This is a genomic window from Bradyrhizobium sp. LeoB3 (genome assembly GCF_055456055.1).
On sequence record NZ_JBVBEF010000052.1, the window covers coordinates 1 to 55,006 of the forward strand.

The window sequence follows — 55,006 nt, forward strand, 5'->3', positions numbered from 1 at the left end:
CCGCCAAAAATTACTTTGCCGTCGTCACTATTGCCGCAACTCTGCTTTGGTTGCGGTAACTGTCCACACGACCTAGCCGGGACGAAGAAATAACAGGCAATCAACAAAGACAAAACATTCCACGGAGGAAGCCATGAGAGAAGTCGATCATCGAAGCAAATATGATCGCCGCGTCTTCCTGAAGGGCGCGGCGACGGCGGTACCGACCGTCGCCATTGCCACCAGCGCGGGACTGACCATCAGCGATGCCTGGGCCGATGACGCCACCACGCTGACGCCGGCGACCTTGAAGACACTGGTGAAGATGGCGCGCGACATCTATCCGCACGATTTCCTGGGTGACAGCTATTACATCATCGCGATCAAGCCGTGGGACGGCAAGGCGGCCAAGGATCCAGCGATCAAGTCGCTGATCAACGAGGGAGTCGTCAGACTGGACCAGGAGGCCAACGACCGCCACAAGGTCCCCTACGTCCAGGTGCCCTGGGAAGCTGACCGCGTGGTGCTGTTGCAAGGGATCGAGCAAAGCGCATTCTTCCAGAAGATCCGCGGCGATCTCGTCGTCTCCCTCTACAACCAGAAAGAGGTCTGGCCGAAGTTCGGCTATGAGGGCTCGTCCGCCGAGCATGGCGGCTACCTCAAGCGGGGCTTCGCCGACATCGACTGGCTCCCGAAAGCTTAGAGCATGATCCGGAAAAGTGGGTACCGGTTTTCCCTGCGACAAACGCGAAGCGTTTGCGCGGAGATCATGCTCAAAACAAAGTAACGCTCTGGGAGGATCACATGGCAAAATTCGATCTCAATGACAGTGGCGTGGTGGTGATCGTGGGCTCCGGCGCGGGCGGTGGAACGCTCGGCAATGAGCTGGCGCAGAAGGGCGTGAAGGTCGTCATCCTCGAAGCCGGACCGCGCATCGAGAACCAGGACTTCATCAACGACGAGTGGGACAGCTTTGCGCAGCTCGCCTGGTCGGACATGCGCACGACGTCGGGAAGCTGGCGCGTTGCCAAGGACTTTCCGAACCTGCCGGCATGGATCGTGAAGGCGGTCGGCGGCTCGACCACGCATTGGGCCGGCGCGTCGCTGCGCTTCGACGAACATGAGTTCAAGGTCAAGAGCACCTATGGCAGCATCCCCGGCGCCAATCTGCTGGACTGGCCGATCACGCTCGCCGAGATGGAGCCGTATTACGCCAAGGCCGAGAACAAGATGGGCGTGACGCGGACCAACGGCATTCCGGGCCTGCCCGGCAACAACAATTTCAAGGTGCTGGAGGCCGGCGCAAGGAAGCTCGGCTACAAGACCGTGCACACCGGCAACATGGCGATCAACAGCGAACCGCGTGACGGCCGCGGCTCCTGCCAGCAGATCGGCTTCTGCTTCCAGGGCTGCAAGTCGGGCGCGAAATGGTCGACGCTCTACACCGAAATCCCGAAGGGGGAAGCCACCGGCAATCTCGAAGTGCGCCCGGGCAGCATGGTGATCAAAATCGAGCACGATCAATCCGGCAAGGTGACCGGCGTGGTCTATGCCGACGAAAGCGGCGCGATGCAGCGCCAGAAGGCCCGCGTGGTCGCGGTCGCCGGCAATTCGATCGAGAGCCCGCGGCTGCTGCTCAACAGCGCATCGAACATGTTCCCGGATGGGCTCGCCAACTCGTCCGGCCAGGTCGGCCGCAACTACATGCGGCACATGACCGGCAGCGTGTATGCGACCTTCGAGAAATCGGTGCACATGTATCGCGGCACCACGATGGCCGGCATCATCCGCGACGAGGCCAAGAACGATCCCTCACGCGGCTTCGTCGGCGGCTACGAGATGGAGACGCTGTCGCTCGGCCTGCCATTCATGGCTGCCTTCCTCAGTCCCGGCGCATGGGGACGCCCGTTCACCAGTGCGATGGAAGGCTATCCGCGGATGGCCGGCATGTGGCTGGTCGGCGAGGACATGGCGCAGGAGACCAACCGTGTCACGCTTGATCCCAAGGCGAAGGACAAGTTTGGCATGCCGGTCGCGAGCGTGCATTTCGACGATCATCCGAACGATCTCGCGATGCGCGCCCATGCCTACAAGCAGGGTGCCGCGGTCTACGAGGCGGTCGGCGCCACCGTCACCTATCCGACACCGCCCTACCCGAGCACGCACAATCTCGGCACCAACCGGATGAGCGAGAAGGCGAAAGATGGCGTGGTGAACAAATACGGCCAGACCCACGACATCAAGAACCTGTTCATCTCGGATGGCAGCCAGTTCACGAGCGGGGCCGCGTGCAACCCGACGCTGACGATCGTGTCGCTGGCGATCCGGCAGGCCGATCACATCGCCGGCGCAATGCAGCGGAAGGAGATTTAGGCTGATGTCGCGGGGACTCTCCCCGCACTCGAACAGCGTGACTCGCGGAGGCAATCCCCACCCCAACCGTCCCCCTTTCAGGGGGAGGGAGAAGGCGCCTTCTTCACCTCCCCTTGAAAAGGGGAGGTCGGCTTGCGCAACGCGCAAGCCGGGTGGGGATCAGCTCTCTCCGCACGCGCACCTGCACCCGCAGCGCCGTAGCCCGGGTGGAGCGCCGGCGTAACCCGGGACCGTCGGTAGATGTTGATGCAGGAGTCCCGGGCTGCGCGTTTCGCTCGACCCGGGCTGCAAGGTTTGCGAGGGAACCTACTCCGCCGCGTCGAGAATGGCGGGCCTGTCGCGCAACTCGGGCGAGGCTGCGCTCTTGGAGCGATAGATCAGGCAGGAGCAGCGCAGCAGCGAGGCGAAATTATTGACCTCGCCGTGATGGTCGAGCACCTCGTTGTGCAGCGTGGTGAGGAATTTCGCCAGGCTCATCCCCTCCTTCGCCGCGATCTCCTCAAGCGTGTCCCAGAATGCCAGTTCCAGCCGGATCGAGGTGCAATGGCCGCCAAGTCGCAGCGATCTGGTCTGCGATTCGTAATCGCGTTGCGGCTGATGGGCGAACAAATGGCACATGGAATCCTCCCGCCAGATTATAATTTTTCTAAACGATATACCCGGCTGCGCAACCCGACAATCCTGCGCTGCACAGGCAGCGTCCAGCGAATGCCAGTCTCTTCAAGACGATAGGCAGGTCCCGTCCCCAGCGCGGCGTGGATTTCCGGACCGGGCGCATGCATTTGCTGCGGCGCCCGCCTAGAATGCGGCCTTAACCCGAATCGATCTCACGCCATGCCCGTCCGTCAGCTTCCCGAACAGGTCGTCAATCGCATCGCCGCCGGCGAGGTGGTCGAACGTCCCGCGAGCGTGGTCAAGGAACTGGTGGAGAATGCGATCGATGCCGGCGCCAGCCGGATCGACATCTTCACCGATGGCGGTGGACGGCGGCGGATCGGCATCACCGACGACGGCGGCGGCATGACACGCACCGACCTCACGCTTGCGGTCGATCGTCACGCCACCTCAAAACTCGACGACGAGGACCTGCTGCGGATCCGGACGCTGGGGTTCCGCGGCGAGGCGCTGCCTTCGATCGGCGCGGTGGCACGGCTGAACATCGTGACGCGACATGCGAGCGAGCCGCATGCATGGTCGCTCTCGGTTGAAGCCGGCGTGAAATCGGAGATCATGCCCGCGGCGCTCGGCCAGGGCACCCGGGTCGAGGTCGGCGATCTCTTCTATGCGACGCCGGCGCGGCTGAAATTCCTCAAGACCGACCGCACCGAGGCGGAAGCGATCCGCGAGGTGGTGCGGCGGCTGGCGATGGCGCGGCCCGACATCGCCTTCACGCTCGCCGGCGAGGAGCGCGCGCCCGTGACCTGGGCTGCGGCACTGCCCGGCGCCCCCGGACGGCTGACGCGGCTCGGTGATATCCTTGGGGGCGAGTTTCGCTCCTGCGCGATCGAGGTCCGCTCCGAGCGCGAGGGCGTCGTGGTCGAAGGCTTTGCCGCCGCGCCCTCGCTGACGCGGGCGAATGCGCTCGGGCAGTACCTGTTCGTCAACGGTCGCCCGGTGCGCGACAAGCTGATCCTGGGCGCTGTGCGCGCGGCCTATGCCGACTACCTGCCGCGCGACCGCCATCCGGTGGTGGCGCTGTTCGTGACGCTGCCGCCGCAGGAGGTCGACGCCAATGTGCATCCGGCCAAGACCGAGGTGCGCTTCCGCAATGCCGGCCTCGTCCGCGCCCTGATCGTGCATGCGCTCAAAGAAGGCCTCGCGCGCGAGGGAAGGCGCACCGCGGCCAATACTGACGGCGCGGCGCTCTCCGCCTTCCGTCCCTCCTTTGCGCCGTCACCGCCGAGCAATTGGGATTGGCGCCAGTCGCCGGCCTATCCGGTGCGGCCGATGCCTTCATTCGACGGCGCGGCCGCGAACGCGTTGGCCGAACCCGGCCAGGCCGCCTTCGACGTCGGCACGCCCACCGCCGATGTCCGCTTCGAGGCGCAGCTGGCGGCCGACCTGCTCGATCGCCCGCTTGGCGCAGCGCGCACGCAGATCCACGAGACCTACATCGTCTCGCAGACCCGCGACGGGCTCGTCGTGGTGGATCAGCACGCCGCCCATGAACGCATCGTCTATGAAAGGCTGAAGGCGTCGCTGGCCAAAAACGGCGTGCAGCGGCAGATCCTGCTGATCCCCGAGATCGTCGAGCTCGATGAAGCCACCGTCGAGAAACTGCTCGATCGCGCCGAGGAGCTTGCCAGTTACGGGCTTGCGATCGAGTCCTTCGGCCCCGGCGCGGTCGCGGTGCGCGAGACGCCGTCGCTGCTCGGCAAGGCCAATGCGGCCGGGCTGCTCCGCGACCTCGCCGAGCACATGGCCGAATGGGACGAGGCGCTGCCGCTCGAGCGGCGCCTGATGCATGTCGCCGCCACCATGGCCTGCCACGGCTCAGTGCGCGCCGGACGCCGCCTCAAGCCGGAAGAGATGAACGCGTTGTTGCGCGAGATGGAAGACACGCCGAACTCCGGCCAGTGCAACCACGGCCGCCCGACGTACGTGGAATTGAAATTGTCGGATATCGAGAAGCTGTTCGGCAGAAGATGAGGCTGCGTAGGATGGGTAGAGCGCAGCGAAACCCATCAACTTCGGTCGCACGCCGCACGAATGATGGGTTTCGCTTCGCTCTACCCATCCTACGAATTCGAGCTCTTCAAAAACACGAACTCCGTGTCGTCATAGGCGCGGCGCTCCAGCTCCGCGAATCCGTCAGGCGCGGCGAATGCGGCGGCCTTCGCCTCTTCCACCACCACGAGCGCGCCCGGCGTCAGCCACGCACCGTCGCGTAAGGACGCCAGCGCCTTCTCCGCCAATCCCTTGCCGTAGGGCGGATCGAGGAACACCAGCGAGAACGGCTCGACGGGATGCGCAGGCCCGAGATTGGTGGCGTCGCGGCGGAACACTTTTGTCACGCCGCCGAGCCCAAGCGACTCGACATTGTTGCGCAGCAGCGCGCGGGCTTCGGCGCCGTTGTCGACGAACAGCGCGAACTTCGCGCCGCGCGACACCGCCTCGATGCCGAGCGCACCGGTGCCGGCGAAGAGGTCGAGCACGCGCGCGCCCTCGATCGGATCGTCATAAGCGTGGACGAGGATGTTGAACACGGACTCGCGCAATCGATCCGCGGTCGGCCGGATGTCGCGCGAGGATGGCGCGGCCAGGTTGCGGCCCTTCAATCGTCCCCCGACGACGCGCATTCACAACTCTCCGTCATGCCCGGGCTCGACCCGGGCATCCACGTGCTTCAGTCCGCGGCGCGAGAAAGCCGTGGATGGCCGGGTCAAGCCCGGCCATGACGAAGCACTGAGAGCGGACCGATTGCCGCTACGCATCGGCCCGCCTACTCGTCCTTCGGCTTGAAGTCGCGCTTGCCGTGATAGGCGCGCTTGATGCGGCGCGGCGGGCCGTAGCCGGCATTCTCTTCCTCGTTACGAATGCGCGCCTCCTCGCTGCCGGAGCGCTGCACCAGCACGCGGCGGCCCTTGCTGTCGGCAATCACCGCGCGCTTGCTTTTGGGCGGCTTCCTGTCACCTGGCGCATCGTCGTCACCGCCGGCGTGGTGCTCTGGCCGGGCGAAGTCGGCGCCCGCAAGCTTGGCGACCTTCTCGCCGAGTTGCTCGCGCAGCACCCGTGTCTTGACCTCATCGACCTTGCCTTCCTCGAGCTCGCCGAGCTGGAACGGACCGTAGGAGATCCGGATCAGCCGGTTCACCTCGAGGCCGAGATGCGCCATCACATTGCGCACCTCGCGGTTCTTGCCCTCGCGGATCGCAAACACCAGCCAGACGTTCGAGCCCTGGTCGCGCTCCAACGTCGCCTCGATCGGACCGTATTTGATGCCCTCGACCTCGACGCCCTTCTTCAGTTCATCGAGCTGCGCCTGCGTCACCTCGCCATGGGCGCGGACGCGATAGCGGCGCAGCCAGCCGGTGTCGGGCAGTTCGAGCACGCGCGCGAGCCCGCCGTCATTGGTGAGCAGCAGCAATCCCTCGGTGTTGAAATCGAGCCGGCCGACGCTGATCAGCCGCGGCAGGCCTTCGGGCAGATTGTCGAACACGGTCGGACGCCCTTCGGGATCGTCATGGGTCGTCATCAGGCCGCGCGGCTTGTGATACATGAACAATCGCGTCCGCTCGCGCGGCGGCAACGGCTTGCCGTCGACGGCGACGACATCATTGGCGGTGACGTCGAGGGCCGGCGAATTGATGACGCGGCCGTTCACGGTGACGCGCCCCTGCGTCACCATCTCCTCGGCATCGCGGCGCGAGGCAAGGCCGGCACGCGCCAGCACTTTTGCGATCCGCTCGCCGGACTTTTTCGGCTTCGGCTCCGGACGCGGCCGCCGCTCGAAGTCCGCCGGACGTTCGCGATAGGCGCCGCGGCCGCCGAAGGCCGGGCGCTTCGCAAAGATCTTGCTGTCATCCTCATTGTCGCGGCGCGGACGATCGCCGAAACGGCCTTCGCTGCGCGGATGCTCCTGCCAATCGGTCCGCCCCTCGGGGCGCTCGCTGCGACGATCGAACTTGCGATCATCGCGCTCGCGCGGGCGATCGAATTTCGGCCGCTCGCGGAATGGACGATCGCCCTCCTGACGGTCGTCGCGCGAGCGCGAAAAGCGCGGGCGCTCGTCGCCGCCGCGATCGTCGCGCGGGCGGTCATAGCGCGGCTTGTCGAATTTCGGCCGGTCGAAATCGCGCTCGCGCTTCTCCCACGGCTTGGACTCGCCACGCGGCGGACGATCGCCGAAATCCTTGCGCGGTCCACGGTCGCTCTTGCGATCCCCGCCGCGGGAGAATTTCTTGTCGCCACCAAATTTTCTCTCGGGACGCTCGCCAAATGAGCGTTCGCCGCGGGGACCCTCGCCGCGCTCGCGGAACGGTCGCTTCTCGCCGTCGCGGTCGCGCGAAGCGTATGGCTTCCTGTCGCCGAACTTCCGGTCCGAGAAGCGACCGGCCGGTCGGGCATCATCGCGCGGCGCGCGATCATCGCGACCGAATTTCGGACGATCGCCGCGCGGCTTGAAGCTGCGCTCGCCGCGATCCTCGCGCGGGCGGTCGTCGCGCTTGAAGCGCGGCCGGTCGCCAAACTCGCGGCGCGGCGCATCGCCCTCCTCGCGGCGGCGGAATGGGCGATCCTCGCGCTTGCCGCCGAACGAACGCTTCTCACCCTCGTCCCCGTCCCGCCCGTAGCCGCGCTTGGCGAACTTCTTTTCCGGCCCGCGGGGCTTGCCGGAGCGGCCCTTGCCGGGCGCCCCGTCCCGCCGGCCGCGCGGGGAGTCGTTGTGTTTGTCGCGGTCGCGGGGCATGAAAGGTCTCGCTTCTCAAATGTCGGTCAAAAGGCATTTGCGTGCGCCGCTATCGGGCCGCATCTCTTGCAAAGCCGGGTGTCCACTGTTGCTGAAGGCGCAGCTAGTAGCAGGTTTCTTGCGATGATACGAGGCATGACTGCCCCTTCTTTCATGGATTTGGCGCTGAAAACCGCCAAAAACGCCGGAAACGCCGGCGAAGTTCCGATCGGCTGCGTGATCGTGCGAGGCTACGACGTGATCGCCACCGCCGGCAACCGGACCCTCACCGACCGCGACCCGACCGCGCATGCCGAGATTTTGGCGATCCGGCAGGCCGCCGAGGCGATCGGCACCGAGCGATTGGTGGATTGCGACCTCTATGTCACGCTCGAGCCCTGCACCATGTGCGCCGCCGCGATCTCGTTCGCCCGTATCCGCCGGCTCTATTACGGCGCGGCCGACCCCAAGGGCGGCGCGGTCGAATCCGGCGTGCGGTTCTTCTCGCAGCCCACCTGCCACCACCGGCCGGAAATCTATCCCGCCATCGGCGAGCGAGAGGCGGCGGCGCTATTGCGCGAGTTTTTCAGGGAGCGGCGGTGAGTTGCGCCCTGCGCGCGCCCACACACCGCCGTCATCATCCGCGAAGGTGGATGATCCAGTATTCCAGAGACGGTAGTGACTCATCGATAGGCCGCCGCGTACTGGATACCCCGCATTCGCGGGTATGACGGTGGAGATTGCGGCTAGGACGCCAGGAAGAACTCTCGCAATAATTTCGCCGTGGCTTCCGGATTCTCCTCCGTCAGGAAATGACCGGAATCGACCGGCGCGCCGCTGACATTGGTCGCCCACTGCTTCCAGGTGTCGAGCGGCGTCGCCGCGGCACTCGCGATGCCGGCATCGCCCCACAGCGCCAGCATTGGGATCGTGATCTTCTTGCCCGCCTCGAAGTCCGCCTTGTCGATCTCGTAATCGGCATAGGCACCGGCGCGGTAATCCTCGCACATCGCATGCACGCGCGAGGGATCGCGGAAGGGCGCCAGATAATGCTCCAGCGCGCGCGGATCGATGGCATCCAGCGTCTTCGATTTGGTCTGGCTCGCCATCTTGTGGCGGAGGAAGAAATCCGGCGCGCCCAGGATCAGCGTCTCCGGAAACGGGGCCGGCTGCGCCAGGAAGGTCCAGTGATAGATCTTCAGCGCATAGAGCCGGTTGATGCGCTCCCAGTAATTATAGGTCGGCAGGATATCCAGCACCGCGAGCTTGGACAGCCGCCCGGGATGATCGAGCGTCAGCCGGTAGGAGACGCGCCCGCCGCGGTCGTGACCGGCGAGCGCGAATTGTACATGGCCGAGCTTCTCCATCGCCTCGATCAGCGTCTTCGCCATCGCGCGCTTGGTATAGGGCGTGTGGTCCTTGTCGCTGTCAGGCATGTCGGACCAGCCATAGCCCGGCAGGTCGGCGATGATCAGCGTAAATTTGTCGTCGAGCTTTGGCGCCACCGGATGCCACATTACATGCGTGGACGAGAAGCCATGCAGCAACAGCAGCGGCGGCCCCTTGCCGCCGACACGCGCGAAGATGCGGCCGGAGGACGTATTGATCCACTCGGAGGCATAGCCGGGAAACAAATCGGCGAGATCGGACATTCGCGAACACTCCCGTGCATCGGTGTCATTGCCGGGCCTGACCCGGCAATCCATTCTACCAAGAGATTCTTTGAAGATGGATACGCGGGTCAAGCCCGCGTATGACGAGTTCGTCAGACGCCCTTCTCGGCCTCCACCGCCTGCCAGGCGATGTCGCGGCGGCAAAAGCCATCCGGCCAGCGGATGCGGTCGATGGCGGCGTAGGCGCGCTGCTTGGCTTGCGTCACCGTCTCGCCGGATGCGCAGATGTTGAGCACGCGGCCGCCATTGGCGAGGATGGCGCCATCCTTCTCGACCGTGCCGGCATGGAATATCTCGACGCCCTCGATCTGAGCGGCCTCGTCGAGCCCTTCGATGCGCGTACCCTTCTTGTAATCGCCGGGATAGCCCTTCGCCGCCATCACCACCGTCAGCGCCGGCTCGGGGAACCAGCGCAGGTCAAAATTCTTGAGCTGCCCGTCACAGGCAGCCAGGAAGGCCGGCACGATGTCGGACATCATCCGCAGCATCAGCACCTGGCATTCGGGATCGCCGAAGCGGACGTTGTATTCGAACAGTTTTGGGCCCTGCTCTGTCAGCATCACGCCGGCATAGAGCACGCCGCGGAACGGCGTGCCGCGCTGCTTCATGCCGGCAACGGTCGGCAGGATGATCCGCGCCATGATCTGGTCGTGGATCTCAGGCGTCACGAACGGCGTCGGCGAATAGGCGCCCATGCCGCCGGTGTTCGGCCCCTCATCGTGATCGAACACGCGCTTGTGGTCCTGCGCGGAGGCAAGCGGGATTGCGGTCTCGCCGTCGCACAGCGCGAAGAAGCTGATCTCGCGGCCGGACAGGAACTCCTCGATCACGACCTCAGCGCCAGCCGAGCCGAATCCGCCCTCAAACATCATCGCGATCGCCGCTTCCGCCTCGTCCAGCGTTTTTGCGACCACGACGCCCTTGCCCGCCGCGAGTCCGTCGGCCTTGACCACGATCGGCGCGCCCTGCGCCCGCACATAGGCCAGCGCATCATCGGCATTGTCAAAGCGGCGGTAGGCACCGGTTGGAATGTTGAACTCGCTGCAGAGGTCCTTGGTGAACCCCTTGGACCCCTCAAGCTGCGCCGCGAGCCTGCTCGGGCCGAACGCCTTGATGCCGGCGGCAGCGAGATCATCCACGATCCCCGCGGCGAGCGGGATCTCCGGACCGACCACGACGAGATCGACGGCGTTGCGCCTGCAGAACTCAATCACGGCGGAATGATCGGCGACATCGAGCGCCACGCATTCAGCCTCGCGCGCGATCCCGGCGTTGCCCGGGGCGCACCACAGCTTTGTCACCAATGGAGAGGCGGCGATCTTCCACGCCAGCGCATGTTCGCGGCCGCCGGAACCGATCAGGAGAATGTTCATGCGATTGCAGTCAGAATTAAGGGTTGCCGCGCCGTAGCGCGACGGTTTAGCACGGCATCACGCCGCCGCAAGGAATGGCTCCGCTCTGATGTGGATATGTGGCCTGACGGGCTGGTTGGCATCCCAGGACCTTGCGCCCGCGCCTAAAAAGCCCGATTCTAACAAGTGATGACCGCCGCACCGAATCTGCTCAACGCGCCCGAATTCACCGTCTCGGAACTGTCCTCCGCGCTGAAGCGAACGGTGGAGGACCGGTTCGGCCATGTCCGGGTCCGCGGCGAGATCACGGGCTTCCGGGGCCCGCATTCCTCCGGCCATTGCTATTTCGCGCTGAAGGACGAGAACGCGAAGATCGAGGCGGTGATCTGGAAGTTCGCCCACGCCCGCATGCGCTTCAAGCCCCAGGAGGGGCTCGAGGTCATCGCGACCGGCAAGCTCACGACCTATCCGAATTCCTCCAAATACCAGATCGTGATCGAGGCGCTGGAGCCGGCCGGCATCGGCGCGCTGATGGCGCTGATGGAGGAGCGCAAGAAGAAGCTCGCCGCCGAGGGCCTGTTCGACGAGGCACGCAAGCAGCTCCTGCCCTGGCTGCCGGAAGTGATCGGCGTCGTCACCTCGCCGACCGGCGCGGTGATCCGCGATATCCTGCATCGCTTGGAAGACCGCTTTCCGCGCCGCGTGCTGGTGTGGCCGGTAAAGGTGCAGGGCGACGGCTCCGCCGAGCAGGTCGCCGCCGCGATCCGCGGCTTCAACGCGCTGCCGGAGGGCGGAAGGATTCCGCGCCCCGATCTTCTGATCGTCGCGCGCGGCGGCGGTTCGCTCGAAGACCTCTGGTCCTTCAATGAGGAGATCGTGGTTCGCGCCGCCGCCGACAGCATGATCCCGCTGATCTCGGCCGTGGGCCATGAGACCGACATCACGCTGATCGATTTCGCCGCCGACAAGCGGGCGCCGACGCCGACGGCCGCCGCCGAGATGGCGGTGCCGGTACGCAGCGAACTGCTCACCGAAGTCGCTGCACTGGCCCGGCGTGTCTCCGTGTGCTGGCAGCGCGGCCAGGAGGCCCGCCGCAACGAACTGCGAGCCGCGGCGCGCGCGCTGCCGGCGCCGAGCGAGCTGTTGGCGATCCCGCGGCAGCGGCTCGACCATCTCGGCGCAGCATTGCCGCGCGGATTGAAGGCAAACACGCACGCGCATTTCCGCCGCTTCGCCTCCACCAGCGGCCGGCTGACGCTGCGCGTGCTGCACGGGCAGATTTCGCATGCCAGGCAGCGCCTGACCGTCTCGGGCGAGCGCATCGCGCTCTCGGCACGCTCACTGCTGCGCAGCCGGCGCGAGCGCTTTACGGGGCTGGAGGTTCGCTTCAAGGCGTCCAAGCTCGCCAATGCACAGGCGCAGCGCAACGCGATCGTACGGCAGCGCGAACGCACCCATCGGCTCGCCGAGCGCGCGCAGCGCGCCATGGTCACGCTGCTGCAGCGGCTAGATGCACGCGTCGGCCAGAGCGGAAAATTGCTGGCGGCGCTCTCCTATCGCAGCGTGCTGGCGCGCGGCTTTGCGCTGGTGCGCGACGAAGCGGGACATCCCGTGCATGCCGCGGCGAGCGTCGCGCCGAATGCACTTCTGTCGATCGAATTCGCCGACGGCCGCGTGGCTGCTACCGCCGATGGCGATCGCCCCGCCATCGCGGCACCGACGCCTGAGCCGAAGCCGGTCACGCGCGAGTCGAAACCTGCGCCGAAGCGGCTCGTAAAGCCGGTCGACCAGGGCAGCCTTTTCTAGCCTGTAGCCCGGATGGTGGAGCGGAACGCGTAACCCGGGACATTCTGTGCCCGCGTCGCGAGCGGCCCCGGGTTACGCTGGCGCTTCACCCGGGCTACAGGCTCCCTCTCCCGCTTGCGGGGGAGGGCTGGGGTGGGGATGTCTCCGCGATTGACACTCTTTGAGTGGAGAGAGCCCTCACCCGGCGCTACGCACCGACCTCTCCCGCATGCGGGCGAGGTGAAGCGGCTAACGCGAGAGCCAGGCGGCGACTTGCTTCTGCGCGTCGGTGCGAGCTTCAGCATCGGTGCCGATGTGGCCGACCTCGGGCATCGCGGCATCGGCTGTTCCGGCAATCGCCCGCAGCGGCAGGTTGGCGAGATCGAAGTCGTGATAGGCGCCGGGATAGGTGATGATCCGAGCCAGCGCGCTGCGGCCTCGCGCGCCGTCGACCATCTGGTGGCAGGCCGGCGGAGAACTGACATCATCATTGGCGCCGATCATGACCAAGGTCGGCACCCGCGTGCTCCAGCCGAGCCTGGAAGACAGCCGGCAATCCGGATAGAACGCAATCGCCGAGCGGAAATCCGGCTCGGTGCTGCGCGAGGGAAGTTGCGGCCGCACGGCCCACAACAGCGCACTGGCGCCATTGGCCCAGCCGATCAGGCTGATGCGCTCATGCGCCACCCAAGGCTGCTGCATCAGCCATTGCCGCGCCGCCATGATATCGGCGACCCGCTCGCGGCGCGCCAGCACATGCCGTTCCCGGTCCTTGACGCGGCATTGCGGGCCAACCTCGCGCGAGCCATAGCTGTCGGGCAACAGCACGGCGTGGCCAGCCTTGAGCAATTGTTCCGCCCAGTCGCGGTAGCGCGGCAAGACCGGCTCCGAACGCCCGGCGAGACCGCCGCAGCCATGCAGCGCAATCACGGTCGGAAACGGGCCATCGCCGTCGGGCTTGTAGAGCTGCGCGTGCAACGTAAGATTGGCGGCGGGAATATCGACCTGATGCGGCGCAGGCAGCGGCGCGGCCGTCGCGGCGGAAGCCACAGCAATGAACGTCAGGAAAATGGCTGCTGACAAAAACCGCATCTCGATTGGCCGGATCATGGTGGCGCTGCTGACCAAGCGGACCATAGCTGCCAAATTATCATGCAGAATGGCCGCAATTCATCACAAGTCGGTGGTTTAACCTGCGGACATTACAGCCTATTTATGGTAGGTAAAAACCGCAACCCCAACGAGGCCTCGTGTTAAGGCCGGGCGGAGAGTTTCATAGTGCTGAACAAGTTTGGTCCCTCGGGTCATGGCGAAGCGCAGGTGCAATATCTGGATGGCGATTTCCGCGTGGTCTCGCCAGGAACCTATGTGCGCTGCGCCCTCACGGACGTACGGATCCCGCTCGACGAGCTGAAGTACTGGAGCGTCGATCTGCAGGAGGCCTATGCCACCCCGACCGCGGTGCTGCAGCGGCATTTTCCCGCAGCGCTGAAGCAGGGATAGCACTGCCGTAGCGCGGGTGGAGCGCCAGCGTAACCCGGGACCGCTCTCAATTGCTGACGGGGATGTCCCGGGTTGCGCTTCGCTCCACCCGGGCTACGGACTACCGAGCCTGTTTTCGCGCGCCTTGGACAGGCTGCCTGAGACGAACTTTCGCAGCGATGCTGCATCCTCGAACTCCAGCGTCACCGCGAACCGCACCACCGCCTGCGCCCAGACAGGCAGCTCACCGCGCTGTTTGAGCCGCGCCAGATCCTTTTCCGTGGTTACCAATGCCAGCCCGCCGGCTCTCGCGTCCGACAACAGGCTATCGATGTCAGCCTTCGAGAACACGTGGTGATCGGGGAACGCACTCTCTTTGATGACGTCGATGCCGCTGTTGCGGAGGGTGTTGAAGAAGCGCGCGGGATCGCCGATGCCGGCGAAGGCGAGCACACGCCGGCCCTGCAGCGATTTCAGCGATGCATCGTCCGGCCGAAGCCGCGCCGCCAGCACCGGCTTTCCGCGCACGGCAATCTCCATCGCCAGCATCTTTGTAGCAGTGCCGTCGCCGACCACGACGAGCGCGTCGGTACGCGCAACCTGCGGCGCCAGCGGCGCGCGCAACGGGCCGGCCGGAAACACCTTTCCATTGCCGAGGCCACGGTGGCTGTCGATCACGATGATCGAGGCATCCTTCGCAACCGCCGGATTCTGGAAGCCGTCATCCATCACCAGCACGGTCGCTCCCAGCGACTTCACCAGCGCGACGCCTTCGGCACGGTCGCGCGCGACCACGACCGGCAGCCGCTCGGCCAGCATCAGCGGTTCATCGCCGACATCGGCGGCGGAATGCATGGCAGGATCGACCTGCACCGGCCCGCGCAACTGGCCACCATAGCCGCGGCTGAGTACAACAGGCGCTTCGCCGAGCTCGCGCAGCAGCTTCGCCAGTACCAGCACGGTCGGCGTCTTGCCGGCGCCGCCCGTGTGATAATTGCCGACGCAGAGCACGGGAATGCCGGCGTCGATCCCCTTGCGCTGCATACGTCTGGCGGCGATGGCGCCATAGAGCGTGGCGAGCGGCTGCAACAGATGCGATTTTAGGGATGCCGGACCGTGCCAGAAGGCCGGCTCACGCATTGGCGGCTCCCATCTCGATCCGTAACTGCAAGAGATACGGTTCGAGCGCCCCAAGTGTTCGCTCCAGCGCGCCGCCGAGCTGCCGCACCACATGTTCGGCCGCCCCCAGCGAGGCTTCGCGCGCCTTGGCATCGTCCAGCAACTGGCCGAGCTGCTTCACCAGCGCTTCCTGCGTCTCGGCACGCCGCGCACCGCCGGCACGATCGAGCGCCTCATAGACGTCGGTAAAATTGAAGACGTGCGGGCCGTGCACGATCGCTGCGCCAAGCTTCACGGCCTCGATCGGGTTCTGGCCGCCGTGCGGAACCAGCGAACCGCCCATGAACACGATCGGCGCCAATCGATAGAACAGGCCAAGCTCGCCCATGGTGTCGGCGACATAGACGTCGGTGGTCGCAATCGGCAGCTCCTCGCGCGACCGCAGCGCGCTGTGCAGGCCGGCGCCATCGACGACGCGCGCGACCGCCTCGCCGCGATCCGGGTGCCTCGGCACGATCACCGTGAGCAGCGAGGGAAAGAATCCCGCAAGCGCGCGATGCGCTTCCACGAGCTGCTCTTCCTCGCCGGGATGGGTGGAGGCTGCGACCACAATCGGGCGGCCGCGCGTCACCGCCATCAGCCGCTCCAGCTTCGCAGGATCGGCCGGCGGCGCCGCGACGTCGAGCTTGAGGTTGCCGGTGATGACGACGTTGCGACTGCCGAGCGCCGCAAAGCGCTCGGCGTCCATTCCCGACTGGGCCAGGCAGATATCGAAGCGATCGAGCAGGGCCGAGATCGTGTGCGACATCCGCTGCCAGCGCGGAAACGAGCGCTGCGACATTCGTCCGTTGATCAGCACCATCGGCAGGCGGCGCGCGGAGCTCGAAAGAATCAGGTTCGGCCAGAGATCCGACTCGATGAACAGTGCCAGCGACGGCCGCCAGTGATCGAGGAAGCGCGCGACAAAGCGCGGGGAATCATAGGGCACATATTGATGGATGACGTCGGGCGGAAAGCGCTTGGCAACGATCGCCGCCGAGGTGACGGTGCCGGAGGTGAGCAGGATGCGCAAATTGAGCTCGCGCAGCTTCTCGATCAGCGCCGCCGCCGCCAGCACCTCGCCGACGCTGGCGCCATGGATCCATACCAGCGGCCCGTGCGGTCGCACATCGGCGCTGACGCCGCGCCGTTCGCCGACGCGGGCCGGATCCTCCTTGCCGAGCTTCAGCCGCCGCCGGATCAGCGCAGGCGCGAGCGGCACCATCGCGGACGACAGTCTTTGGTAGACCCGCAACGTCATCGGCAGCGAGTTAGCCAAGCGCTCCCTCCGGACGCCCGACGACCGCATAGGCCTTTCGGGTCGCTTCGTTCAGCAAGGCCTCCACCCTGAGCCGCAGCGTTTCCATGGTCTCTGCGTCGGCGTCAGGCGGCACCTCCACGGAATCGATGCCCACCAATGCGCCCCTTCCGAATGGCAAATTGATGGTGGTGGAATCCCAGTTTTTCAACCGGATGAACCGGCTGGTCACCATGGCAAAGGGCATGATCGGCCGGCCCGACTCGCGGGCCAGCATGATGATGCCGAGGCCGGCGACCCGGGCGCGCTTGGGCACGTCGGCGGTGGTCGCGACGTTCCACTTGTCCTCCAGCGCCTGCAGCATCTCCCTGAAAGCGCCGACGCCCCCTTTGCGATGGAAGCCGCCGGAATGGTCCCCCGACCCCCTGATGGTGCCGACGCCGAGCCGCTCGGCCGCGATCGCGTTGAACTCGCCGTCCCGGTGCCGGGATATCAGGACCTTGGCGCGATGGTTTCCCCTGATCCGGATGAAGGGGGTCATCAGGTGCTGGCCGTGCCAGAACACAAAGATGCAGGGCATCTGCGGTTCCACCTGCTCGTAGACGTCAGGCGGCTCAAGGCTGAACCTGTTGGTCAGCCAGACCAGCCGCAGATATTCGGCCGCAAGCAGGCCCAGCGCACGCTGCACGAGGCCGCTGCGCAGGAAATCGCGAATCAGTCGTTTCAAAGGGAGGGCTTTGTGTCTTGACCCGGATCGAGCAGCCGATGGAGGTGGACGATGAAATAGCGCATGTGGGCGTTGTCCACGGTCTGCTGCGCCTTCGCCTTCCAGGCCACGTGGGCGCTGGCGTAGTTCGGATATACGCCGACGATCTCGACCTTATCGAGATCCTTGAAGGTGTTGTGCTGGAGGTCGATCAGCTCGCCACCGATGACGAGATGCAACAATTGCTGCGGCTGGGCACTATCTGACATAATCGTTTTTCCTGATGAGATGCCCGGCAGGGAAGTCCTTTGGCGCGCGGCGGTCAGTGCAACGGGCGGTTGCGAAAATGCTCGACAATACGTGCATGACGATCATGTCCCGCTGCCACCAGCACCCCATGCGCCAGCTCCCGGCGATTATACTCAATCGCATGCCCCGAGAGTGCCGTCATCTTACCATCCGCTTCCTGCACGATCAAATTCGCCGCCGCAAGGTCCCAATCGTGACTATTGCCGCCGGCGAAGGCCGCATCGAGCTCGCCATGCGCGACCCGGCATAGCCGGAGCGCCAGCGAACCGATTCGCGGATGCGGTGTGATCTCCTGCGTCGAAGGGCTCAATCGCTGCAGGAGCGGCTTCGGGCCGGCCATGCGAGAGAAATCGAGATCGGTGCCCGCGGTCACGCGCACCGCGATGCCATTGCGCGTGCTGCCCTGCCCGCGCGCGGCGAAAAAGAACTCCTTGCTGGCGGGTGCGAATACCGCCGCCAGTACGGGCGCGGCATTTTCAACCAGCGCCACGCTGACGCACCAGTCCTCGCGCCCGGCCAGATAGGAACGGGTGCCGTCGATGGGATCGACGATCCACACCATTCGCTTGCCAAGCCGTGCCTGGTCATCGGCGCTCTCCTCCGATAGCCAGCCATAATCGGGCGTTGCCGAGCGCAGGCGCTGCTCGAGCAGGTCATTGACCGCAATATCGGCCTCCGACACCGGCGATGAGGCGCCCTTGATCCAGTTCTTCAATTCGGTGCGAAATAGCGAGAGCGCCAGCGCCCCTGCTTCCCGCACCGCCTCCGCCAGCAGCGCGGCGTCGCGCGCCAGGATCCCGTCGTCCGTATCAGCGTCCGCCAAGCGTCAGTCCCTCGATGCGCAGGGTCGGCGCGTTCACGCTGTAGCGGAATTCCAGATCGTTCGCGGCGACCAGCGATTTGAACATCGCCAGCAGATGGCCTGCGATGGTCACTTCGCTGACGGCATAGGTAATCTCGCCGTTCTCGATCCAGAAGCCCGAGGCGCCGCGGCTGTAGTCGCCGGTCACGCCGTTGACGCCCGAACCGATCAGGTCGGTGACGTAAAAGCCCTGCTTGATATCGGCGATCAATTCCTTCGGCGTCGCCGAGCCGGGCTCGAGATGCAGATTATAGGCCCCCGGCGACGGCACCGAGGAGACGCCGCGATGCGCGTGTCCCGTCGTCACCATGCCGAGCTCGCGCGCGGTGGCGCAATCGAGCAGCCAGGTGGTCAGAACGCCGTCATCGATCAGGGCGGTCTTCTTCACCTTGACGCCTTCGGCATCGAAGGTCTGCGAGCGCAGACCGCGCACCCGCAACGGATCGTCGATGATGCGGATATTGCTGGCGAACAATTGCTGGCCGAGACGATCCTTCAGGAAACTGGTCTTGCGCGCGATCGATGCACCGTTGATGGCGCCGACGAGATGGCCGACGATCGAGTTCGCAACGCGTGGATCGTAGACGACGGGCACCTTGCAGGTCTCGACCTTGCGCGGATTGGTGCGCGCCACCGCGCGCTCCCCCGCCTTGCGGCCGACACTCGCAGGCGAAGCAAGATCGGATGCATGCAACGCGCTCGTGAAATCATAGTCGCGCTCCATGCCGGTGCCCTCGCCCGAGATCGCGGTCATCGAGATGCCGTGGCTCGAGCGCAGGTAGGAACCATGGAAACCGGTCGAGGTCACCAGCACCATGCCGCCGATGCCGGAGGAAGCCGACGCGCCGCCGGATTTGGTCACGCCCTGCACCGCGAGCGCCGCCGCTTCCGCCTCGGTGGCGCGGCGTTCGAGTTCCGCGGTCGAGGGCACGTTGCGATCGAGCAGGTCGAGAGCGGGGAAGTCGCGCGCCAGCAGCGCAGGATCCGCAAGCCCGACATATTTGTCATCGGGCGCAACGCGCGCCATCGCGACCGCGCGCTCGGCAAGCTTGGCGATCCCGTCGCCAGTGACATCATTGGTGGAGACCACCGCCTGGCGCTGACCGACCAGCACGCGCAGGCCGACATCGTCGCCTTCGGAGCGCTCGGACTCCTCGACGCGCCCGTCGCGCACCTCGACGCCTTGCGAAACGCCGCGCACCGCGATCGCATCCGCCGCATCCGCGCCGGCGCGCCTGGCGGCCTCGACAAGACGCTGCGCCAGTTCACTCAAAACCGACTGGTCGAACAGGTCGGTCGCGGACTTTTCGGCAAGCGATGGTGAAGGGTTCACGAACAGATTCCTGACATTGAAGGGCTCAACGCAGCGCGGCGCGCCAAACCCACCAAGTGGGCCGGATTTGCAGCGATTTCAAGCGTTTTGCCGCGCGATGAAGAAGAATTGCTCGAGCGCGGCAAGGTCTTGTCAAGCATGCGCGCCTTTGACGTCTCTTTAACCAGCCTTCTTAAGCTGATCGGGAAACGGCTGCGCTAAGGTCTCGCGCATCGACCGGGAACATAATCCCGGCGGGGAGATAAAGCCGTGAGGCGTCAAACAGCAACAGGCGGGCTCAACCCCGCCGGGTCGGGCCGTGTGCAACGGCTCGACCCGCTTTCTCTTCCGCTCAGCTTCTATGCGCAGGACGTCCGCGCGGATGGTGGCATGCGGCAGGTTGAACTTCACCACGAACGCGTCGTGCTGCGCCGTGCCGTCAAGGGCATGCGGATGGCGATCAATGTTCGCGTCTGCGACTTCATCGGCGTCGCGTTGCGCGATTTGGGCGACGAGCAGATGCTGACGCTCGTCCACCGCGATCCGTCGCTCGCAATCCCGCTTGGCGTCAGTTCCGATCGCGAGGAGATCGAAAGCGCCTGGCAGATGTGGAGCGACGTGCTCCGCCTGCCGCAACTCAGCGAGCAAGCGCCGCGCGAGCCTGCAGCAGCCCGGCGCAGGCGCCGCAACGTCATCCACACGCGCCGCCCGCGCTTCCTGGTACGCCGCCGCCGTGGCCGCCCGCTCGATGCGGGGAATGTCCATCGCGGCGAACGCGAGATCATCGCGCGGGATTGAGCGCCGCTACAACACACACCGTCATTCCGGGGCGCCGCGAAGCGGCGAGCCCGGAATCCATTTTACCACCAGCACATGCGGCCCGATGGATTCCGGGCTCGCGCCAAGAGGCGCGCCCCGGAATGACGAGAGAGTGGTGATTCGGCGCGCCCCGGAATGACCGGGGAAGCGTCAGCGCATCGCGGCATCAATCAGCAATCCGGCGAACAGGATGAGGCCGGCGTCGCGGTTGGACTTGAAGACGCGCAGGCACAAGGCGGGATCGCTGATGTCGAGCCGTCTGATCTGGATCGCCAGATGCAACGCGAAGGCGGCGAGGCCGATCCACGCGAACCAGTGCGCGCCAGCCAGCACGAGCGCTATGCCGATCAGGACCACCGCGAGCGAATAGAACACCACGAGCGCCTTGTGCGTGGCCGCGCCGAACAGGCGTGCGGTCGACTTGATGCCGATCAGCGCGTCGTCCTCGGCGTCCTGATGCGCGTAGATGGTGTCGTAGCCGATCACCCAGGAGATCGAGCCGGCATAGAGCGCAAGCGCTGTCAGATCGATGCGCTCGAGGATGACGGCGAACCCCATCAGAGCGCCCCAGGAGAAGGCGAGCCCCAGCACCACCTGCGGCCACCATGTGATGCGCTTCATGAAGGGATAGATTGCGACGATGACGAGCGAGGCGATGCCGGTCGCGACCGCAAAGCGATTGAACTGCAGCAGCACCACGAGACCGATCAGCGCCTGGGCGACCAGGAAGATCAGCGCCTGCGTCACGCTCACCTGCCCCGCCGGAATCGGCCGCGACCGCGTGCGCTCCACTTTCGCATCGAGATTGCGATCGGTGATGTCGTTCCAGGTGCAGCCCGCGCCGCGCATCACGAAGGCGCCGATGAAGAACAGAACGATCGCAAGCGGGAGCTGGTGACGGTCATGGGCGATGCCGGCGGCGAGCGCCGCCGACCACCAACACGGCATCAACAGAAGCCACGAGCCGATCGGCCGGTCGAAGCGGGAGAGACGCAAGTAAGGCCGCGACCAGAGCGGCGCGTGGCTGTCGACCCAGTTGCCGGTCGCATCGGCAACGCGGGCGGTGACGTCGCTCATCGCGACAGCACGTTGCCGTTCAGCGTGTCAAAGGTGCTGCCGCCCTTGCGCGTCGGCACTGCTTCGGGCGCGGAGGCCGAGCCCAGCACTTCGCTCAAGGTCGGGCCAGCCGGACCGCGCGCCTGTTGCGTTGCCATCTGCTGCGCCACCGCGCAGACCTTCTTCTGCATCGCCTCGGTGTTCTTGTGGCCGTTCTGGAGCTGCTCGAGGATCTGCGGCGGGATTCCGCACTTCGCCGAGTTGTCCTTGACGTATTTCATCATCTTCAGCTCGGCCTGGCTGTAATTGCCGATCAGCTTGCAGGCCTCGTCCGGACCCGCCTTCTTTTCACCGGCGGCCTTGATCAGCTTGCCGCGCCGCTCGGTCTCCTCGCGCAAGGGGACGAAGCCCTTCATGCAGGCGTCCGACGGACCCGCGCCCGCGGACTGGGAGGGTGGCGGTGCAAACCCGGCACCGCCGCCTCCGATCGGTGCCGCTCCCTGGCTCGGGAAGGCCGAAGGCGCGCCGATCGACGCGGACGGGGCCGCGCCGTTCACCGGCGGGAAGGGCGAGGCGTTGGCAGGCGCTGCGGCCTGCTGACCGGGCAGCGGCGCGGGAAACGCGCCCTGCGCAAAAACCTGGCCGGCGTGGAGCACCACGGCGGCGACCGTCAGCGACACCATCAGGCGGGTCATCAAGGATATTTCTCCGGCAGCCGGCTTCCAAACGAAGCACAATTTCCATGCGGCTTTTTACGATTCCAGCCGTTCCTTAACAACCCGTGGATTGGGGCAACAGCGCGGCGTCACGCCGCGCCATCGATCAAAAATAAGCTACAGATTCTAGCGCTTTAGGCTAAAAGCGCGGCCGAGTTGCGTGACGACGGAACATTAACAGATGCCGGACTACGATTTTCGCGCCCCTCGCCTGTTCGTCGATGCGCCCCTGCAAGCGGGCGAAATTGTCGCGCTGGACCGCGACCAGAGCAACTATCTCGGTAACGTATTACGGTTGAAGGCCGGCGACGCCATCCTGGTGTTCAATGGCCGCGACGGCGAATGGCAGGCCGAGCTCAGTGGCCGCAAGCGGGCGGACACGCTGACGGTCCACCGCCAGACCCGGCCGCAGGATCGCCTGCCTGACATCGCCTATGTCTTCGCGCCCTTGAAGCACGCCCGGCTCGACTACACGGTGCAGAAGGCGGTCGAGATGGGCGCCTCGTGCCTGCGGCCGGTCCTGACCCGCTTCACCCAGGTTTCGCGGGTGAACGGCGAGCGGATGCGGGCGAATGTGATCGAGGCGGCCGAGCAATGCGGGATCACGGCCCTCGCCGAGGTCGCCGATCCTGTTACCCTCGAGCGCTTCCTGACCGAGCGTGCGGGCGACCGGCTCCTGGTATTCTGCGACGAGGCCGCCGACCTCGGCGATCCCCTGCAGGCCCTGCAACAGGGGGCCGCCACTGACGGCATCGACGTCTTGATCGGCCCGGAAGGCGGGTTCGCCGAGGAGGAGCGCGCGCTGCTGCTGCGCCAGCCCAGGACCCTCCGGCTGTCGCTGGGGCCGCGGATCCTGCGCGCGGACACCGCGGGGGTCGCGGCGCTGGCCTTGGTGCAGGCGGCGCTCGGGGACTGGCGCCGTAGCCCGGGTGGAGCGCCAGCGTAACCCGGGACCAATGGCAAACGCCGAGGCGGATGTCCCGGGTTGCGCATTCGCTCCACCCGGGCTACGCGCTCATTAAGCGATTTGGCCGATGGTTGTCGAAACGACACTTTTGCCGTGCTAAGGGCTCGCCGCGAACCCTTAAAGCCACTCCGGGAACCCATTTTCGGGCGATTTGGACGTCGAGATGACCGTAACCGCCGCCACACGCGGTGCCGCCTCCTCCGCCGCATGGGCGGATGCACTGCTGTTGTCATTTGCGCAGGCCGGTTACATCAGGTCCGAGCCGGCGATCCTGCAACCGGCCGAGCCGTTCCTCGACCTCTCCGGCGAGGGGATCCGCAAGAGCCTTTACCTCACCACCGACGCCAGCGGCGAGGACCTGTGCCTGCGCCCGGACCTGACGATCCCGGTGGCGCGTGACTACCTCGCCTCGCCGGAGGCCGGAAAGCCGGCCGGTTTCAGCTATCTCGGCCCGGTGTTCCGCTATCGCGGCGGCCAGCCCAGCGAGTTCCTGCAGGCCGGCATCGAATCATTCGGCCGGCAGGACCGCGCCGCGGCGGATGCCGAAATGCTGGCGCTGGCGCTGGAGGCGACGGCGGCGTTCGGACTGACCGACGTCGAGATCCGCACCGGCGACGTCGCCCTGTTCAATGCGCTCATCGAGACGCTTGGACTCTATCCGGTGTGGCGCCGCCGCCTGATCAAGGATTTCAACCGCAAGGTCAACCTCACCGAGGACATCGAACGGCTGACGCTGACCGGCGGCTCCGGCGGTAACGAATATCAGGGCGTGCTGGCCGCCCTTGCCGGCTCCGACCGCAAGGCGGCGCTGGCGCTCGTCACCGACCTGATGTCGATCGCCGGCACCACCAATGTCGGCGGCCGCACCGTCGCCGAGATCGCTGACCGCTTCCTCGAACAGTCGACGCTGAAAGCAGGCGCATTGCCGCGCGATGCGATCGCCACCATCAAGCGCTTCCTGTCGATTGCGGGCGAGCCGGACGAGGCCATCGCGCAACTGCGCGCATTGGCTGAAGACGCGAGGCTCGACCTCTCCGGCGCGATCGACGAGCTCGAACGCCGCGTCGGCTTCATGGCCGCGCGCGGCATCGATACCAGCAAGACCCGCTTCTCGACCTCGTTCGGGCGCGGGCTCGATTACTACACCGGCTTCGAGTTCGAATTGCACGCCAGGGGCAACGGCATCGAGCCGCTGGTCGCCGGCGGCCGCTATGATGGATTGATGACGCAGCTCGGCTCGGCTGAGCCGATCCCGGCGGTCGGCTTCTCCATCTGGATCGAGACGCTGACGCAACATGGCAAGCCTCGCGGCGGAGGCAAGGCATGAGCGCGCCCTTCGTTCTCGCCGTCCCGTCGAAAGGACGTCTGCAGGAAAATGCCGAGGCCTTTTTCGCCCGCGCCGGATTGACGCTGTCGAAGCCCGGCGGCGCACGCGATTATCGCGGCACCATCGCGGGGCTCGACAATGTCGAGATCGCCTATCTCTCGGCGAGCGAGATCGCCTCCCAGCTCGCGCGCGGCATGGTGCATCTCGGCGTCACCGGCGAGGACCTCGTGCGCGAGAGCATCGCCGACGCCGACAAGCGGGTGCACCTGATCGACGGATTGGGTTTCGGCTACGCCAATGTGGTGGTCGCGGTGCCGCAGGCCTGGATCGATGTCCGCACCATGGCCGATCTCGACGACGTCACCACCGGCTTCCGCGAGCAGCATCACCGGCGGATGCGGATCGCGACCAAGTACATCAACCTGACGCGAACCTTCTTCGCCTCGCGCGGCATCCTCGACTATCGCATCGTCGAGAGCGCCGGCGCGACCGAAGGTGCGCCCGCGGTCGGCACGGCGGAGCTGATCGTCGACATCACCACGACCGGCGCGACGCTCGCTGCCAACGGGTTGAAGGTGCTCGACGACGGCGTGATCCTGCGCAGCCAGGCCAACCTCGTCGCCTCGAAAGACGCCGACTGGTCGACCGAGGCCCGCGAGGCCGCGCGCGTCATCCTGGACCACATCGCCGCCCGCGCCCGGGCCAACAAATATCGCGAGGTCCGCACCCGCTTCAAAGGATGCGATGCAGCATTGCTCGCGGAAGCCCATAGCCGCTTCGGCGTGGTCGCCCCGTTCGGCGGGCCGACGTCATCCGGCATGTTGACGCTGCACTGCCCACCGGCGCAGCTCTACGCGCTCGGCAGCTTCCTGCGCGAGCATGGCGCCGATACGGTGTCGGTGGTCTCGCTCGACTACGTCTTTGACCGCGACAATCCGCTGTTCGCCAGGCTCGAGGCCTTCCTGCGGCAATGAGGCGTCCGGTCCGTTCATCGTGGCGACAGCCGGCGACGGGTAACATATATATTCTTTAGAACCTGGAACCTGATCGATGACGCTGGGCTCTGACGTTTCCGGCCTGACCACCACCGCGACGAATGCCGCGGCGCAGGGGTTGTCGGTCGTCGTTCCCGTCTACAACGAGGCCGCGGGGCTCGCGCTGCTGCACGAACGATTGATCGGCCTCGCGCGGACGCTGAAGGATCGCTACGGACTCGCGTGCGAGGTCGTCTATGTCGATGACGGCAGCAAGGACAACACCCTTGCGATCGCGCGTTCGCTCATCCCCGACACACTGGATGTCCAGGTGGTGTCGCTGTCGCGCAATTTCGGCAAAGAGGCTGCGCTGATGGCTGGCCTCGACCATGCCCGGCGCGGCGCCGTGCTGTTCATGGATGGCGACGGCCAGCACCCGCCGAGCCTGGTCGAGAAACTGGTCTCACACTGGATCGATGACGGCTACGATGTCGTCTATACCGCGAAAGCGCATCGCGACAACGAGCCGTTCCTGCGCAGGCTCGCGGTGCACGGCTTCTATGCGCTGATCAACTGGGGCGCGCGGCAGAAGATCCCCGAAGATGCCGGCGACTTCCGCCTCTTGTCGCCGCGCGCGGTGGCGGCGCTGCGGCAATTGCCCGAGCGCAACCGCTTCTTCAAGGGGCTGGCGAGCTGGATCGGCTTCCGCCAGATCAGGGTCGACTACGAGCCGGCGCCGCGCGCGCATGGCGTCACCACCTTCAGCGCGACGCGGCTGATCGGCCTGTCGATCGAAGGAGTGACATCGTTTTCGGTGGCGCCGTTGCGCTTTGCGAGCCTGCTCGGCGTGCTGCTGGCGACCGCGGCGTTCCTGTTCGGGCTTTCGATCCTGTGGGAGGTCTTCACGACCGGCAAGCAGGTGCCCGGCTATCCCTCGCTGGTGATCGGGTTGATGACGATCGGCGGCGTGCAGCTCATCATGATCGGCATCGTCGGCGAATATATCGGCAAGATCCTGTCCGAGCTGAAGGCGCGGCCGATCTATTTCGTCGCCGAGCATAGCGAGAAGCGCGCCGGCCCCGATGCGGCCGCCGCGGGCAGCGAACGGACCGCGGCCGAATGAACGATGCCGCGCAGCCGCGCCGGATCTGGCTCTGCGCCGACGATTACGGATTGAGCGAGGGCGTCAACCGCGCCATTCGCGATCTCATCGCGCGCGGCCGTCTCAACGCGACCTCGGTGATGATGGTGGGCGCGGCAATCGGCCGCGACGAAGTGGCGGCCCTAAAGCGCGTTGCCGCCGAAAGCCCGCGCTGCGCGGTCGGGCTGCACGCGACGCTGAGCGCGCCGTTCCGCCCGCTGACCATGCATTTCCGACCCGTCAATGGCGGGCTGTTCCTGCCCTTCCCGAAAATGTTGCGCGCCGGCCTGCTCCGGCGGCTCGATCGCGAGATGATCCATGCCGAGCTCGTCGAGCAGCTCGCGACCTTCAAGGACATGTTCGGCCGCGCGCCTGACTTTGTTGACGGCCATCAGCATGTGCAATTGTTTCCGCAGGTGCGGGACGCCTTCTTGCGCGCCGTGAAGGACGCCGCGCCCGAAGCCTGGGTGCGCCAGGGCGGACGCAGCCAGCCGTTATCGCAACGCTTGCGGTCGCCGAAAGCACTGGTGCTGGACACGCTGAGCGCGCAGTTCAGGAAGCGTGCACGACGCGCCGGCATTGCCTTCAACCCCGCTTTTGCCGGCGCCTATGATTTTTCGAGATCGCCCGATTTCGGTCCCCTGATGCGACAGTTTCTCGAGGGACTGCCCGACGGCGGGCTCGTGATGTGCCATCCCGGCTTCGTCGACGAGACGCTGAGGGAGCTCGATCCGCTGACGACCCAGCGCGAAGATGAGCATGCCTACCTCGGCAGCGAGCACTTCCCGCAATTGCTGGCGGCGAACAATGTTACGCTCGCCTGAGCATGATCCGGAAAAGTGGGTACCGGTTTTCCGAAAAGATCGTGCGCAAAGAGAAATCCGCCGGTCGTTTTGTCGCATACGCAAATTTAATTCGCGGCCCCACTCCTTGCGCCACAAAGGCGGCCCTACATGTTCCGCGCTTCGACGCAATCGACGCGATGGAGAAGGCCATGACCCCGCAAGAACGCCAATTGATCGACGATCTCTTCGACCGGCTCGCCAAGCTGGAGAACGCCCCGCGTGATCCGGAGGCGCTGGCCGCCATCTCGGAAGGGCTGCGCAAGGCGCCCAACGCCGTCTATGCGCTGGTGCAGACCACGCTGGTGCAGGACGAGGCGCTGAAGCGCGCCAACGACCATATCCAGCAATTGGAAGCAGAACTCGGCGGTGGACCGCAGCAGCAGGGCCAAGGCGGCGGCTTCCTCGATTCGATGCGCGATGCGATCTTCGGCCAGAACCAGAATCAGCCGCGCGGCTCGGTTCCGCCGGTGCGCCCGCCGGAGGGTGGCAGCCGCCCTGCCTGGAATACTGGCCAGGCACTGCAGCAGGCGCAGGGTCCTGGACCGTATGGCCAGCCGCCTTACGGCCAGCAGCCCCAGCCCTATGGCGCGCCACAGGCGGCTCCGTTCGGCGGTGGCGGCGGCTCGTTCCTCGGCACCGCTGCGGCGGCGGCCGCCGGCGTCGTCGGTGGCTCGCTCTTGATGAACAGCATCCGCGGGCTGATGGGCGGTGGCGGCGGTCACCAGGCGTTCGGGGACTCCGCCAGTCTCGGCGACAACAAGCCGTGGGGCAATGACCAGTCGGGCGGCAATCTTGCGCGCGATGCCGGCGTCAACGACATCGGCTCTGGCGGGCGCGACAACGACTCGCGCTCCGGCCTGTACGATCAGGCGTCGAACAACAACGACAACAACAATGACGACGATGGCTATGGTCCCGACGATGACGACGATGGGTTCGATGACGGCGGCGACGACGGTGGCAGCGACTACGCGTAAGCCGCACGCAAATTCCAAAGCAGAACGGCCGCTCGAGTGAGCGGCCGTTTCTCTTTCGTCGTCCCCAACCACAGGAAGCTATTGTGACGCGAGCAAGCTGTTGCAGCGGGGCACACCACAAACGCCTGTTATTATGGGTCCCGGGTCTGCGCTTCGCTTGCCCGGGACGACAGCATCGCTAGATCACGATCACCCTGGTGCCGACGTTGACGCGACCATAGAGATCGATGACGTCCTCGTTGCGCATGCGGATGCAGCCGGAGGACACGTTGGTGCCGATGGTCCAGGGCTCGTTCGAGCCGTGGATGCGATAGAGCGAGGAGCCGAGATACATCGCACGCGCGCCGAGCGGATTTTCCGGTCCGCCCACCATGTGCCGCGGCAGATCGGGACGGCGCGCCAGCATTTCCGGCGGCGGTGTCCAGTCCGGCCATTCGCGCTTGGCGGAGATCGTCTTAACGCCCGACCAGGTGAAGCCGGGGCGGCCGACGCCGATGCCGTAGCGCAGTGCCTTGCCGTCGGCCTGCACGAGATAAAGGAACTTGTTCGGGGTATCGACGACGATCGTGCCGGGAGCTTCCTTGCCGTCATAATCGACAAGCTGCTTCTCATATCTCGGATCGAACGGCCGCTGCGCGGGATCGGCCGCCTGCTCCTCGCGCATCATCGGCTGCTGCGGATCCATCGGCGGCAGCATCGTGCGCCGGCCACCATAATAACCCGGCTGCTGCTGATAGATCGGCTGCTGCTCGTAGGATCGCGGGTAGTCCTGGTCGGGACCGTCGCCGAACAGGAATTCGATAAAGCCGCCGCCGAGGCTGGAGGCCCTGCGTACCGGCTGGGGCGGCGCCTGGTAGGAATAGATCACGGTCGGCCCGGCGAGCGGCGCGCCATCGATCGCAAACGCCTGATGCGGAGCGGCAGGCAGGAAGGACGCGCCGGCAACAAGCGCAAAGAATGTTTTCTTCATCGACGTACTCTGTACTGTTTCGTCAATCGTCAGCAGCACTCGGCGTGAGGCGCCGTGGCATGCGACCAATCAAAATCAAAACCGCATCGGTTTGGTAAACGTAACCAGCGTTTGGATTCACCACGTCGGCAATCGGCGGCGGATTTCAAAATTAGCGTTTATTTTGCTTAAATTCGTAGGCGTCATGGTTAATCCCCGGTATGCGGCGCGACGCGAAACGCCGTTGCAAAACATTCCCGTGTGAACTCCCTATTAAATCGCTTCTGCGTAGAACAGTGGGAGTGAAGGGGGCGGGAACAGTCTCATGTCAGTTAGTTGCAAGCGTTTTCGTGTTGAACAAGCCATTATGGGCGACATGCCGATGCCGGCACCGGTTACGGTGGAAGGCGGTGAAATCGGTCCAATGCATCGGGAGATCATGGCGGAGCTTCGATCCATCCGCGCGCAGATGGCGCTCGGCGTCCACGCCCAGCGTCCGGTCGCAGCCGAAGCCACCGAGGCGGCGGTGGCGCGCGAGGTCGCCGAAGCGCATGCGCTGCTCGACACCTATCGGGCACAGATCGAGCAATGCGAGAAGCTGAAGGTCGAGCTCGACCTGATCCACGATGCCATCAACCGCACCAAGCGCGAGATCGCGGCGCTGCACGGCAGGGGCTTCGATGGCCCGGAGATGGCCAAGGTGAACGGCGAGCTCGGGGCCGTCGTCGGCGGCACCGAGGAGGCGACCCAGCAGATCCTCGAGGCGACTGAGGCGATCGACCAGGCCGCCACCGCGCTGACCAAGGTCGCCTCGCCCGAACAGCAGAAGCTGCTTGCCGAGGATATCCAGGAACGTGTGGTGACAATCTTCGAGGCCTGCAATTTCCAGGACCTCACCGGCCAGCGCATCAACAAGGTGATGAACACGATGAAGTTCATCGAGCAGCACATCAATGCGATGATGGATATCTGGGGCGGTGTCGACGCCATCAAGGCGCACGCGCCGCCGATCGTCGACACCCGCGAGGGCGACGCCCGCCTGCTCAACGGCCCGAAGCTCGACGGCGACGTGGGCCACGCCTCGCAGGACGATATCGACGCGATGTTCGACTGAGCAGGCAGATCGCAGGGAACAACGCAAAACGCCGGCGCGATGCCGGCGTTTTTTATGCGCGGCGGCGCCCCCTCTTCCCTTCTCCCCTTGTGGAAGAAGCTGGCGCGAAGCGCCGGATGAGGGGTTGTCTCCGCGGGCGATAGCGTTCGCGGAGAGAACCCCTCACCCAAATGAGTCCAGTTCTGTCAGCGGAGCTGCCCTCTCCCACAAGGGGCGAGGGCACATCAACCGGCACCGCCGCATATAGCCCTCCTTGTAAGGGGAGAGCGCACAGCAATTGGCAACTTCACGCCCGTGGCGCGCAGCGGACGTAGACCATGTTGCCGTAGCGGACGGCGGCGTCCTTGTCGACGAAGCGAGTGACCATGACGCGGCCGTCGAAGGAGACGATCTCGCGGTCCTGCTCGCCGCCGGACGGCCCCGGCGGGCCGATATAGTTCTTGCCGCTCGGAGAGCCCTTCAGACGCAGCTCCTGGGGGGTGGCCTGGTCTGCGAGATGCATGATCACGCCGCCGGACTGGCCGGCGCCGATCACGTAAGGCTGCTTGCACTGGTCGCGCGCCATCTTCTCGGTGCGAGCGCGGTCCGCCGGATTTTGGTAGGAGGCCAAGCCCCAGCGGCCGACGATCTCGTCGGAACGAATGGTGGCGGGCATTTCCGGCGCCAGTTCCGGTTCGGGCCCAGGCCCCGGGTTGGATGACAGCGACGGCAGGTTGACGCTGCTGCACGCGCCCAACAGAAGCGTCAGCGCCGAGACGGTCGCAAATTTCGCAACCGCGCGCGCGTCACCTGATCCGATCATCCGTATTCCCCCGAAATATCCTTGGGTCGCACCTTTGGGCCGCACCCGTCCTGCAGCCAAGCTTAAAACGTAAGGCAGAGCAATGACGTCGAAACAATGACGTGAGAACTCCAACCTGGGCTCTGATTTGATTTGGTTGCAGCATCCTATATTGGCCTCACCAAGGCCTTAACCACTTTGCTTGACAGGAAAGGCGCCAAGCCATATTCCCCGCCCCACAATTAGCACTCTGGCGCGACGATTGCTAATGCGCTGGATATCCTGCCCGCGAGCCATCGACCGGCCGGCATTCACCCCGGCCTCGATGAACGAGACCTGAAACCGAGCCTCCAAGAGGAAACGTCATGGCTAAATCCAAATTCCGCCCGCTGCATGACCGTGTCGTGGTCAAGCGCATCGAAGCCGAAGAGAAGTCCAAGGGCGGCATCATCATCCCCGACACCGCCAAGGAAAAGCCCTCTCAGGGCGAAGTCACCGCCGTCGGGCCGGGCGGCCGCGACGAGACCGGCAAGCTGATCCCGATCGACGTCAAGGTCGGCGATCGCGTGCTGTTCGGCAAATGGTCGGGCACCGAGGTCAAGCTCGACGGCGAGGAACTCCTGATCATGAAGGAGTCCGACATCATGGGCGTTCTGGTCTAACGCAACTTAGCGGAGCGGCCGCAACATCCACACATGTCATGCCCGGGTCAAGCCCGGCAATGACGACAAGGGTGTGCGGCCCAGTGCCCTCAATCATTCCAGGAGCAAGATATGGCTGCCAAAGACGTTAAATTTGCCGGAGAAGCCCGCGAGCGAATGCTGCGCGGCGTCGATGTCCTTGCCAATGCGGTAAAGGTCACGCTCGGCCCGAAGGGCCGCAACGTCGTCATCGAAAAGAGCTTCGGTGCCCCTCGCATCACCAAGGACGGCGTCACCGTCGCCAAGGAGATCGAGCTCGAGGACAAGTTCGAGAACATGGGCGCGCAGATGCTGCGCGAAGTCGCCTCCAAGACCAACGACACCGCGGGTGACGGCACCACCACCGCGACCGTGCTGGCGCAGGCGATCGTGCGAGAGGGCGGCAAGGCGGTTGCTGCGGGCATGAACCCGATGGACCTGAAGCGCGGCATCGACCTTGCCGTCGCCGCCGTGGTCAAGGACCTCGAGAAGCGCGCCAAGCCAGTGGCCGCCTCTTCCGAGGTTGCCCAGGTCGGCACCATCTCGGCCAATGGCGACACCGCGATCGGCAAGATGATCGCCCAGGCCATGCAGAAGGTCGGCAATGAGGGCGTGATCACGGTCGAGGAGAACAAGTCGCTGGAGACCGAGGTCGACATCGTCGAAGGCATGAAGTTCGACCGCGGCTATCTCTCGCCCTATTTCATCACCAATGCCGAGAAGATGACCGCCGAGCTCGAGGACGCCTACATCCTCCTGCACGAGAAGAAGCTCTCCGGTCTGCAGGCGATGCTGCCGGTGCTTGAAGCTGTCGTGCAGTCCGGCCGTCCGCTCTTGATCATCGCCGAGGACGTCGAGGGCGAGGCGCTGGCGACACTGGTGGTCAACCGCCTGCGCGGCGGATTGAAGGTCGCCGCCGTCAAGGCGCCGGGCTTCGGCGACCGTCGCAAGGCGATGCTGGAGGACATCGCGGTCCTCACCGGCGGCCAGTTGATCTCCGAAGAGCTCGGCATCAAGCTCGAGAACGTCACGATCAAGATGCTCGGCCGCGCCCGCAAGGTCGTGATCGACAAGGAGAACACCACGATCGTCAGCGGCGCCGGCAAGAAGGCCGACATCGAGGCACGCGTCGGCCAGATCAAGGCGCAGATCGAGGAGACCACCTCCGACTACGACCGCGAGAAGCTGCAGGAGCGGCTGGCCAAGCTGGCCGGCGGCGTCGCGGTGATCCGCGTCGGCGGCGCAACCGAGGTCGAGGTCAAGGAGAAGAAGGACCGTGTCGAGGACGCGCTGAATGCAACCCGCGCCGCGGTGCAGGAAGGCATCGTGCCCGGCGGCGGCGTGGCGCTGCTGCGCGCCAAGAAGGCGGTCGGCCGTCTCTCCAACGACAATTCCGACGTCCAGGCCGGCATCAACATCGTGCTGAAGGCCCTCGAAGCCCCCGTGCGCCAGATCTCGGAAAACGCCGGCGTCGAAGGCTCGATCGTGGTCGGCAAGATCCTCGAGAACAAGTCGGAGACCTTCGGCTTCGACGCCCAGACCGAGGAATATGTCGACATGGTCGAAGAAGGCATCATCGACCCCGCCAAGGTTGTGCGCACCGCGCTGCAGGACGCCTCCTCGGTCGCCGGCCTCCTGGTGACGACGGAAGCCATGGTCGCCGAACTGCCGAAGGAGCCGGCGCCTGCGATGCCGCCCGGAGGCGGCGGTATGGGCGGCATGGGCTTCTGAGCCCCTCTAACAATCAAATCAAAAGGCCGCCTTTGGGCGGCCTTTTCGTATCCGGACTAGAACATATTCGGTTCTGATTGCATCAGAACCGAATAGCCGCCGAGTACTTCCTGTCAGGTCAGGCTGATGGCGGCGAATACCAGGCAGGCGACGTAGACCATGGCCAGGCTCACGCCCACGATCCTGGCCTCGCGATGAGATTCCAAAATTTCCCTCCATCGGAAGAGATAGAGGCCGCCGTAACGGCAGCCTCTATCCTGCATCAATCAATTTCCTGAACGACGGTGCGCGTGCCGGGATCCACCAGCATCACGCGGTCCCCGGAATACACATAGCGATACTTCGTGAGCGATGGTCCCCAATCGGACGGCACCGCCGCGAGCTCGACATCACTCGGCACCGTTCCGCCGACGACGATCTTTTCCTTTGTCGTCACGGGACGAACCTTGTGCTCGGTGACGTAGGTCTTGATTCTGGTGCGGTACTCTGGCTCGATCTGAACCGTTGCACGTCCGGCTCCGGTCGTAGTCGTCACGGTGCTCTGCGCGAGCGCACCGCTCGACATCAGAGCGATAGCCGCGGAAAGCAAAAGCATCTTCCTCATCTGGATTCTCCTCGCCGCGACATGCGGCGCTCAAAGAACTTCATGGACTCGCACAAGTTCCGGGGCGCGCAGAGCGAATTTCCATTTTATCCCGATATCGATTTGCCAAGGAGCATCCAACTGATCGGACGATCAGCAATGAAAATTGTTGATTTTTACAATCACCGCATCTGCTCTTGCCGGAGGACGCCGCGGCGATTTTTCCGATTTTTCCCACTATTTCAGCGGCGCGACGAATCCACCACCAAATGTCGGGGTTGCGATCATCAATGGCCATGATGAACGCCCGGACTGCTGTTCACCCTAACTATCGCAGTGGAGATTCCGTTCCCTTCGGCGGGACGTAAGCACACGATGCGGCATTCTTCGACCCGCACAAGCGCGAGGCTGCGATCGGCGTTGCCGAGGGAACTGCAGCCCGGGCTCGGGAATTCAATGAACCTGATCGTTGCAGGACGCACGAGCGCAGCGGGCAAGCCTGTCATCGCGCGAGCAGCGTCGTGGCTGTTATTTTACATGATTGTTGGAGAATGCATGGCTGGCTCGGATGTGGCTGACAAGGGTATCGCCGGCGAAGCCGATTGGGCAGCCAAGCTGAAGAACGAAACGGACGCGTGGCGTCGGCGTCGCATGGTGCCGTCGCAGCAGTTGACCCCGGGCGGAATTCCGGTCGTGCGCCGCCTGAAGCGGAAGCGAGCAAACGCGGGAGCCGTTGCGGCTCACCCCTTGTCCGGTTAGCCCACGACTTTTTTCAAGTTGGGAACGCCCCCATCCCAGCAGTCCGCAACCGGGTTGCCCGCCTGCACCCTCGTCCCTGAAGGCGGCTGCGCATTTTTGGGTTACGTCACCGCCGCGGCCTTCTTTTTCACCAAAGGTTTGCTAGTTACGGCGTTGGCGATTCTGTTCCTCAAGGGGGATCCTCATATGCGCGCCCTGCTCTGCTGCCTCGTGGGCCTCCTCACGGCCTCTTCGGATCTCGCTCTTGCCCAGATGAAGCTGCCGTCCAAGACGGCGCCGGGCACGACCGAGACGCGCTATTTCACCGCGATCGACGGCTTGATGGAGGGCAATGCCGACGCGGTGCTGAAGGAAACCCGCCAGGGCAAGAACGTCACCGCGGCGGTCCTCGACGTCTGCTACCCCGCGGAAAAAGGTTCCGACCGCAAGGACCGCTTCGTCGTCAACCTCGCCGTCAATGGCCAGAACCTGAGCGGCACGACGCAGACCCTGAATGACAAGTCGCCCGTCACGGTGAAGCTCGTGCGCAAGCCGACCGGCGACAGTTTCGAATTTCGCGGCCAGATCACAATCGGCCAGGCGGTGACGGAAGTCGCCTCCTCCGACAATACCGACCTTTCGGAGCGGGAATTTCAGGAGAGCCAGACCACCGATGACGGCATCACGCCGGCACCGAAGGACTTTACCGAGGTGTCTCCCGAATCCGTCGGCGTGCGCGTCAAGCTCGACGCGGCGCTGGACTTCCTGAAGAGCCTCAAGGGCCAGGCCGTCGAGGTCGGCCTCTCGAGCCTCGCCATCACCTGCGACGCGCTGCGCGCCGGCGAGCAGACCATCAACCTCACCGTCGATCCGGAACAGGCCTCGGCCCTGGTCGCCAAGGCCAAGGCGACGCCGGGCGTGGTCGCGGCCGGCTGGACCACCGGCAGCGTCGAGATGGACCGCACCATCCGCTTCGCCGCCGCCGAGTGGCTCAGCGGCGACAAGATCAACAGGGACAAGATCGCATCAGCGATATCGGGCGTACTGAGCAAGACGCTGGCGGCAAAGCCGACGGGGGCGTCATGGAACGCCAACACCGGCAAGCTGAAATTGACCTTCAAGCGTCCGAGCCAGGTCTATCCCGCGCTCGGCCTCACCGAAACCGTCGAGATCTCGGCGCTGGTGTCCTCGGACAAGCCCGGTGCGTCGGACAGGCTGATGCTGTGGGTCTCGAGCCCGGTGGTCACCACCGCCGATGAGGGTTCAGGTCCAAAGCTGAACCTCTCGGAAGACTCCGTCGGCGACGAGGAAGGCGGCGAGCCGCCCGACGACAACGGCTCGATCGAGGCGCTGGCGAAGGAATTCAAGGCCCAGCGCTGGGACGCCGACAAATCGGCGTGGAAGTAGCGGCCACGCGGCGATATGTGACTGGCTTGCCGCGCGCAGCTCAGACTCGTGCGAGCGAGTCCAGTTTTCCGTGAAGATCATCAATCGCCGGCTTCGCGACGGGACCAACACCTGGAAGCGCCATCACCTTGTCGCACATCTGATTGATCGAAGGTGTCACCACGACGATCAGTTTGGCGAGTGCGCTTCGTCCTTCCGGAGGCAGCTTTGCAGCTCGCGCGTTGACATCGTTCAACTGTGCTACCGCCTCGTTGATCTTGGGCAGGGCCGCTTGAGCGGTAGCCACGTCTGTGACGCCCGATAGCGCGGACTTCAAGGTGTTGACGGACGAATCGACCTGGCTGGCCAGGTTCACCCCGTCGACGGTCAAATTTGCGGGCGCCACGCCCACGGTCCCGGTTGCGGGGCGCGTTGCGGCGGGTTGCTCGGCGACAGTCTGTTCACCCGGGCGCTGCGTTGCGTACCAGAGAAGACCGCCGAGCACGACGAGGCCGGCCAGCCAATAGGGCCACTGCGCCATCGTGTTGCTTGGCGTGTAGCGTGTAGAAGCCCCGGCGACGCGGCTCGCGGCCGCCGAAGCTCCGCTGCGCACGCTCTCCCCCGCCCTGTCAATGAGACCGGCAGCGCTCAGTTGATCGGCGAGACCAGATGGAAGCGCCGCAGTGATCTGATCCTTTTGCGAGGCGAGGAGCGATGTCAGCCCGCTCGCCTCCATGCCGGTGCTGCGTTGATGCTGCCCCAACGCCCCGAGGACGACAGGGCCAAGCATGCCGGTCAGCAACTTGCCGGAGCCCTCGCCGATGCCAGCGAACTTCGCGATGGCCTGAGCTATCGTGTCCAGCGCCCGGCCGCCAAACAGGCCGGCCAGCATCGCCGATCCGCTCTCCGCGAGCGCCGCCTGGCCAGGACCTGCCATCGCATTCTTCAGGCTTTCAAGCGCTCCGGGCTGCTGCTGCGACAATGCGCTGGACAACTGACGAGCGCCGCCGGGGGTGGAGGCCACCTCGGACAAGTTCGCGAGCAGTGCGGGGACGGCACCTCCTACCGCCTTTTGTACGATGTCTCGATCAAGTCCCAGAGATGACGCGATCTTGGCGATCAGGTCAGGAGTCAGACATTGCATGACAACAGAGACGAGGTTCACAGCCATGGCGATCTCTCCATCGTTACGGCGCGGTTGAGACAGGATGACTGACAATCATCACGTCGCATGCCCACGTCAGAGATTTCGATTCCGGCTGTCAGGCGCTGGGCAAAATTATCGGGGCGAACCAGCAGATTTCCGTGCCTGCCAACCGACTTTCCCACTGCGCGCGCATGTCCGCCCCAAAACTCGCAGCTGTCTAATCACAAAACGGAGAGCCGTGAAGGTTGATAGCCGCTGGCTCGACAGCCTGACATGGAATTTTGGCAGCTCCATTTGGGATGGCCGGCTGCCGGGGGCAGCGATCGGGGCGGCATCGCGACGCAGTTCATTCGGCCTGGTCGTTAAGGTTCGATTCAATTTCCGGGAACATCATCGCTCAGCCGAACGTGGGTCACGCCATGCAAGTCCACGAGCCGAGTACCCTTGGAAACTGGTCGGGGAATGTGGCTGACGGCGAGTTGCCGGAGCAGCCGGCGCGCCTGTCGGATTTCCTGCAGCAAAATCGCGATGACGTTCTGGTGGTGCGGGGGCCGTACGGCGATTGGGCGCGCACCATTGCGCTGCCTGCGATGGCACTGGTGGCAGCCTTTGGGTTGGGATGGGCCGGCGGTCTGAATTGGCCGGAGTTCGCGAGCACGCTCGGGATCAGCTCGGTCGCCCAGAAAGTCACGTCTTCGCCTCGAACCGCTGAAGCAAGACCGGGCGGCAGGATCGAAGGCACCAAAAAAGCAACATCCACGTCAGATCTGCAGGCAGTAGCCCCCGCTGTCGTAGGAAGCATTCCCAAGCCTTTACCCGCGAGCACTCACCTGGCTGCGCGCACTTCAAACCCGTTCGCCTCGCAGGCAAATGCGAGTCCCTCCGGCGCGGCGCCGGCGAGGCCACCTTTGGCGCCGGCACCGGAAACGAGACCGACCACCATATCGGGCTGGACGGTTGTCGATGTCCGCGACGGAACCGCCGTTCTCGACGGGCCTGACGGCATTCGGATGGCCGCGCGCGGCGACACGATACCCGGGCTCGGGCGTATCGAAACCATCGTGCGCCGGGGTAACCGCTGGATCGTTGCCACGGCCAACGGACTGATTGCGGCGCCTTAATTCGTGTTGAGCCGGAAGCGCAGCGTCTTCGAGCCGGTCAAGGTGACGAGGTCACCCTGACGGCGCCAGGTCGCGGTGTCGCCGAGCGCCGCAAGCAGATCATCGTCGGCCTGCGCCCGCTCAGGCGGACAGTTGCGATTCTCCATCGCGCCGGGAACGAAGATGATGGTGTTGCCGGCCACCGAGAACTGGCCCTTGCCGCCCTTGCACCAGAGTTCCAGCACCACCTCGCCATTATCGCCGATTTCGAGCGAAGGGATGCGCTTGGAGCCGGGCATGCGCGCGGCATCGAGCGACATTTCGAAGCCGAAGGGAAACTCCTCGTCGGCGCGCGCCGGACCTGCCGCGATCGCAGTCGCGAGCAGCACCAGGGCGAAGGCAGTTCTGGTGCAATTCCGTGAAACCATGAACTCTCTCTGAGATCAGCGATGCGCTCTTGGACGCATCTGACAATGGCCAAGCCGGCCATGCGGAGACGAGTTCGTAGCCCGGGTGGAGCGGAACGCGCAACCCGGGATATCTGTGTCAGCGAGCGGACCCGGGTTACGCTGGCGCTTCACCCGGGCTACGAGCCGGAGCGGCTACTTCAGGACCATCTCCGTGAACGGGTAGACATAGGCCTGCAGCGTCACGAACAGGCCGACGAGGCAGGCCAGCACGATCGAGTGCAGGAACACGTAGCGCAGGATCGAGCCTTCATGGCCATACCAATTGGTCGCGGTGGAGGCGACCACGATCGATTGTGCGTCGATCATCTTGCCCATCACGCCACCCGAGGAGTTGGCGGCGGCCATCAGGATCGGCGACAGGCCCAATTGCTCGGAGGTGATCCTCTGCAGGTTGCCGAACAGCACGTTGGAGGCGGTGTCCGACCCGGTCAGCGCGACGCCGAGCCAGCCGAGCAGCGTGCCGAAGAAGGGATAGAGCACGCCGGTTGCGGCGAAGGCCAGGCCGAGCGTGGCGTCGACACCGGACAGCCGCGTCAGCGTGCCGATCGCGAGCATCGCCGAGATCGTAATCAGCGAGATCGCGCACAGGCGGATGGTGCGGCCATATGCGGTGATCAGCTTCAGCGGCGAGAAGCCCATCAACAGACCCGAGATGATCGCCGCGATCAGCATGCCCGTGCCGGTGAAGGACAGCCAGGTGAAGCCGAACACCGCGCTTTCCGGCGTCGGCTTGGCGGCGACAGGCGGCATCTTGTTGATGAGCTTGTCGAGCTCGGGCACCGGATAGTTCCAGACGAAATTGGCGTTCGCCCAGGTCTTGAACGCGCCGTTGCCCCAGACCAGCATCAGGATGCAGACGATGATCCATGGCAGCAGTGCGCTCCACAATTCGCCTTGCGTGAGCGGCGTCTTGTCCAGCGTCTTCGGCGCCGCCATGGTCGCGGCCGATTCATCGTGGCCGCGCAGCGCCGGTGACAGCCAGAGTTGGCGCGGCTGCCAGACGCGCAGGAACAGGATCAAACAGCCCATCGAGATCAGCGAGGCGCCGATGTCGACGATCCAGGGATTGATGAAGTTCGAGATCACGAATTGCGGGACCGCGAAAGAGACGCCGGTGACCAGGATCGCCGGCCAGACCTCCTTCATGCCGCGCCAGCCGGCAAATGCGCAAACCACCCAGAACGGTACGATCAGCGAGAACAGCGGCAATTGCCGCCCGACCATCGCGCCAAGCACATAGGGGTCCAGCCCGGTGACCGAGGCGAGACCCAGGATCGGTGTGCCCAGCGCGCCGTAGGCGACCGGTGCAGTGTTGGCGATCAGCGACAGGCCGGACGCCGCGAGCGGCGAGAAGCCGAGGCCGATCAGGATCGCGCCTGTGATCGCGACCGGCGTGCCGAAGCCGGAGGCGCCCTCGAAGAACGCGCCGAAGGCGAACGCGATCAGCAGCAGTTGCAAGCGCCGGTCCTCGGTGACGCCGCCGACCGCGCGCTTCAGGAGCTCGAATTTCCCGGTCGCCACCGTGATCTGGTAGAGGAAGATGACGTTCAGCACGATCCAGCCGATCGGGAAGAAGCCGGTCACCACGCCGAGCAGCGTGGCGCGGATCGACATGTTCGCCGGCATGGTGAAGATGAAGATCGTGATCAGGTTGGTCACGATCACGGCGATGATGGCGGCGACATGCGCCTTCACTCTGCCGCTGGCGATCAGGACCAGCAGCGTGACCACGGGAACGGCGGCTGCGATCGTCGACAGCGCGGCGTTGCCGAGCGGGTTGTAGATTTGGTTCCACATTTTTGTTGTTCCTCCCCAAGGTTTCCCGGTGGCGGCTTCCCGCCGGCGGCTTGCGTCGGCTCGCCGCGGGCATAGACCCGGCGCGCCGGGTGCAATCAAAGATCATGTGGTGCGAAACAGGCCTGCACGAGTCGGCACAGCCAAACGCTCACAACCTCGCGAAATCAGAAAGTCCGCCGCCCCGCGTCGCCTTGGCATGCTAGGGTCAACCATCATGCTGCGACAAGTGGACGCCGACCGAGGAGCCCACGACTTTAGTCTGAAGGTTCCCTGATTGTCCCGTTTTTTCAAGCCTTTGTAGGCGATCCCCCGGAGACGGTAATCTGTGAACAACATTCGTTCGACGCTCGCGACGGTCTGGCGCATTGCAGCGCCTTATTTCAACTCCGAAGACAAATGGGCCGGCCGCGGCCTGCTTGCCGCGGTCATCGCGATCGAGCTGGCGCTGGTCGCCAACGATGTGTTGCTGAACCAGTGGCGCAATCGTTTCTACAACGCGCTGCAGGACCACGACTGGGACGGCTTCGTCCGCGAGCTCATCGTGTTCTGTGTGCTCGCCACAGTCCTCACCGTGCTGTCGATCTATCAGCTCTATCTCAACCAGTGGCTCCAGATCCGCTGGCGCCGCTGGATGACGAGCAAATATCTCGGCGAATGGCTGCATGATGCCAGCCACTACCGCATGCAGCTTCAGGGCGATGCGGCCGACAACCCTGACCAGCGCATCAGCGACGACGTCAAGATGTTCGTCAGCCAGACGCTGGGACTCGGCATCGGGCTGTTGAGCTCGATCGTGACGCTGGCGTCTTTCGTCGTGATCCTCTGGGGCCTGTCGGCGGCGGCGCCGCTGCATCTGTTCGGCAGCGACGTGTCATTCCCCGGCTATCTGGTGTGGGGGGCGCTGGTCTACGCGATCTTCGGCACGGCTCTGACGCAGTGGATCGGCTCGCCGCTGGTGCGGCTTGATTTCGATCAGCAGCGGCTGGAGGCCGATTTCCGTTTCAACCTGGTGCGGGTTCGCGAGAACTCCGAGCAGATCGCGCTGCTCAAGGGTGAACGCGCCGAACGTGAGCAGCTATCGACGCGTTTCGGCCACGTCGTCTCCAACTGGTACGGCATCATGAGCCGGACCAAGCGGCTGACGGCGTTCACGCAGAGCTACTCGCAGGCCGCCGTGGTGTTTCCCGTCATCCTGTCCGCGCCGGCCTATTTCGCCAGCAAGATCCAGCTCGGAACCGTGATGCAGATCATGGAAGCATTCGGCAAGGTGCAGGATGCGCTGTCGTTCTTCATATCGGTCTATCGCACCATGGCGGAATGGCGTTCGGTGGTCGCCCGTCTCGACGGCTTCGAACGATCGATCGCGGAGGCGGAAAGGCTCGCGACCGACCCCAGCGCAGTCAAAGCGGCCCCCGCGGCGAGCGATGCGATCGCGCTGCAACAGCTTCTGGTGCGACTGCCCAACGGCGCGCCGTTGGTCTCAACGACCGAGCTCAAGCTTCGTCCTGGCGAACGCACGCTGGTGACCGGGCCGTCCGGCGCGGGCAAGTCGACGCTGTTCCGGGCGGTCGCCGGCATCTGGCCGTTCGGCAGCGGCTCGATCGTCATCCCCGAGCAAGCCTCGCTGATGATGCTGCCGCAGAGACCTTATTTCCCGATCGGCTCGCTGCACGCGGCGATCGTCTATCCCGCCGAAGCAGAAAAGTTCAGCGCCGACAGGATCAGGGAAGTGCTCGGCCAGATCGGACTGCCCCAGCTCGCTTCACGGCTAGAAGAAGAGGGACACTGGAACAGAATGCTGTCGCTCGGCGAGCAGCAGCGCCTGGGGCTGGCGCGCGCGCTCTTGCATGCACCCGACTACCTGTTCCTCGACGAGGCCACCGCCTCGCTGGACGAGCCCTCGGAAGCCGCGCTCTATCGTTTGCTGATGGAGGAATTGCCGGCCACCACGATCGTCTCGATCGGCCACCGCTCGACGCTGGAGGAATTCCACCAGCGCAACATCGCGCTGGTCCGCGATGGCGACCGGTTTGGGTTGCGGGACGCGACCAAGATCGCGGCATCGTCTTAGACTAGAGCGCGGTGCGCGAGCCGCGCTGATGGAGCTCCGTAGCCCGGGTGGAGCGGAACGCGCAACCCGGACACCTGTGCCAGCGTCTACCGGCGGTCCCGGGTTACGCTGGCGCTCCACCCGGGCTACGAGGCTACAGGACGCAGTTGGCCCTGCTCGCGCAGCACGCGCCGCCCCGCTAAATGAAAAGGGCGGCGGATTGCTCCGCCGCCCTCTTGATCCACGTATATGGAACTTACTTCAGGTTCGAGATCGCGGTCAGGTCAGCCGAGAGCTTGGCGATACCCGTGGCGCCGCACCAGTTGGAGCTGAAGCCACCCGGGTTGATCGGCGTGAAGCTGCCGTCGAAGCGAGCGGTGTAGTCGCTGGTGAAGGCGTTGCAATTACCCTTCGAGAGGTTGGTGTCGGTGTAGCGCAGGTCCAGCGTGAACACCTTGTAGGTGAAGCCGATGCCGATATTCCAGGTGTTGTAGCTCGGCTCCGGGATACCGCCGGGGAACGGTCCGCCGCCAAGCGGGCTGGCAACGGTGGTGCCATAGAAGGAGTCGGAGGTGCCGAGCCACTGCCGACCGAACTCGCCCGAAATGTACATGCCGACGCCGGAAGAACCGAAGATGGTCGAGGGCGCGGTCCACTTGGCGGTGACCGACGCGTAGTTGCCCCAGGCGCCGAGGTTCAGGAAGTTCGGCGAGTAGTACTCGTTGAATCCAACCGCCCACTGGTCGTTGATGTTGATGTTGAGCTTGGCGTAGCCTTCATAGAAGCTCGCGCTCTTCTTGGCGAAGTTGCCGTTGATCGGCAGGCCACCCGTGATCGGGTCTGAATTGCCGAACGGGCTGGCGGCGCAGCTCGAGTCCGACCCCGGAATGCCGGAGCCCGGGAGCGCTGCGGAATTGAAGCACGAGCCGCCCGGATACAGGTAACCCCAGACACCGAAGTCGAAGGCGAAGATGCCGAAGGTCGGGCGGATACCGCCGTAGATATCGATCTCGGCCGCGGCGCGGTTCGGGAAGGAGATGCTCTCACCAGCGGCGCCGATGTAGAGCTGCAGGTCCTTGGTGACGTTGTAGCGCGGTTCGAAGTAAGCCGCGACCGAAGGCTTGTGGTTCGACTGGGTGATGCCGCGGAACACGTAGTCGCTCATCAGTGCAGCGCCGAAGGCGAAATCCCAGGGTTCGAACGCGGGCGGCGGCGGCGCCTTGACGGCCTTCACCGCCATATCGGCAGCCATTGCCGAGCTTGAGAACACTGCCAGCGCCGTTGCTAACAAGGCCAGTTTCTTCATGAAGAATCCCCACACGTTCAAAAACAGTCCAGCTCTTCCGGCCCCCCGGGGCGAGCGATCACCGACTGCGACCAAAATCCGCAGCCAATCTGGAACGCGACCCCCCTTATGTTGAAGCAAAAAAGACGAGCATGTGCCGACTTTTTAGGCGTTCTGCTCCTTTTGAAAGAGGTTGTTGACGGGTGTTGCAATCTCACAACAACTTTACCGACTTCCCCTCCTCGTGAAGTGCGCCCGCGCCCCCCAAACCGTGGCGGGCTGAGTCTCTTCTGCAACGGTCCGACGAATCATCCCTGTAGCGCTACGATCCATGCGCCTGAAAACGAAAGAGCCGCAGCGGTAAAACGCTGCGGCTCTTGCGTCAGGTTTGGCCTGGTTGCGTCAGGACGGACTGGATGAGTCCTCCGAGCCTTCCGACCTCTCCGAAGGGCTGGGGGTAGCCCAGCTCGGACCGAGTTCAGGCTCCGGCGCGGGAGTGGGGGCAGCGACCGGGGCCGCCGGCTTGGGAGCTGCAGCTTTCTTTGCCGCGCTCTTCTTGGCAGCCTTCTTCGGCGCGGCCTTTTTGGGCGCCGCCTTCTTGGCGGCTTTTTTCGCGGCCTTCGTTGCCGACTTCTTCGCGGATTTCTTCGCGCTCTTCTTGGCAGCCTTCTTGGCAGATTTCTTCGCGGCCTTCTTGGCGACCTTCTTCGCAGACTTCTTCGCCGCTACCGCCTTCTTAACCTTCTTGGCCTTTTTCCCCTTCTTACCCTTCTTCGCTTTAGCCATCGTGATCCTCCTGTTGCCGCTGATTCAGTCTGTCGAGCGCTTCGAATAGTCCGCTTGCCCGGATCAGGATCGTGCTTGTTCGAAGCACCTCCCGCCCCGTCCTTTGTCGTGCATGGCCTCCGCGCAAACGCGTGCGCCTGTCGTGGAGAAAACCGCTACCCGCATCGCCCCAACACGGCCCCCGGGTCCGGTTCATGCTCGATAGGCAATCGATCAATTCACCCCTGGCCGAGGACCTCCTGTCGCCCAATCGAGAAGCTCAATCGTGTGCACCACAGGAACTGACGTACCGCTGGCAATCTGAACCATGCAGCCAATATTGCCCGCAGCGATCATGTCCGGCTTGATTGTCGCGAGGTTGGCGAGCTTCCGATCGCGCAACCTCATCGCAATGTCGGGCTGGAGAATGTTGTAGGTCCCCGCCGAACCGCAACACAAATGGCTCTCCGGTACATCTTTCACCACGAATCCATTCTTGGAAAGCAATACTTTCGGAAGGCCTGTGATTTTCTGCCCGTGCTGCAGCGAACAAGCGGAGTGATAGGCGATGGTGACCTCGTCTTCGAGGCGCGGCGGATCGAGCTCGATGCCGGCCAGATATTCGGTGATGTCCTTTGCCAGCGCGGAGACCTTTGCGGCCGGAGCAGCGAATTCGCGGTCCTCGCGCAGCATGAAACCATAGTCCTTGATCACGGTGCCGCAGCCTGACGTGGTCACCAGGATGGCGTCGAGGCCGCGCTGTTCCGCCTCCCTCCCCCATGCCGTGATGTTGGCCCGGGCGCGTGCGAGCGCATCGCCGTCCTGTCCGAGGTGATGGGTCAACGCGCCGCAGCATTGCTCGTCCTTGACCAGCACCACCTCGATGCCGTGGCGGGTCAGCACGTTGACGGCGGCCTTGTTGATGCGCGGCGCGAGCACCTGCTGGGCACACCCCTGCAACAGCGCGACCCGTCCCCGCCGTGTCCCGACCGCCGGGAACACGCTTCCCGATGGCGGGCCCGCCGGCGGCAGATTGGATGGCGCCAGCGCCAGCATCGCCTTGATTCGCCGGAGCAGGCTTGGGGTGGGGTCAGCCTTGGGCGTCGGCAATAGCGCCGCGAACGGACGAGCCAAGCGGGCGAGCACCATGCTGGTGCGGAAGGCGGCGGGTCGCGGCAGCACGAAGCCGAGCACGGAGCGCAGCAGTCGCTCGGTGAACGGCCTCTGATAGTCCCGCTCGATCCTGCCCCGGGCCTGGTCGACGAGATGCATGTAATGCACGCCGGACGGACAGGTGGTCATGCAGGCGAGGCAAGAGAGGCAGCGGTCGATATGCTTGACCACCTCCGCCGTCGGCGGCTTGTCCTTCTCCAGCATCTCCTTGATCAGGTAGATGCGGCCGCGCGGACTATCGAGCTCGTCGCCGAGCAGCACATAGGTCGGGCAGGTCGCGGTGCAGAAGCCGCAATGGACACAGGCGCGCAGGATCTTGTCGGCCTCGGCGATATCGGGATCGGCGAGTTGAGCGAGCGAGAATTCGGTCTTCATGATGCATTCCCCCGCGTCAGTCGGCCGCGGTTGAGGATGTTCTTGGGGTCAAAGCTCTGGCGCACGCGCTCGCTGAGATCGGCGAGCCCGCGCGGCTGCGGATGGAACACGTCGACGGCGCGCCGGACCTCCTCGGATGCGCGGATCAGGGTGGCGTGGCCGCTGGCAGCCTCGACGCGGCCCCTCACCTGCGCGGCCTGCGCATCCGCCTTGGGCGGCACCGCCGCCCAGATCAACCCGCCGCCCCAATCGTAGATCACATCAGCGCCGGTCTCCCGTGCCAGTGCCTGCCCCAGCGCGCCGCCCGAGGCCGGGGGACAGACGATCCGCCATACCGGCCAGGCGCCGAGCGTGCCAGCCGCCGCGAACGGCGCGACGTCGCGCAGCGCGCTCCAGATCGAGAGGGAGGCGGCGTCCTCGATGCTCTCGACCGCGCCGTAGGAGGCGAGCGTCTTGGCGAGGTGCGCCGCACGGTGCGCGGCCGATGCCGCAATCCCCTCGAGCCGCAACAGCGTGACGGCCTGCTCCGGCGCCCCCAGAGCAGCGAGCGCAGCAACGGTCGGCCGGAACGCCGAATTGGGCAGATGCGCCGCACCGGAGACATCGAAGGGCGAGCCGAGCGCCGCGGTCATGGCACGGCCCGCCGTGACGTCGTCCAGACCGCGCAGAACGAGCGTCTGCTCGGCTTCCGGCTTCGGCATCACCTTCAGCGTCACCTCGGTCATCACCGCCAGCGTTCCCCAGGAACCGCTGAGCAACTTGCAGAGGTCGTAGCCGGTGACGTTCTTCACCACCTTGCCGCCGGTCTTGAAGCTGTCGCCGAAGCCGGAGACGGCATGGGCGCCGAGCAGATGGTCGCGGACGCCGCCGGACTTGATCCGGCGCGGCCCGGCGAGCCCCGCCCCGATCATGCCGCCGATGGTGCCGCTCCCTTTGGTGCCGAGCAGCACCGAGGTATCGACCGGCTCGAAGGCGAATTGTTGGTTCTTGGCGTCGATCAGCGACTGCACGTCGGCAAGCGGCGCGCCGGCCTGCACTGTGATGATCAGTTCGTTCGGCTCATAGGAGACGACCGCGTTCAGCGCGGCGAGATCGACCACCGCATTGGTCGCCATCGGATGGCCGATTTCTCGCCTGGAACCGTGGCCGATGATCTCGAGCGGCTGCTCGGCGGCGATCGCCGCCCGAACCACCTGCTCGACGTCTGCAGCATCCCGTACCTTCCTGATGTCCACGCCTACCGCCTTGCCTTTCCACCGCAACCGCTGCTGTTCTTGCCATCCCTTCTATAGGCATCGATGCCGGACACAAGGGCACGATGGTGGAAGATAACGCTTTCGCAGTCGCGCGCCGCCAATCGATTTCGGCACGCGATTCCGGCGCCTCCATCCGCTTAAATATTTCGATCACCATCGAAGTGATTTCGAACATCCTTCGCTCGATATCGAATTATCTACGGCGGCAGGAGATGTAGGAAGCAGCTTCCACGCAACCCAATCAAAGGAGCAACGGCTATGGGTCAATATGCAATCGACAAGACCGTGAAAGACGCCGTCGAGGGCGGCGGCTTGCTGGTGGTCGCGCAATGGGAGGCGAAGGAAGGTCAGGCCGACCGGATCGCCGATATCCTGTCGCGCTTCCTGCCCGAGGCGCAGCGCGAGGCGGGTGCAAAGCTGTTCCTGATCTCGCGCGCCAAGGACAATCCGGCGCAGTTCCTGTTCTATGAACTGTTCCGCGACGAGGCCGCCTTCAAGGCGCATCAGGACAGCGCGCATTTCAAGACCTACATCGCCGGCGAAGCGCTGCCGCTATTGGCGAAACGCGAACGTACGCAATACGCGCTGCTGTGATGGTCGATAGTGGCGTGCCGCGGCGCCAATTGCCGCGCCCTCTCCCCTTGTGGGCGAGGGCTACTCCGGCGCGAGCAACGTATTCGCTAGGGTGAGGGATCTCTCCCCACGAGCACCTGCGCCCGCCGAGAGAACCCCTCATCCGGCGCTTCGCGCCACCTTCCCCCACAAGGGGAGAAGGGAAGAACGCCTTCGCAGCGCCAGTTGATGCGCCCTCTCCCCTTGTGGGAGAGGGCAGCTCCGCTGCCGGCAGCGAGCTCGCTTGGGTGAGGGGTCTCTCTCCACGAACACCTGCGCCCGTGGAAACAAACCCTCATCTGGCGCTTCGCGCCGCCTGCTCCCGCAAGGGGAGAAGGAAAGGCTAGAACCGCGGAATATCCGGAAATGCCAGCTTGCCGCCATGCACGTGCACGCGGCCGAGTTCGGCGCAGCGGTGCAGGGTCGGAAACACCTTGCCGGGGTTGAGCAGGCCTTGCGGATCGAAGGCGCATTTCAGGCGCTGCTGCTGGTTGAGATCGATCTCGGAAAACATTTCCGGCATCAGGTCGCGCTTCTCGATGCCGACGCCATGCTCGCCGGTGAGCACGCCGCCGAGTTCGACGCAGCAGCGCAGGATGTCGGCGCCGAAAGCTTCCGCCCGCTCCATCTCCCCGGGCTTGTTGGCATCATAGAGAATCAGCGGATGGAGGTTGCCGTCGCCGGCGTGAAACACGTTGGCAACGCCAAGCTGGTACTTTTCCGACAGCTCGCGGATGCGCGCCAAGGCCTTCGGCAGCGCGCCGCGTGGGATGGTGCCGTCCATGCAGAGGTAATCGGGCGAGATCCGCCCGACCGCGGGGAAGGCCGCCTTGCGGCCGGCCCAGAACAGGTTGCGCTCGGCTTCCGAATTGGAGATCTGGCAGGTCACCGAGCCACAGCCCTGCGCGATGGTCTCGACCCGCCGGATCAACTCGTCGACCTCGATGCTAGGGCCGTCGAGCTCGATGATCAGGAGCGCCTCGACGTCGAGCGGATAGCCGGCATGGACGAAGGCTTCGGCGGCATGGATCGCCGGCTTGTCCATCATCTCCATGCCTCCAGGGATGATGCCGGCGCCGATGATGCGCGCGACGCATTCGCCGGCGGCCTCGACCTCGGCAAAACCGACCATCAGCGCGCGCGCCGTCTCCGGCTTCTGCAGGATGCGCACGGTGATTTCGGTGATGACGCCGAGCAGGCCCTCCGAGCCGGTGATGATTCCCATGATGTCGTAGCCGGCGTTCTCCGCCGACTTGCCGCCGATGCGCAGGACCTCGCCGTTCATCAGCACGATCTCGCAGCCGAGCACGTTGTTGGTGGTCATGCCGTATTTCAGGCAATGCACGCCGCCGGAATTCTCCGCGACATTGCCGCCGATCGAGCAGGCGATCTGCGATGAGGGATCGGGCGCATAGTAGAAGCCGGCATGCGCCACCGCCTGGCTGATCGCGAGATTGGTGACGCCTGGCTCCGTCACGACGACGCGGTTGTCGAAATCGATCTCGCGGATGCGCTTGAATTTGCCGAGGCCCAGCAGCACGCCGTCCGCCAGCGGCAGCGCGCCGCCGGACAGCGACGTGCCGGAGCCGCGCGGCACCACCTTGATGCTCCGCTCATGGCAATATTTCAGGACCTTGGAGACCTGCTCGGTGGTATCGGGCAACACCACGACCATCGGCGGCTGGCGATAGGCCGTGAGGCCATCCGATTCGTAGGCCAGCATCTCGGCCGCACTGTCGATCACGCCCTCGCCCGGCACGATCGCCCGCAATGCAGCAACGATCTCGCTGCGGCGATTGAGAACCGCCTGATCGGCAGCCGGCATCATGATGGCCATGCGGGTCCCTCCAGGCTTTGCGCTTTATCGGTTTATCCGGGAAAATCAAGCATTTCCGGGCCCAAATGGGAAGCCCGGGCGAAACTTGCCGCCCCGCAGATCAAAGTTCTCTCTCGGGCAAGCCTGCCGCCGTGAACACTGTCAAAGTTTCGTCACTTGTCCAATCGAGGCAGGCCTGCCACAAGCGACCCGCCCACCTACCAGGGAAGAAACAAAGAGCACCACATGAAAACATCGATCTTGAGCGCGCTGGCCGTCGTCACCTCAGTGTTCGTTGCGTCGGGCGCGCAGGCGCAGGATGTTGCCGCCGGCAAGACCTCGTTCAACAAGTGCCTCGCCTGCCATGCGATCGGCGAAGGCGCCAAGAACAAGGTCGGCCCCGAGCTCAATGGCATCGACGGCCGCCACTCCGGTACCGCGCCTGACTACAACTATTCGGACGCCAACAAGAACTCCGGCATCACCTGGAACAAGGAACAGTTCCTCGAATACATCAAGGACCCCAAGGCCAAGATTCCCGGCACCAAGATGGCATTCGCCGGCATCAAGAACGAGACGGAAGCCAACAACCTCTGGGCCTTCCTCTCGCAGTTCGACAAGGACGGGAAAATCAAGCAGCAGTAACGCTTCTTGACGGGCTACGGCGCTTGGGCGCGCCGTAGCCGGCCTCTTCACTTCCGACGCGTGAAGCGTTTCTACTATCCTTCCGCCGCAGCGCTATGCGGCTTCCTAATCATCTCCTCGATCTCCCGGATCACCAAGCTAGGTGCAGCGTTCTGGATCATGTGGCCGGTGCCCGGCAGCACGATCAGCTTGGCATGCGGCACGGCGGCCGCGAGCGGGCGGGAGTGGATGTCGGTCGACACCGTCTTGTCGGCGTCGCCGCTGATGATGGTGAGGGGCGCCTTGATCATGCCGTAGCGCGGCGCCTGCTCGGCGACCGCTGCCTTCAACGTCACCAGGTCACGCGCGTTGGCGATGAATTCGCGCGGCCGCAACAAAAGCGGCGTCGCGGTGTCCCTTACGAAACCGTCCGGCATGGTCTGCGGCAGGAATACACCGCGCGCGCCCGGGCCGGCGAGCAGGGTGCCAAGCGGCAGAGTGATCGTGTAGGCGAACAGCGGGCCGATCACAGGCGTGGCGATCAGCTCGTTATACCTGCCGACGCCGCCCCTCCAGGGATAGGCGACCGGCGCGAGCAGCACGAGGCCGGCTATGCGGTCGGGATCATCGAGCGCCAATCTCAGGCCCAGCGCGCCGCTCCAGGAATGCGCGACCACGACCGCCCGCTCGATGCCGAGCTTCGTCAGCGCCTCCGAGATCATCCGGCCCTGGATAGCAGGCGTGGAGTCGCTGGCCCGTGCGCGGGTGCTCCAGCCATGGCCGGGACGGTCGATCAGGATCACGCGGTGATGTCGGGCGAGGCGCTCGCCGAGCGGGCGGCGCATCACCTCGAGATTGGAGCTTGCACCGTGCAGCATCACGATCGGTGGCGAGGCCGCCTCGCGCGGGCCGATATCGAGGACATGCAGCACATCGCCTGTCACCTCGATCATCGCGCCCTGCGCGGGGAAGGCCCATTGCACCAGCGCGACGCCTAGCTGCGTGGCTGCGGCCAGCAACGCCAGCGCCGCCACCGCGATCACAATCGTCATCAATGAGGCCCGGTTGATCTGTTGCAGGGGAAATTACGGCGCCCGGCGATGCCGATGTCGTATCGTCAGGCCCCTCCGGTTTTCCACAATGCGTCCAGCCTGTGGATAGCGGGTTCATACCAGCGTCATTACCTATTCCGTAGATTCTCGCCGGCATTCTGCCAAAACACGCGGCTTGATCGAGGTGGAACACGGCAAGCCTGTCCACGCAATCCACAGGAACAGGACGCCGCAGCAACAGTTCATAAGGAAATTCGGAGGAGTATCAATGAGTTCCGATCCGTGCGAGACGGCTATCGACCAGATCGTCGCAAGCTGCAATGGTGACCTGCATGGCGCATTGAGGGCGCTGCTGTTGGTCAATGAACAACTCGAGGCCGAGCTGCAACAGCTCTATGCGGCAGCGGCGCGCGACCAGTTCACCCGCAGCGGCAGACTGCTGCATTAAGTTCAAGGGCTCGATCCGGCGCCGTCACTTGAGCCCCTATTTGGGGTTGTCGGCCGGCGGTTGATCCTTTGGGCATTGGCGGATCGTGGAGCGCGCGAGCTTGGCGTCATCGACCGAGTTGTAGGGGCCGTCGGCAAACCAGATGTTCCCGTCGACGATCGGGTTGCTGGTGACGATGTCGCAGGTGTTGGTGGCGCGATTGCCCACCACCCAATAGAGCCCTTCGGCAAGACCGACGGCGGTTGTTGCGACGATCACCGTGCCAGCCAACAGCAAGGATTTCATGGCTTCGCTCCAGGCGGGTTCGAGCGTGAACCAAGCCGGGTAGCGGCAATTGTTCCGCGCTGCAATCGGCTGCCGGAAGTCGTGGTTAATCCCGTCAGACTAGATATCGCGGCCTTCGACCTTTTCGCCGAGCTGCTTCACCAATTCCGGCACCTTTTCCAGGTGCGGATTGATGGCAAGCGCCTTGCGGAAGGCGTCCAGCGCGCGCCTGTCGTCGCCGAGGTCCTGCATGATCATGCCAAGGCCGGCCAACGCGCCGAAATGGCGAGGTTCGCGGACCAGGACCTGCTGGATGTCCTCCAGCGCATGCGCATAGTCATTCTTCAGGTAATAGAGCGTCGCGCGCCGGTTCCAGCCCTCGATATAGTCGGGGCGCAGCTTGATGACGGCATCGAGCAGTTTCAGCGCGACATCGGCGTTCTGGGCGTCCATCGCCGCTTTGGCGCGCACCATCAGAAGCATAGCGGTATCGCTCGGCGTCTGCAGCCACTGCGCCCAAATCCGCGCCTCCACGTGCTTGGCGCTGGCCTCATCAGGCGCCGCTTTCAGCGCCCCGAACAGGAAATCCAGTCCGCGGGTGCGGTCGGCGCCAACGTTCGGCAACTTGCTGGGCGCTTCGGGGAGCTTCTTCTGCTCCTTGGGGGGAGGGATGACCCGGGGATCGCCCTGGGCAAGCGCTGCCGCCGGCGCCGCAATCACGATCGCGGCGATCAGGAGCGCAAGCTTGCGGGTTATGAGCGTGAGGAATCTCAATTCCATCGGCATAGCTTAAACGCACAACGTCGCGCTGCAAAGCAGCGCGACGTCAAAGACGTGTGAAACGATTGCGTCCGGGCGAGCCGGCGGAACGCCCGGCGATCAGCCTTGGCGGGCCTTGAAGCGGCGCTGCACCTTGTTGATCACATAGACCCGGCCCTTGCGGCGGACCAGACGGTTGTTGCGATGGCGGCCGCGCAGCGATTTCAGCGAGTTACGGACCTTCATGGGACAATCCTGATGCGTTGAAAGGCCGTGCTCAAGCCCGAACCTAAAACCTGCCCAAATGTGGCAAAATGGGATTCATCCCGAAAAACGGCCCTGCCGCCCGGGACGGCCGCGTTCTAAGCGATCGGTGGCATAAATGTCAATCCGAATAGGCTGCAACCCGCGGGGTTTCTGGCTGCCTTGCGGAATTCGTTATATAGTATAATCAATTTTGGAAACCCCAGCAAACAAGCCGCCGGGAACCCCAAGGACGCCCAAGAATGCCCAAGCTCAAGCTGCCCGACATCGACAGTGTCGTCGCGATCGACATCCACACCCACGCCGAGGAGCCCTGCGGCATGCATGGCGACGACGGCTATGACGATTTCCAGGCGCAGATGGCGGAGTACTTCAAGTCGCCGCATAGGCATCCGCCGACCGTGCCGGAAACCGCGGCCTATTACCGATCCAAGAACATCGCGGCCGTGATCTTCCCTGTCGATGCCGAGCGCGAGACCGGCTTCCGCCGCTACAACAATTACGAGATGCTGGAAGTCGCCTCGGAAAATCTCGATGTGCTGATTCCCTTCGTCAGCATCGATCCGCATAAGGGCAAGCTCGGCGTGCGCGAGGCGCGGAAGCTGATCGAGGACTACGGCGTCCGCGGCTTCAAATTCCACCCGACCATGCAGGGGTTCTATCCGAACGACCGCCTGGCCTATCCGCTCTATGAAGCGATCAATGACGGCGGCGCGATCGCGCTGTTCCACACCGGGCAGACCGGCGTCGGCAGTGGCATGCCGGGCGGCATGGGGATGCGGCTGAAATATTCCAATCCGATGTATATGGACGATGTCGCCGCCGACTTCCCCGACCTCAAGATCATCCTCGCGCACCCATCCTTCCCCTGGCAGGAAGAGGCGCTCTCGGTCGCGACCCACAAGCCGAACGTCTACATCGACCTCTCCGGCTGGTCGCCGAAATATTTCCCGCCGATCCTCGTGCGTTACATCAACTCGATCCTGCAGGACAAGATGCTGTTCGGCTCCGACTGGCCGGTTATCACGCCGGACCGCTGGCTTGCGGATTTCGCCAAGCTCGACATCCGCGAGGAGATCCGCCCCAAAGTGCTGAAGGCCAACGCGCGGAAGATTTTGGGTATATAAGCGATCTTTGGATCATGATCTTATCTCTTTTGTTAGAGCATGATCTTTTCGGAAAACCGGTTTCCACTTTTCCGGATCATGCTCTAGATCGCCGGCAGGCGGGCGAACGGGAGATGGTCGATGCCAAGCCTCGCCAAGGTCGCTGCCACTATCGCTGCCATCGTCGCTGCACTCCTGACCGCGAGCGCGACCGCGTGCCTCGC

At 64.6% G+C, this 55,006-nt stretch carries 56 protein-coding genes (1 of these 56 cut by a window edge); 26 read left to right on the plus strand and 30 right to left on the minus strand.

The window, feature by feature from the left end:
• Positions 1–133: 133 nt before the first annotated feature.
• Entirely contained in the window at positions 134–682 is a 549-nt protein-coding gene (locus ACZXDY_RS27695) for a gluconate 2-dehydrogenase subunit 3 family protein (RefSeq protein WP_464347691.1), read from the plus strand.
• Positions 683–783: 101 nt separating this feature from the next.
• Positions 784–2,352, plus strand: a complete 1,569-nt coding sequence (locus ACZXDY_RS27700) for a GMC family oxidoreductase (protein WP_464347692.1) — start codon at positions 784–786, stop codon at positions 2,350–2,352.
• A gap of 306 nt (positions 2,353–2,658) precedes the next feature.
• Here the strand turns inward: ACZXDY_RS27700 and ACZXDY_RS27705 are convergent, their stop codons facing one another.
• The gene (locus ACZXDY_RS27705) at positions 2,659–2,970 is read right to left on the minus strand and encodes a ribbon-helix-helix domain-containing protein (RefSeq protein WP_130230607.1); all 312 of its coding nucleotides are present in this window, start codon (positions 2,968–2,970) and stop codon (positions 2,659–2,661) included.
• Positions 2,971–3,186: 216 nt separating this feature from the next.
• Between ACZXDY_RS27705 and mutL the strand changes: the two genes are divergently transcribed.
• Positions 3,187–5,001: a DNA mismatch repair endonuclease MutL gene (gene mutL, locus ACZXDY_RS27710; RefSeq protein WP_464347693.1), complete on the plus strand. Its 1,815-nt coding sequence runs from the start codon at positions 3,187–3,189 to the stop codon at positions 4,999–5,001.
• 89 nt (positions 5,002–5,090) lie between these two features.
• On the opposite strand, the gene rsmD is transcribed toward mutL, so the two are convergent.
• Positions 5,091–5,651, minus strand: coding sequence for a 16S rRNA (guanine(966)-N(2))-methyltransferase RsmD (gene rsmD, locus ACZXDY_RS27715; protein WP_464347694.1), 561 nt, complete (start codon positions 5,649–5,651; stop codon positions 5,091–5,093).
• A 143-nt stretch (positions 5,652–5,794) separates the two neighbouring features.
• Positions 5,795–7,759, minus strand: a complete 1,965-nt coding sequence (locus ACZXDY_RS27720; protein ID WP_464347695.1) for a pseudouridine synthase — start codon at positions 7,757–7,759, stop codon at positions 5,795–5,797.
• Between the two features lie 135 nt (positions 7,760–7,894).
• On the opposite strand from ACZXDY_RS27720, the gene ACZXDY_RS27725 reads away from it, so the two are divergent.
• Complete coding sequence (locus ACZXDY_RS27725) at positions 7,895–8,341, plus strand: nucleoside deaminase (protein ID WP_245287490.1); 447 nt, start codon at positions 7,895–7,897, stop codon at positions 8,339–8,341.
• A gap of 143 nt (positions 8,342–8,484) precedes the next feature.
• On the opposite strand, the gene ACZXDY_RS27730 is transcribed toward ACZXDY_RS27725, so the two are convergent.
• Both ACZXDY_RS27730 and purD read right to left on the minus strand, forming a co-directional pair.
• Positions 8,485–9,390, minus strand: coding sequence for an alpha/beta fold hydrolase (locus tag ACZXDY_RS27730; protein ID WP_464347696.1), 906 nt, complete (start codon positions 9,388–9,390; stop codon positions 8,485–8,487).
• A gap of 113 nt (positions 9,391–9,503) precedes the next feature.
• A complete protein-coding gene (gene purD, locus ACZXDY_RS27735) occupies positions 9,504–10,784 on the minus strand; it encodes a phosphoribosylamine--glycine ligase (RefSeq protein WP_464347697.1) in 1,281 nt (426 codons plus the stop codon).
• Positions 10,785–10,952: 168 nt separating this feature from the next.
• On the opposite strand from purD, the gene xseA reads away from it, so the two are divergent.
• Positions 10,953–12,569, plus strand: a complete 1,617-nt coding sequence (gene xseA / locus ACZXDY_RS27740; RefSeq protein WP_464347698.1) for an exodeoxyribonuclease VII large subunit — start codon at positions 10,953–10,955, stop codon at positions 12,567–12,569.
• Positions 12,570–12,797: 228 nt separating this feature from the next.
• Here xseA and ACZXDY_RS27745 read toward each other — a convergent pair whose 3' ends face one another.
• Positions 12,798–13,640 carry a dienelactone hydrolase family protein gene (locus ACZXDY_RS27745; protein WP_464347735.1) on the minus strand — a complete coding sequence of 281 codons (843 nt, stop codon included), beginning with the start codon at positions 13,638–13,640 and terminating at the stop codon, positions 12,798–12,800.
• A gap of 186 nt (positions 13,641–13,826) precedes the next feature.
• On the opposite strand from ACZXDY_RS27745, the gene ACZXDY_RS27750 reads away from it, so the two are divergent.
• Positions 13,827–14,051, plus strand: coding sequence for a DUF2093 domain-containing protein (locus ACZXDY_RS27750; protein WP_028166937.1), 225 nt, complete (start codon positions 13,827–13,829; stop codon positions 14,049–14,051).
• A gap of 93 nt (positions 14,052–14,144) precedes the next feature.
• Here the strand turns inward: ACZXDY_RS27750 and lpxK are convergent, their stop codons facing one another.
• The 6 genes from lpxK to ACZXDY_RS27780 are packed head-to-tail and all read right to left on the minus strand — an operon-like array spanning position 14,145 to position 19,656.
• Positions 14,145–15,170, minus strand: a complete 1,026-nt coding sequence (gene lpxK / locus ACZXDY_RS27755) for a tetraacyldisaccharide 4'-kinase (protein ID WP_464347699.1) — start codon at positions 15,168–15,170, stop codon at positions 14,145–14,147.
• Positions 15,163–16,497, minus strand: coding sequence for a 3-deoxy-D-manno-octulosonic acid transferase (locus ACZXDY_RS27760; protein ID WP_130227996.1), 1,335 nt, complete (start codon positions 16,495–16,497; stop codon positions 15,163–15,165). Before ACZXDY_RS27760 ends, lpxK begins: the two co-directional genes overlap by 8 nt.
• Positions 16,460–17,173: a lysophospholipid acyltransferase family protein gene (locus ACZXDY_RS27765; RefSeq protein ID WP_028166940.1), complete on the minus strand. Its 714-nt coding sequence runs from the start codon at positions 17,171–17,173 to the stop codon at positions 16,460–16,462. The genes ACZXDY_RS27760 and ACZXDY_RS27765 overlap by 38 nt, the downstream gene beginning before the upstream one ends.
• Positions 17,170–17,421 (minus strand): DUF4170 domain-containing protein, encoded by a 252-nt coding sequence (locus ACZXDY_RS27770; protein WP_028166941.1) that lies wholly within the window; start codon positions 17,419–17,421, stop codon positions 17,170–17,172. The genes ACZXDY_RS27765 and ACZXDY_RS27770 overlap by 4 nt, the downstream gene beginning before the upstream one ends.
• A gap of 53 nt (positions 17,422–17,474) precedes the next feature.
• Positions 17,475–18,284 carry a 3'(2'),5'-bisphosphate nucleotidase CysQ gene (locus tag ACZXDY_RS27775; protein ID WP_464347700.1) on the minus strand — a complete coding sequence of 270 codons (810 nt, stop codon included), beginning with the start codon at positions 18,282–18,284 and terminating at the stop codon, positions 17,475–17,477.
• Positions 18,271–19,656, minus strand: a complete 1,386-nt coding sequence (locus tag ACZXDY_RS27780; RefSeq protein ID WP_464347701.1) for a TldD/PmbA family protein — start codon at positions 19,654–19,656, stop codon at positions 18,271–18,273. Before ACZXDY_RS27780 ends, ACZXDY_RS27775 begins: the two co-directional genes overlap by 14 nt.
• 249 nt (positions 19,657–19,905) lie before the next feature.
• Between ACZXDY_RS27780 and ACZXDY_RS27785 the strand changes: the two genes are divergently transcribed.
• Positions 19,906–20,433 carry a DUF6101 family protein gene (locus ACZXDY_RS27785; protein ID WP_464347702.1) on the plus strand — a complete coding sequence of 176 codons (528 nt, stop codon included), beginning with the start codon at positions 19,906–19,908 and terminating at the stop codon, positions 20,431–20,433.
• Between the two features lie 171 nt (positions 20,434–20,604).
• Here ACZXDY_RS27785 and ubiA read toward each other — a convergent pair whose 3' ends face one another.
• Together ubiA and ACZXDY_RS27795 are read right to left on the minus strand one after the other, a co-directional pair.
• Entirely contained in the window at positions 20,605–21,531 is a 927-nt protein-coding gene (gene ubiA / locus ACZXDY_RS27790) for a 4-hydroxybenzoate octaprenyltransferase (protein WP_130228001.1), read from the minus strand.
• Complete coding sequence (locus ACZXDY_RS27795) at positions 21,528–22,208, minus strand: hypothetical protein (RefSeq protein WP_028166946.1); 681 nt, start codon at positions 22,206–22,208, stop codon at positions 21,528–21,530. The genes ubiA and ACZXDY_RS27795 overlap by 4 nt, the downstream gene beginning before the upstream one ends.
• A gap of 199 nt (positions 22,209–22,407) precedes the next feature.
• Between ACZXDY_RS27795 and ACZXDY_RS27800 the strand changes: the two genes are divergently transcribed.
• The 6 genes from ACZXDY_RS27800 to ACZXDY_RS27825 all read left to right on the plus strand — a co-directional run bounded on the left by ACZXDY_RS27800 (position 22,408) and on the right by ACZXDY_RS27825 (position 28,457).
• Positions 22,408–23,172, plus strand: coding sequence for a 16S rRNA (uracil(1498)-N(3))-methyltransferase (locus ACZXDY_RS27800; RefSeq protein ID WP_464347703.1), 765 nt, complete (start codon positions 22,408–22,410; stop codon positions 23,170–23,172).
• Between the two features lie 184 nt (positions 23,173–23,356).
• Positions 23,357–24,520 (plus strand): ATP phosphoribosyltransferase regulatory subunit, encoded by a 1,164-nt coding sequence (locus tag ACZXDY_RS27805; RefSeq protein WP_464347704.1) that lies wholly within the window; start codon positions 23,357–23,359, stop codon positions 24,518–24,520.
• Positions 24,517–25,494 (plus strand): ATP phosphoribosyltransferase, encoded by a 978-nt coding sequence (gene hisG, locus ACZXDY_RS27810; RefSeq protein WP_464347705.1) that lies wholly within the window; start codon positions 24,517–24,519, stop codon positions 25,492–25,494. Before ACZXDY_RS27805 ends, hisG begins: the two co-directional genes overlap by 4 nt.
• A gap of 76 nt (positions 25,495–25,570) precedes the next feature.
• Complete coding sequence (locus ACZXDY_RS27815) at positions 25,571–26,617, plus strand: glycosyltransferase family 2 protein (RefSeq protein ID WP_464347706.1); 1,047 nt, start codon at positions 25,571–25,573, stop codon at positions 26,615–26,617.
• On the plus strand, positions 26,614–27,459 hold the full coding sequence (locus ACZXDY_RS27820) for a ChbG/HpnK family deacetylase (RefSeq protein WP_464347707.1): 846 nt from the start codon (positions 26,614–26,616) through the stop codon (positions 27,457–27,459). Before ACZXDY_RS27815 ends, ACZXDY_RS27820 begins: the two co-directional genes overlap by 4 nt.
• Before the next feature lie 170 nt (positions 27,460–27,629).
• Entirely contained in the window at positions 27,630–28,457 is an 828-nt protein-coding gene (locus tag ACZXDY_RS27825; protein ID WP_464347708.1) for a DUF2076 domain-containing protein, read from the plus strand.
• Between the two features lie 178 nt (positions 28,458–28,635).
• Here ACZXDY_RS27825 and ACZXDY_RS27830 read toward each other — a convergent pair whose 3' ends face one another.
• Positions 28,636–29,427, minus strand: coding sequence for a L,D-transpeptidase (locus tag ACZXDY_RS27830; RefSeq protein ID WP_464347709.1), 792 nt, complete (start codon positions 29,425–29,427; stop codon positions 28,636–28,638).
• 304 nt (positions 29,428–29,731) lie between these two features.
• On the opposite strand from ACZXDY_RS27830, the gene ACZXDY_RS27835 reads away from it, so the two are divergent.
• On the plus strand, positions 29,732–30,520 hold the full coding sequence (locus ACZXDY_RS27835; RefSeq protein ID WP_464347710.1) for a protein phosphatase CheZ: 789 nt from the start codon (positions 29,732–29,734) through the stop codon (positions 30,518–30,520).
• A gap of 286 nt (positions 30,521–30,806) precedes the next feature.
• On the opposite strand, the gene ACZXDY_RS27840 is transcribed toward ACZXDY_RS27835, so the two are convergent.
• Positions 30,807–31,322, minus strand: coding sequence for a hypothetical protein (locus tag ACZXDY_RS27840; RefSeq protein ID WP_028166955.1), 516 nt, complete (start codon positions 31,320–31,322; stop codon positions 30,807–30,809).
• A 344-nt stretch (positions 31,323–31,666) separates the two neighbouring features.
• Between ACZXDY_RS27840 and ACZXDY_RS27845 the strand changes: the two genes are divergently transcribed.
• Positions 31,667–31,963, plus strand: a complete 297-nt coding sequence (locus ACZXDY_RS27845) for a co-chaperone GroES (RefSeq protein ID WP_027580177.1) — start codon at positions 31,667–31,669, stop codon at positions 31,961–31,963.
• A 111-nt stretch (positions 31,964–32,074) separates the two neighbouring features.
• A complete protein-coding gene (gene groL / locus ACZXDY_RS27850) occupies positions 32,075–33,712 on the plus strand; it encodes a chaperonin GroEL (RefSeq protein WP_464347711.1) in 1,638 nt (545 codons plus the stop codon).
• Between the two features lie 113 nt (positions 33,713–33,825).
• Here groL and ACZXDY_RS27855 read toward each other — a convergent pair whose 3' ends face one another.
• The 3 genes from ACZXDY_RS27855 to ACZXDY_RS27865 are packed head-to-tail and all read right to left on the minus strand — an operon-like array spanning position 33,826 to position 34,593.
• On the minus strand, positions 33,826–33,975 hold the full coding sequence (locus ACZXDY_RS27855; protein WP_464347712.1) for a hypothetical protein: 150 nt from the start codon (positions 33,973–33,975) through the stop codon (positions 33,826–33,828).
• Positions 33,975–34,316, minus strand: coding sequence for a DUF1236 domain-containing protein (locus tag ACZXDY_RS27860; protein ID WP_028166957.1), 342 nt, complete (start codon positions 34,314–34,316; stop codon positions 33,975–33,977). The genes ACZXDY_RS27855 and ACZXDY_RS27860 overlap by 1 nt, the downstream gene beginning before the upstream one ends.
• 40 nt (positions 34,317–34,356) lie before the next feature.
• On the minus strand, positions 34,357–34,593 hold the full coding sequence (locus ACZXDY_RS27865; protein ID WP_464347713.1) for a hypothetical protein: 237 nt from the start codon (positions 34,591–34,593) through the stop codon (positions 34,357–34,359).
• A 158-nt stretch (positions 34,594–34,751) separates the two neighbouring features.
• Between ACZXDY_RS27865 and ACZXDY_RS27870 the strand changes: the two genes are divergently transcribed.
• Positions 34,752–35,054, plus strand: a complete 303-nt coding sequence (locus tag ACZXDY_RS27870; RefSeq protein ID WP_464347714.1) for a hypothetical protein — start codon at positions 34,752–34,754, stop codon at positions 35,052–35,054.
• A 186-nt stretch (positions 35,055–35,240) separates the two neighbouring features.
• Complete coding sequence (locus ACZXDY_RS27875; protein ID WP_464347715.1) at positions 35,241–36,440, plus strand: hypothetical protein; 1,200 nt, start codon at positions 35,241–35,243, stop codon at positions 36,438–36,440.
• 40 nt (positions 36,441–36,480) lie between these two features.
• Here the strand turns inward: ACZXDY_RS27875 and ACZXDY_RS27880 are convergent, their stop codons facing one another.
• The gene (locus ACZXDY_RS27880; protein WP_464347716.1) at positions 36,481–37,590 is read right to left on the minus strand and encodes a DUF937 domain-containing protein; all 1,110 of its coding nucleotides are present in this window, start codon (positions 37,588–37,590) and stop codon (positions 36,481–36,483) included.
• 395 nt (positions 37,591–37,985) lie between these two features.
• On the opposite strand from ACZXDY_RS27880, the gene ACZXDY_RS27885 reads away from it, so the two are divergent.
• The gene (locus ACZXDY_RS27885; RefSeq protein WP_464347717.1) at positions 37,986–38,687 is read left to right on the plus strand and encodes a hypothetical protein; all 702 of its coding nucleotides are present in this window, start codon (positions 37,986–37,988) and stop codon (positions 38,685–38,687) included.
• On the opposite strand, the gene ACZXDY_RS27890 is transcribed toward ACZXDY_RS27885, so the two are convergent.
• Together ACZXDY_RS27890 and ACZXDY_RS27895 are read right to left on the minus strand one after the other, a co-directional pair.
• On the minus strand, positions 38,684–39,094 hold the full coding sequence (locus ACZXDY_RS27890) for an META domain-containing protein (protein WP_464347718.1): 411 nt from the start codon (positions 39,092–39,094) through the stop codon (positions 38,684–38,686). The two genes, ACZXDY_RS27885 and ACZXDY_RS27890, sit on opposite strands and share 4 nt — an antisense overlap.
• Before the next feature lie 174 nt (positions 39,095–39,268).
• Positions 39,269–40,933, minus strand: coding sequence for an L-lactate permease (locus ACZXDY_RS27895; protein ID WP_464347719.1), 1,665 nt, complete (start codon positions 40,931–40,933; stop codon positions 39,269–39,271).
• A 325-nt stretch (positions 40,934–41,258) separates the two neighbouring features.
• On the opposite strand from ACZXDY_RS27895, the gene ACZXDY_RS27900 reads away from it, so the two are divergent.
• Positions 41,259–43,004 (plus strand): ABC transporter ATP-binding protein/permease, encoded by a 1,746-nt coding sequence (locus tag ACZXDY_RS27900; RefSeq protein WP_464347720.1) that lies wholly within the window; start codon positions 41,259–41,261, stop codon positions 43,002–43,004.
• 235 nt (positions 43,005–43,239) lie between these two features.
• Here the strand turns inward: ACZXDY_RS27900 and ACZXDY_RS27905 are convergent, their stop codons facing one another.
• Entirely contained in the window at positions 43,240–44,289 is a 1,050-nt protein-coding gene (locus tag ACZXDY_RS27905) for a TorF family putative porin (protein WP_028166965.1), read from the minus strand.
• Positions 44,290–44,656: 367 nt separating this feature from the next.
• Between ACZXDY_RS27905 and ACZXDY_RS27910 the strand changes: the two genes are divergently transcribed.
• Positions 44,657–45,103 carry a hypothetical protein gene (locus ACZXDY_RS27910; RefSeq protein ID WP_051397053.1) on the plus strand — a complete coding sequence of 149 codons (447 nt, stop codon included), beginning with the start codon at positions 44,657–44,659 and terminating at the stop codon, positions 45,101–45,103.
• Between the two features lie 164 nt (positions 45,104–45,267).
• Here ACZXDY_RS27910 and glcF read toward each other — a convergent pair whose 3' ends face one another.
• Both glcF and ACZXDY_RS27920 read right to left on the minus strand, forming a co-directional pair.
• Positions 45,268–46,581: a glycolate oxidase subunit GlcF gene (glcF, locus tag ACZXDY_RS27915; RefSeq protein WP_464347721.1), complete on the minus strand. Its 1,314-nt coding sequence runs from the start codon at positions 46,579–46,581 to the stop codon at positions 45,268–45,270.
• A complete protein-coding gene (locus ACZXDY_RS27920; RefSeq protein WP_464347722.1) occupies positions 46,578–47,816 on the minus strand; it encodes an FAD-binding protein in 1,239 nt (412 codons plus the stop codon). Before ACZXDY_RS27920 ends, glcF begins: the two co-directional genes overlap by 4 nt.
• A 279-nt stretch (positions 47,817–48,095) precedes the next feature.
• Between ACZXDY_RS27920 and ACZXDY_RS27925 the strand changes: the two genes are divergently transcribed.
• On the plus strand, positions 48,096–48,431 hold the full coding sequence (locus ACZXDY_RS27925; protein WP_028166968.1) for a putative quinol monooxygenase: 336 nt from the start codon (positions 48,096–48,098) through the stop codon (positions 48,429–48,431).
• 361 nt (positions 48,432–48,792) lie between these two features.
• Here the strand turns inward: ACZXDY_RS27925 and ACZXDY_RS27930 are convergent, their stop codons facing one another.
• Entirely contained in the window at positions 48,793–50,286 is a 1,494-nt protein-coding gene (locus ACZXDY_RS27930) for an FAD-linked oxidase C-terminal domain-containing protein (protein ID WP_208823798.1), read from the minus strand.
• 225 nt (positions 50,287–50,511) lie between these two features.
• On the opposite strand from ACZXDY_RS27930, the gene cycA reads away from it, so the two are divergent.
• Positions 50,512–50,910 carry a cytochrome c-550 CycA gene (gene cycA / locus ACZXDY_RS27935; RefSeq protein ID WP_028166970.1) on the plus strand — a complete coding sequence of 133 codons (399 nt, stop codon included), beginning with the start codon at positions 50,512–50,514 and terminating at the stop codon, positions 50,908–50,910.
• 74 nt (positions 50,911–50,984) lie between these two features.
• Here cycA and ACZXDY_RS27940 read toward each other — a convergent pair whose 3' ends face one another.
• Positions 50,985–51,941, minus strand: coding sequence for an alpha/beta fold hydrolase (locus tag ACZXDY_RS27940; RefSeq protein WP_464347723.1), 957 nt, complete (start codon positions 51,939–51,941; stop codon positions 50,985–50,987).
• A 268-nt stretch (positions 51,942–52,209) separates the two neighbouring features.
• Here ACZXDY_RS27940 and ACZXDY_RS27945 point away from each other — a divergent pair, with 268 nt between their 5' ends.
• On the plus strand, positions 52,210–52,389 hold the full coding sequence (locus tag ACZXDY_RS27945; protein ID WP_028166972.1) for a hypothetical protein: 180 nt from the start codon (positions 52,210–52,212) through the stop codon (positions 52,387–52,389).
• Positions 52,390–52,425: 36 nt separating this feature from the next.
• Here the strand turns inward: ACZXDY_RS27945 and ACZXDY_RS27950 are convergent, their stop codons facing one another.
• The 3 genes from ACZXDY_RS27950 to ykgO form a co-directional block, all read right to left on the minus strand.
• Positions 52,426–52,674: a hypothetical protein gene (locus ACZXDY_RS27950; RefSeq protein WP_028166973.1), complete on the minus strand. Its 249-nt coding sequence runs from the start codon at positions 52,672–52,674 to the stop codon at positions 52,426–52,428.
• Positions 52,675–52,773: 99 nt separating this feature from the next.
• Positions 52,774–53,433 carry a tetratricopeptide repeat protein gene (locus tag ACZXDY_RS27955; protein ID WP_464347724.1) on the minus strand — a complete coding sequence of 220 codons (660 nt, stop codon included), beginning with the start codon at positions 53,431–53,433 and terminating at the stop codon, positions 52,774–52,776.
• 99 nt (positions 53,434–53,532) lie between these two features.
• Positions 53,533–53,658 carry a type B 50S ribosomal protein L36 gene (gene ykgO / locus ACZXDY_RS27960; protein ID WP_002718645.1) on the minus strand — a complete coding sequence of 42 codons (126 nt, stop codon included), beginning with the start codon at positions 53,656–53,658 and terminating at the stop codon, positions 53,533–53,535.
• Between the two features lie 260 nt (positions 53,659–53,918).
• Here ykgO and ACZXDY_RS27965 point away from each other — a divergent pair, with 260 nt between their 5' ends.
• Complete coding sequence (locus ACZXDY_RS27965) at positions 53,919–54,803, plus strand: amidohydrolase family protein (protein ID WP_464347725.1); 885 nt, start codon at positions 53,919–53,921, stop codon at positions 54,801–54,803.
• A gap of 120 nt (positions 54,804–54,923) precedes the next feature.
• Positions 54,924–55,006, plus strand: partial view of a dienelactone hydrolase family protein gene (locus ACZXDY_RS27970; protein WP_464347726.1) — the beginning only. The gene runs 763 nt beyond the window's last position; the window shows 83 of its 846 coding nt (coding positions 1–83); the start codon lies at positions 54,924–54,926; its stop codon lies beyond the right edge, outside the window.

Bases quoted from the DNA above. Each gene is read 5' to 3' on its own strand.
- ACZXDY_RS27930 (WP_208823798.1), bottom strand. From the start codon at position 50,286: ATGGCCATCATGATGCCGGCTGCCGATCAGGCGGTTCTCAATCGCCGC.
- ACZXDY_RS27965 (WP_464347725.1), top strand. From the start codon at position 53,919: ATGCCCAAGCTCAAGCTGCCCGACATCGACAGTGTCGTCGCGATCGAC.
- ACZXDY_RS27925 (WP_028166968.1), top strand. From the start codon at position 48,096: ATGGGTCAATATGCAATCGACAAGACCGTGAAAGACGCCGTCGAGGGC.
- ykgO (WP_002718645.1), bottom strand. From the start codon at position 53,658: ATGAAGGTCCGTAACTCGCTGAAATCGCTGCGCGGCCGCCATCGCAAC.
- ACZXDY_RS27760 (WP_130227996.1), bottom strand. From the start codon at position 16,497: ATGCGGTCGTCGGGCGTCCGGAGGGAGCGCTTGGCTAACTCGCTGCCG.
- glcF (WP_464347721.1), bottom strand. From the start codon at position 46,581: ATGAAGACCGAATTCTCGCTCGCTCAACTCGCCGATCCCGATATCGCC.
- ACZXDY_RS27700 (WP_464347692.1), top strand. From the start codon at position 784: ATGGCAAAATTCGATCTCAATGACAGTGGCGTGGTGGTGATCGTGGGC.
- rsmD (WP_464347694.1), bottom strand. From the start codon at position 5,651: ATGCGCGTCGTCGGGGGACGATTGAAGGGCCGCAACCTGGCCGCGCCA.
- purD (WP_464347697.1), bottom strand. From the start codon at position 10,784: ATGAACATTCTCCTGATCGGTTCCGGCGGCCGCGAACATGCGCTGGCG.
- ACZXDY_RS27830 (WP_464347709.1), bottom strand. From the start codon at position 29,427: ATGAAGAAAACATTCTTTGCGCTTGTTGCCGGCGCGTCCTTCCTGCCT.
- cycA (WP_028166970.1), top strand. From the start codon at position 50,512: ATGAAAACATCGATCTTGAGCGCGCTGGCCGTCGTCACCTCAGTGTTC.
- ACZXDY_RS27840 (WP_028166955.1), bottom strand. From the start codon at position 31,322: ATGATCGGATCAGGTGACGCGCGCGCGGTTGCGAAATTTGCGACCGTC.
- ACZXDY_RS27870 (WP_464347714.1), top strand. From the start codon at position 34,752: ATGAACCTGATCGTTGCAGGACGCACGAGCGCAGCGGGCAAGCCTGTC.
- ACZXDY_RS27895 (WP_464347719.1), bottom strand. From the start codon at position 40,933: ATGTGGAACCAAATCTACAACCCGCTCGGCAACGCCGCGCTGTCGACG.
- mutL (WP_464347693.1), top strand. From the start codon at position 3,187: ATGCCCGTCCGTCAGCTTCCCGAACAGGTCGTCAATCGCATCGCCGCC.
- ACZXDY_RS27950 (WP_028166973.1), bottom strand. From the start codon at position 52,674: ATGAAATCCTTGCTGTTGGCTGGCACGGTGATCGTCGCAACAACCGCC.
- ACZXDY_RS27835 (WP_464347710.1), top strand. From the start codon at position 29,732: ATGTCAGTTAGTTGCAAGCGTTTTCGTGTTGAACAAGCCATTATGGGC.
- xseA (WP_464347698.1), top strand. From the start codon at position 10,953: ATGACCGCCGCACCGAATCTGCTCAACGCGCCCGAATTCACCGTCTCG.
- ACZXDY_RS27865 (WP_464347713.1), bottom strand. From the start codon at position 34,593: ATGGCCATTGATGATCGCAACCCCGACATTTGGTGGTGGATTCGTCGC.
- lpxK (WP_464347699.1), bottom strand. From the start codon at position 15,170: ATGCGTGAGCCGGCCTTCTGGCACGGTCCGGCATCCCTAAAATCGCAT.
- ACZXDY_RS27705 (WP_130230607.1), bottom strand. From the start codon at position 2,970: ATGTGCCATTTGTTCGCCCATCAGCCGCAACGCGATTACGAATCGCAG.
- ACZXDY_RS27855 (WP_464347712.1), bottom strand. From the start codon at position 33,975: ATGCAGGATAGAGGCTGCCGTTACGGCGGCCTCTATCTCTTCCGATGG.
- ACZXDY_RS27905 (WP_028166965.1), bottom strand. From the start codon at position 44,289: ATGAAGAAACTGGCCTTGTTAGCAACGGCGCTGGCAGTGTTCTCAAGC.
- ACZXDY_RS27730 (WP_464347696.1), bottom strand. From the start codon at position 9,390: ATGTCCGATCTCGCCGATTTGTTTCCCGGCTATGCCTCCGAGTGGATC.
- ACZXDY_RS27880 (WP_464347716.1), bottom strand. From the start codon at position 37,590: ATGGCTGTGAACCTCGTCTCTGTTGTCATGCAATGTCTGACTCCTGAC.
- ACZXDY_RS27770 (WP_028166941.1), bottom strand. From the start codon at position 17,421: ATGTCAGATAGTGCCCAGCCGCAGCAATTGTTGCATCTCGTCATCGGT.
- ACZXDY_RS27955 (WP_464347724.1), bottom strand. From the start codon at position 53,433: ATGGAATTGAGATTCCTCACGCTCATAACCCGCAAGCTTGCGCTCCTG.
- groL (WP_464347711.1), top strand. From the start codon at position 32,075: ATGGCTGCCAAAGACGTTAAATTTGCCGGAGAAGCCCGCGAGCGAATG.
- ubiA (WP_130228001.1), bottom strand. From the start codon at position 21,531: ATGAGCGACGTCACCGCCCGCGTTGCCGATGCGACCGGCAACTGGGTC.
- ACZXDY_RS27945 (WP_028166972.1), top strand. From the start codon at position 52,210: ATGAGTTCCGATCCGTGCGAGACGGCTATCGACCAGATCGTCGCAAGC.
- ACZXDY_RS27800 (WP_464347703.1), top strand. From the start codon at position 22,408: ATGCCGGACTACGATTTTCGCGCCCCTCGCCTGTTCGTCGATGCGCCC.
- ACZXDY_RS27820 (WP_464347707.1), top strand. From the start codon at position 26,614: ATGAACGATGCCGCGCAGCCGCGCCGGATCTGGCTCTGCGCCGACGAT.
- ACZXDY_RS27805 (WP_464347704.1), top strand. From the start codon at position 23,357: ATGACCGTAACCGCCGCCACACGCGGTGCCGCCTCCTCCGCCGCATGG.
- ACZXDY_RS27825 (WP_464347708.1), top strand. From the start codon at position 27,630: ATGACCCCGCAAGAACGCCAATTGATCGACGATCTCTTCGACCGGCTC.
- ACZXDY_RS27725 (WP_245287490.1), top strand. From the start codon at position 7,895: ATGACTGCCCCTTCTTTCATGGATTTGGCGCTGAAAACCGCCAAAAAC.
- ACZXDY_RS27890 (WP_464347718.1), bottom strand. From the start codon at position 39,094: ATGGTTTCACGGAATTGCACCAGAACTGCCTTCGCCCTGGTGCTGCTC.
- ACZXDY_RS27745 (WP_464347735.1), bottom strand. From the start codon at position 13,640: ATGCGGTTTTTGTCAGCAGCCATTTTCCTGACGTTCATTGCTGTGGCT.
- ACZXDY_RS27815 (WP_464347706.1), top strand. From the start codon at position 25,571: ATGACGCTGGGCTCTGACGTTTCCGGCCTGACCACCACCGCGACGAAT.
- ACZXDY_RS27875 (WP_464347715.1), top strand. From the start codon at position 35,241: ATGCGCGCCCTGCTCTGCTGCCTCGTGGGCCTCCTCACGGCCTCTTCG.
- hisG (WP_464347705.1), top strand. From the start codon at position 24,517: ATGAGCGCGCCCTTCGTTCTCGCCGTCCCGTCGAAAGGACGTCTGCAG.
- ACZXDY_RS27885 (WP_464347717.1), top strand. From the start codon at position 37,986: ATGCAAGTCCACGAGCCGAGTACCCTTGGAAACTGGTCGGGGAATGTG.
- ACZXDY_RS27720 (WP_464347695.1), bottom strand. From the start codon at position 7,759: ATGCCCCGCGACCGCGACAAACACAACGACTCCCCGCGCGGCCGGCGG.
- ACZXDY_RS27845 (WP_027580177.1), top strand. From the start codon at position 31,667: ATGGCTAAATCCAAATTCCGCCCGCTGCATGACCGTGTCGTGGTCAAG.
- ACZXDY_RS27940 (WP_464347723.1), bottom strand. From the start codon at position 51,941: ATGACGATTGTGATCGCGGTGGCGGCGCTGGCGTTGCTGGCCGCAGCC.
- ACZXDY_RS27695 (WP_464347691.1), top strand. From the start codon at position 134: ATGAGAGAAGTCGATCATCGAAGCAAATATGATCGCCGCGTCTTCCTG.
- ACZXDY_RS27860 (WP_028166957.1), bottom strand. From the start codon at position 34,316: ATGAGGAAGATGCTTTTGCTTTCCGCGGCTATCGCTCTGATGTCGAGC.